Source organism: Chitinophaga sp. 180180018-3 (assembly GCF_037893185.1).
GTDB lineage: Bacteria > Bacteroidota > Bacteroidia > Chitinophagales > Chitinophagaceae > Chitinophaga.
Map to the genome: position 1 here is coordinate 5,362,510 of NZ_CP140772.1, position 57,671 is coordinate 5,420,180.

A 57,671-nucleotide genomic window follows, 5' to 3' on the forward strand; every position below is an offset into this window, starting at 1 on the left:
CAATGTATGGTTTGTAGCCAAACCCGATTATACCATTCAGCTGATCAATGCGCAGCTGGTGGGAGCAGATGGAAAAAACTATCTCTCTAATTACACGCCCGGCACCGGCAAAACGCTCTACTTCACTGATGGCAGGGGGGCAACGTTATACGTTTTCAGCAAAGACAGCATCAACACCAATAAATTCACTAAGCCTGATTTCTCCAACAACGCCGTATGGCCTATCTATGAAACCGATCAGATTGTAGTACCCTCTGTTCTTGATAAAACCCAGTTTGGTTCTATCATGGTTTACGGCAAAAAACAGCTTACCTACAAAGGCTGGCCTCTGTACTACTTTGGTCAGGATGCAGGCATGAGAGGCTCCAACAAAGGCGTAAGCGTACCAGTGCCCGGTGTGTGGCCGGTGGCAGTGAAGTAAGCATACCTAATTCTCTCTTCTGCTTTCTACGGTATAAACAAAACTATCCGCCCGGTAGTAGCCAAGGTTATATTCTATCGGGCGGTTGCCCTGGTCGTACACAAAACGTTTGCGGAAAAGGATGGGATCACCTGACTCCAGTTCTAGTTTGGCGGCAACGAATTTATCGGCCGATTTTGCGCTGATTTCTTCTTTGGAAAGCGTGGCTACTGTCTGGTAATCTTTTTCCAGGATGTCGTACAACGGGCGTTTGAAATCTTCTTCGCCTGTTAGCCCAATGCGGGGATGGAAGTAAGAGATGAAATATACAAAGGGGCCTTCCGGCTTCCCTCTTAGGCGTTCCAGCTTCAGTACTTTTTTGTCGTGGCTGATCTCGAAAAAATTAGCGATGGCTTCGTCCGGCAAAACCCAGGTAACATGTAGTTCGAAGTTACGTATCGTAATGCCCCTGGCGGTCATTTCCTGGGTGAAGCTGAGCCAGTTCTTAGATTTGGAGCTGATGGCCGTTTCGGCCACTTTAGTGCCCACCCCTTTCTTGCGGGTCAGTAATCCTTCATAAACCAGTTTATTCAGTGCATGCCTGAGTGTAGATCTGGAAATAGCCAGTTGTTTAGCCATCTGCACTTCATTGGGCAGAAATTTTCCGCCGGCGTATTGCGGATCTTTTATCATGTTCCTCAGCAGGTTCTCTGCCTGAATGTGAAGTGGTAAGGGGTTCTTATGATCTATACTCAGGTTCATGCGTGCAAAACAACTGGAAATTAATAACAAAACCAATATTTTCCCGGGAGTATGTATGGTTTCTGTACATGGCGCAATCGATGGAAGTTTTTCACATTCATCAATTCATATCTATGTAATTGTATTTGAATGTATAGATTATAAAATATTGGCTAGAAAAATTTATTGTTAAAAACTTTTCTTGCAATAATAAATTTATGTTTATATGTTTGTACATGAACATTCAGGGGGAACACGTTATGAAAACACTTTTTTCCATCATTCCCGTTATTGCAGGTTTTACCTTGTCTGTTTTACGTACGGAAAGGGTGTGTGGTCATTTATCAATGGTTCTTTACAGGTATTACCGCAGGACACTATAAAAGATATGCTCCTGCTGTTTTTCCGGATGCAGGGTGATGATGGCAATATACCTGATGGCGTTATCCGCGAAAACAAGGCCCATGGAGGTTATCAGTACCATCGCAACCAACTGGCTCCAGGATGGGCAGCTCATAAAAACACTGTGGAAACTGACTTGGAATCTTCATTGATACAGGCAGTTCATAAATATGTTTTGGCTACCGGCGATAAGGGTATCCTTTTTTTTGCCCTTAGTGATAAAACGATTTTGCAGCGCATGGAGCTGGAAGGATGATACAGGCACTAATTAAAAACGGATTTATACAGGAGGCAGTTGAAGAGGTAAACCCAATGATTAAACGCGTCATTGCTCACAACGGCTTCTTCGAATGGTATGAGGTGAAATCAGGCACTCCGAAAGGCTCCGGCGATTTCCGGGGAGAAGCAGGGGTATTGCCTGATGTCATCTTTCTGCTAAAAAAATGGGCAACTAATCAACAGCAACAGACGAGTAAACAAAACAACAGCAAACTTGTTATTTAAATCGATCAACCGGATCGGGAACGAAACCCATACTATCATCTTTAAAAACCTAAATCTAACTTGTTATCTGCGGGATCCACGTAAAAATAGTCCCGCGTTACTATCGTAATCAATGTAGAATTTACCGGCTATTATTCCATCATCACTAAAGACTTGTTATGAAAGCAACATTCATGTATGTGCTTGCATGCCTATTCCTCTCCATGCAGGCCATAGCCCAGATTAAAGTAAGCGGAAAGATCACGAGTTCCGCCGACGGCACACCAATTCCAAATACTACCGTCCAGATAAAAGGTACGGCCAACGGCACCATCGCCAATGTAGACGGGGTTTATTCCATTCAGGTACCAAACAAAGATGCCGTACTCGTATTTACTTTTACCGGGTTCGCTCCCAAAGAAGTAAAAGTAGGCAATCAGACGTCGATCAGTGTAGCCCTGGATGTACAGGTGAGTACCCTCAACGACCTGGTAGTTATCGGTTATGGTAGTGTGAAAAAATCGGACCTCACAGGTGCCGTATCAACCATCAAATCTGACCGGTTAATGGACATGCCGGTCGCCAACGTGTCGCAGGCCCTGCAGGGTAAAATACCGGGGGTAGACGTAAACGTCAACACCAGCGCTCCTGGCCAGCCAGCCAAAGTGCGTATACGTGGTATCGGTTCCATCAACTCCAACGTAGACCCGTTGTACGTGGTAGACGGAGTGGCGGGTGTTGACGGAAATGCCATCAACCCGAACGATATCGCCTCTATCGAAATCCTCAAGGACGCTTCCTCTACTGCGATCTACGGTGCCCGTGGTGCAAATGGTGTGATCATGATCACTACCAAACGCGGTAAATCCGGCCCTACGCAGGTAAGCTACCAGGGTGACGTAAACGTAAGCACCCTGGCCCGGCATCTTAAAACACTTAATTCAGACCAGTTCATAAAAGTATACAACGACGCCTTCGCGAACGCTACTAAATTTGATCCCAATCATGGTACCTGGGCGCCTCCTGCCGCATTGAATCACCAGAACTTCCCATTACTGTTCGATGCCAACGACAAGCCCTTATATAATACCAACTGGGAAAAAGAAGTTTATAAACCAGCCGTTTCCACCAGCCACCAGCTGAACTTCCAGGGAGGTAATGACAAACTCGTTTACAGCGCCTCTGTCGGTTATCTCGACCAGAATGGTCTGATGATCAACTCCTGGTACAAAAGATATTCCGCCAGGGCTACTTTCGACGATGATGTAAAAAAATGGCTGAAAATAGGCGGTAGCATCAATATTATTTCCGGCAAGCAGCGCCTGGTATCAGATGGTAACGGTTCGCTGAACGTACCCAGGATGGTGACAGAAGAAGTGCCGATTGTGCCTGTTAAATATCCCGATGGCAGTTGGGCTGGTAACAACGATATTGCCGGTCTGGAAGGCGGTCCTAACCCGGTGCATATTTCACAAAGCAGGTATACGCTCAATAACCAGCAGCATACCCTGGGTAATATGTACCTCTTATTCCATATCACCAAGGACCTCGATTTCAAGACCGACTTCGGTTACGACCTCGTAAGCAACAAAGCCAATTTCTTCAGTGGCTCTGATCTTCCTCACCTGTCACAGGATCAGGGAGGCATCGCCAGGATCACCAATGACTATAACAAATACTGGCAGTCAGAAAACTACTTCACTTACAACAAGCAGTTTAAAAACAACAACAGCCTGAATGCAGTAGCCGGTTTCTCGTTCCTCAAGTATGTTGCAGAAAATGACCTGGTGGAAACACAGAACTTCCTGTCGGACTACTTCCAATGGCAAAACCTGGCTGCAGGTTCTGTAAGAAACAACGCCACCTCAGTCACCACTCCATGGGCGATGAACTCTTACTATGCACGTGTTAATTACAACCTGCATAACAAGTACCTGTTTACGGCAACCGCGAGGTATGATGGCTCATCTAAATTCAGTAAGGACAATCAGTTCGCCTTCTTCCCGTCTGTAGCAGCAGCATGGCGTGTATCTGAAGAAGAATTCCTGAAACACAGTAAAGTGATTAATAACCTGAAGATCCGCGCCAGTTATGGCCTTTCGGGCAACCAGGAAATCGGGCAGTTTCTGAACCTTGCCCAATACAGACCCGATCAGACCGTGTTGAATGGCGCCAATCAGCCCATGTTAGGGCCTGGATATATCGGTAACCCCGGCCTGAAATGGGAAAAATCCAAACAGGTAGATGCGGGTATAGAATTAGGAATGATCAATAACCGTATTAATCTGAATGTTGATTTCTATAACCGTACTACATCCGACCTGTTGCTACAGGCGCCTATTCCGTGGTCGGCCGGAATGTACAGCTCCAATGTTAACAGGAATGTGGGCTCCGTAAGAAACGTGGGTTTGGAAGTGAATCTGAATACGGTTAACATCACTACACCGAATTTCACATGGAGCACCAATTTCATCTTTGCTACGAACAAAAACAAAATACTCAACCTTAACCAGGGTAATGCAGATATCTTCCCGGGTCCTAACTTCCTCGGACAAACGAACGTACTGCGTGTAGGCCAGCCGATAGGTTCTTTTTATGGCATGTACCGCCTGGGCACTTACAGCACCAACGAAGCTGCTGACGCAGCGAAACACGGGCTGTATCCCGGCGACAGGAAATACCTGTACGATGCCAACGGCAACCCGGTATATGGTATTATTGGTCGTGCTTATCCAAAATGGACAGGCTTGTTCAGCAGTACCTTTAAATATAAAGGATGGGACTTTTCATTCGATATTCGCTTTGTACAAGGTGTTAACACCGCTGCCACATTCAAACACTCTTCTGAAGACAGGCAAACACTTGCTAACAGTCTTGCTACCGTGTTGAATGGATGGACTCCGCAGAACCAGAACACTTACATTGCGCAGGTAAGAAGTTATAAATTCACGCAGGATTCGCACTTCGATACCTGGTGGGTGGAAGATGGCTCCTTCATTCGCGGCCAGAACTTTACACTGGGTTATACCTTCCCTGATGCCTTCCTTCAGAGAAGCCATATTACCCGTTTCCGTATTTACGCCAGCGTACAGAATCTTTTCCTGAGCACTAAATACACCGGCTATGATCCGGAGGTGGATACGTTCCTGACAACGTATGGCAACAACCCCGGATTCTCCCAGAACATTGACTTTTTCCCCTATCCCCGCCCCCGCGTGTGGAACCTGGGTGTAAATCTCAATTTCTAGCCGATGGTGTCATTGCCGATTTCTATTTAGTGACTTAAAAATTTTGAAAATGAAAACGATCAATAAAATCTTCATAGCGCTGCTGATACTGTTGAGTTGTTCCTGTAAGAAATTCCTGGAGCAGCAACCTTCTAACTTTCTTCCGCCGGATGCGGACCTTACCACCGCTAAAGCAGCACGCGCCTTTGCAAACGGATGTTATCAGAACCTGCAGGGATTATTGACAGGTCAGCCTTCTTCCTATGGTGGTAATACTTATAACCTTATGGAGTTCCTGACCGGAAAGGCCAACAGTGACCTGGGCCAAACAGGATTCCTCACCTTTCAGACCAATACATACAATGCTACCTCCTTTTATTTCGATACCTGGTGGCAATACATGTATAGAGGTATAGGTACCTGTAACCTGGCGATACAGAAGCTTCCGTTGGCAAAAATCCCGGATGCTGATAAAACCAATATGCTGGCAGAAGCACATACGCTGCGCGCACTCTATTATTTTTACCTGGTGCGTATGTACGGCGCAGTACCTAACGTGACCGTTGTACCAACAGACCTGAACCTGAATCTGCCCCGCACAGATGCTAAAACCATCTATGATCAGATCATCATCCCCGACCTGCAGACAGCTGCAAAATCCACGCTGCCCTGGAAGGATGCGACCGGGAAAGTATCAATGGGAGCTGTACAGGCACTGCTGGCCGACGTTTACCTCACTTACGCCGGCGCAGCCATTAACGGCGGAGCACAGTACTACGGACTTTCCGCGCAGGCATCAAAGGCGGTGATCGACAATGGTGGTTATACGCTTTTCCCGAATTACACCGACATGATTAACCCGGCCAACAAAAACTCCGGCGAATTCATCATGCAGGTGCAATACGCCGCTTCAGTGCCATTTACCAATCCACTGACAGCCCTGACTATTCCGAACTATGCAGGTATCTCCAAATACTCTGATGAATATGGTTCTGTATATCCAACCACGCAGTTCCTTGCCTCATTTAATCCGGGCGACAAACGTATACAGGAGAAGCAATTCTTCTACAGTCAGTATCCAAAGATCGATGGCTCTGGCATCAAAACTTTTAAATCACCTTACATCTACAAGTTCTTTGATGCAAACGCAGTAACCAGCACTGCCAAGTCAGATCTGAACTACACGATCTACCGCCTGGCAGATGTATACCTCATGTATGCAGAAGCATCCAACCGTGCCGGCGCTGGTCCTAATCCACAGGCGATTGCCTGCGTGAATGCCATTCGTGCAAGGGCTACCCTGCCGCCGGTTGCAGCGGGTATGTCGCAGGCCGACTTCGAACACGAAGTTTGGCTGCAACGTTACTTTGAGCTTTGCTTCGAAAACAAAATGTGGTTCGATATGCTGCGTACCCGGAAAGTGCATAACGATGTAACTGGTAACTGGGACGACTTCCTGTCGCACGTAACCGTGTGGGGATCAGCATTCGCACAAAAGAATCTGCTGATGCCTGTGCCTAAACAGGAATCTGACGTGAATCCAAATCTCTTGCCTAATAACCCTGGTTTCTGACGCCGGCTAATGTGTAATATTGATGGCTTTGATAAAGAGCGTGAGTTGATATAGCCGGATAAAACAAGAGGAGAACCGCCCGCCGCACTTATTGTGGCGGGCTTCTTTTTTTAACAAAATCAGCCTTAATACCCTGGATTTTTTGTTTATCCTGTTTCATGTATGTATGTTTGTACATATTTATTTTAAAAGGATTGCTTATAGAGAACTGATCAATGAAAATTATATCCCGGCGGGCATTCGCGGTAATGCCCCCGGCCGGGACAAAACCTCTGGGAAATGATCTGGCGAGAAACTACGCAGGCGCTGTTGCCGGAACGTATGGCCGCAGCATCAACGGGGCGGGATTCCTACAACCGGTACCCGGTTCACCCGCTTGGCAATGGAAAAATCAACAACGGTTATCAGTCGCTCGCCAAATGGATGGCGGCCCAACAAACAGTGCTGATCGACGGCTATACCGGCGTATTCTGGAGCATTGTGCAAACCAGGCTGGAAGCGGAGTTTGAGCAAATGGGCATCCGCGTAAAATGGCATTTCATGGTGTCGCTCATGAAAGATGCATACAGTATAGAAGAAATGGTGCGCCCATTCACCGGTGCAGCGGATGATGTATGGGGTACCTGTACCACCCTGCAGTTGCAGGATTTCTTTGAACAAAACCCATCTACAGCTTTTTCATTTAACGAGCCTTTCGATTTACATATCGTACTTGGCACCGGCGCAGCGCTGGCCAGTGATACCGCTCCCCTTGTTTACCTGGAACTGCCTAAAAACGAGCTGCAATACCGCATGAGGGCAGGTACAGCCACCAACTTCGGCGATATGGAACCCTCAGGTACCACGGCAATGTATAAACGTTTTTATTTCGTGGACCGCCTCGTGCTGAATCACTATAAGCGCACGCTGCTGCCCCGCATCCACATCCTGGCCGACACCCAATGGCCGGAAAGCATTGCCTGGGCATACCACCCGGATATACTGCAGGGAATCCGGGAAATGACGCAATCTGTTTTCCGGGTGCGGCCCTGGTTTGAAGCAGGTGCCTGGGGCGGGCAATGGCTGAAGCAACATATAGAGGGGATCGACCGGCAGGAGGTTAATTATGCCTGGTCGTTTGAACTGATAGTACCTGAAAACGGCGTGATCCTGGAGAGCGACGGATGGCTGATGGAGATTCCCTTTGAATGGATGATGTATGCAGCCGGTGACGCGATACTGGGTAAACATGCTCCGGTATTTGGTTATGAATTTCCTGTCCGCTTCGATTTCCTGGATACTTTCGATGGCGGGAATCTGTCGGTACAATGCCATCCAACGTTAACGTATATCCGAAAAGTTTTCGGGGAGACATTTACCCAGGACGAAACCTACTATATACTGGACTGTAAGGAAGATGCCACTGTATACCTGGGCTTCCGCGAAGGAACGGACCCGGCCACATTCCGGACGAAGCTGGAAAACAGCCGCGACCTCGGATTGCCGGTAGCCGTCACCGATTTTGTGCAACAGCATCCGGCCGGGAAGCACGATCTTTTTCTGATCCCGAACGGTACCGTGCACAGTGCCGGCGCGGGCAACCTGGTACTGGAAATCAGCGCAACTCCGTATATATTCACGTTCAAAATGTACGACTGGCTCCGGCCCGGGCTCGATGGAAAGCCCAGGGCCATCAATATTGAACATGCCTTCCATAACCTCGATTTCAGCCGGCAGGGAGCAGCAGTTAAAGCCTCCCTGATCAGTTGTCCGGCAACGATTGATCAGGGGAATGACTGGCAGGTTATACATCTTCCTACACATACCGCACATTTCTACGACGTACACCGGCTGGAATTTACCGGCAGCATGGAAATATCCACCGGCAACAGCTGCCTCGTGATGATGGTGGTAGAAGGCACCGGGGTGGAAGTGATTACAGCCAACGGGCATCGTGTTGTTTTCCGCTATGCGGAGACCTTTGTTATACCGGCCAATGCAGTATTGTGCAGGCTCGATAGCCGCGGTGCGCCGGTAAAAGTGATAAAAGCATTCCTGAAATCAGCACATCCTGTTTTTGATATCATAGCGCCACAAGCCAGCCTATAGATCAGTTTCCTGCAGCTTTTTCAAACAGCGGGCGCGGGTCGAACAGCACTTTGAAGCTGCTGATTTTTCCATTTTTCAGCTGGTACCAGCCACTGCTGAAAACAGATTGATTGCCGATAAGTATGTTGTACCACAGGCATACATCATTCTCATCTTCAAAAGCCTTTTTAACATCATATTTCAGCTTCATTTGCTTGATCTCTTCAGTATATACATCCGCGCCATTCCGTGTGCCTAAAACGCCTGTAAATGTAAAATCGTCATTCAGCAGGCTTCTGACAGTGGTGAAGTCTTCCTCATTGAGTGCGTTGATAAACCGTAATACAGTTTCCTTAGCCATTTTTTAAAGTTTTTATGTTGACGATGTAAAGGTCGGCCTATTCCTGCATCCGAACCTGTGACGATCGTCACAATCGCTTAGAGGCGGCGGCTGCGGATACGGCTAAGGGTTTCGCGGGCAACGCCCAGGAACGACGACAGCTGGGTAAGCGACACCCGCTGTAAGAGAACGGGTTCATTTTCTTCGAGATATTCGTATCGTTCCTGTGCCGTCATGAGTTTATACAAGGCAACGTGCTTTTCCTGTTTCGCTGCGATAAGCTGCAGACATTTGCGTCCCAGGACTTCTATTTGAGGATCTTTCGCGGATACTTCGCGTAGTAATTTTTTATCGAGACGTATAGCCGTAACGGGTTCCAATGCCTGGATAGAAAACTCAGACTTTTCGCCGGTGGCAAAGCTGTTGATGTTAGTGGCGATATCGCGTTCAAAGAAAAAAGCAGTGTTGATATCCTGGCCATCTTTGTTATAGAAGGCCCTGCAATACCCGCTGGTAATGAAGAAGAGTGCATCGCATATTTTACCGGCCTGCAGCAGGTATTCTTCTTTTGGGAACGACATTTCCGTCAGGGCCGGAGCGAGTGTTTGCCAGCTCTCATCGGAGAAACCGGTTAGTGAGTGCACATATTCCAGGAAGCGCTGCATGTGTTTATCCATAAAAGATGACTTAAAAAGAAGGGATGCAAATTAGCCACTCAACAGCAATCCGCATAATTAATTTTCGATGCACCTGAGGCCAGTCGATACAGCTGTCTGGCTGACTAAATTTGCGTCAGAGGCCGGTTGAATTATTATCTTCCTATTAAAAATATTATACGCTAAAAAAATCCACCAGCAGCTCAATGGAATAGCGTATTTTAGTTTTCAAAACCCGTTCTCTATATGTTTGAGAAATTTCTGAGCATGTATCCGCCGGGCGCCAGCCTGACCTACCCCACCCAGGAGATGCTCGACTGGTACAAAGACAAATTACCCCAGGCATTACTCGATTTCTGGATCAGCTATGGCTTTGGTGATTATGGCGAAGGTATGATAAAAGTGGTGGAGCCATCCACGTATATGAATAGTTTGTATACCTGGCTCGGAAAAGAGGATCATTCCAAGTTACCCATACTGGTTACCGCTTTCGGTGATATTTTCTACTACCGCAAACTAGCGGATACAGACGAGGACGTATGCCTGCTGGATATCCATTACCGGAACATTGAGGTTTGCGAATACAGTCTTGAAGCATTCTTCGATAGTTATATCGTAGACCCTGACCTGTCGGACGAGCTGTTGAAGAAACCACTTTTCGAAGCGGCGGTTAAACAACTGGGGCCGCTGAGTCATCCGGATATCTATTTTTTCAAGCCTGCGCTCATCATAGGCGGAGCCCAGCATCCGGAATACCTGGATAAGGGCAGTGCCAGTGTGCATCAGCACCTGCTTTTCCAGATGGGGGCTTAGTTACCGATTACTGAGCCAGAGGAAGAAGAGGGCTAATGCGACGATACCGAGCATGATGAAATCGGCTTTCATTTTATGCCATTGCCTGATAAACCAGTATCGCAGGGCTTCGGTGAGGATGAAGAAGAGCCAGACGAAGATTTCCATTACCATGAGGATGTATACCCCCATAAAAGGATCGCATGGATGCCGGTCGTTTTCCGTGGAAATAGAAAGCGAGAAATACCAGTAGGTGGCGCATGGTACGAGAACGAGTACAGCAAGACGGATAAGGCAATGTTTTAGTATGTTGGGCGGGCTGGCAGCCTGGGTATCCATAACAATGATTTTGCTGTTAATACTGAAGGGGTTGGAAAGGTAACCCTGGGTGGAAGTCATTAAGATAATGTTTCCGTCAACCAATTAATAAACTGTTGCGCATAATGTCCTTTCGGATCGAGGTCCGGGTCCAATATTGTTATATCCATGCCTGCCGCTTTACCTGAATTCAACAAGGCTTTCAGGAGCTCTCCTGCTTCCTGATAACTCAACCCATCCGGCTGCGGAGAATCTACACAGGGCATCAATTCATTATTTAGTACATCTGCATCCAGATGTATCCAGAAACCATCCAGCTGTTCCTTATCTACCATAGCCAGGAATTCGGCAACTACTTTGTTCATTCCTTTTTCCCGCATCATATAGAGGTCGGAATAATGCAGATCGGACTGAATAATTTCATTAACATAGAAAGCATCAGAGAGGTAGCGGTTTCCTGCCGCCCAGGCATGTATGCCCTGGATATAAGGCTTTTGGCCGCTGATGTTAACGAGTTTGTCGTGCCCTTTACCAGTTACGATGGCAAGATCCATACCTGCAGCCCCCTGGGTACGTGAAGCATCCGGCAACAGGTAATCTGTGTGGCCATCTAAAAAGAACAATCCGAATTTTCCTCTTTTTTTAAGTGCCAATGTGCAGCCAATCAGTATGCTGCAATCTCCGCCCAGAACAAGTGGCCAGGCTGCGGTATCCAGGGCCTGATTGATGGCGGAAGCAAGCTCTTTTGAGTAGCCGGCAATGGCATCAGCATTACGAACACCGGATTCGGGATCGAGGTACATGCTGTAAGGAGGAGGATTGACTGTTGAAACAGCGGATGGAGAGAGTTGCTGGTGAAGCCCGTGGGCACGGAGCCATTCGGGAAGTTTTCTTACACCTGGTTCAAGGTTGGGGGTAAGTTGTTTTAATCCGAGATTGGAGGGAGCTTCGATAATGGTAAGATGCATGGTTTGTATTTGTTGCATTGAAAATAAGGAATAACGGTAACTTAGTAACATCAGCTACGCTTTCATTCATAACAAATATATATCTATTTAAATTGTAGCCATACGTATTAATTTGTCGTCAAGCAAATTCATTAAACCAAGGCAGGCAATGATTTAAATATTATTATATAGTATCAGCTAACATAATGGGGAGTAATGAATTTAATACTTATATTTAATTTAAATGTACGGTAAAGGCGCCAGAGAACGGTAATCAGCTCAGGCGATATTAATTGGTACCCATTATTCACCTATAAACTATCACTGCTGCCAGGAGACTATGCGTATTGCCCATTTGATACTCACTTATACGGACCCCCATCAAACGGAAAGGATGATCAAAAGATTATCCCGTGAAAATTTTGACTTCTATATCCATGTAGATAAAAAATTCGATATCCAACCTCACCTGTTTCTAAGTGAACTCCCTAATGTATACTTCATCAAGAACCGGACAAAGGTCGACTGGGCAGGTTTTAGCACTGTAATGGCTACTATCAGTTGTATCCGGGAAATTGCTGCAACGGGTATCCGATATGATTTCATTAACTTCCTCAGCGGGCAGGATTATCCAATTAAATCAGCCGGATATATCAACGATTTTCTAGCAAGACATCCGGGGAAACAATTCCTTTACTGCCGGGATATTATCAACGAGTGGCAGGAAGGACTTATCAGACTGCAAGGATATTACCTGACCACATTCGATTTCAGGGGAAAATACCTGGTGGAGAAGCTGATTAACAAAATTCTTCCTAAGAGAAAGATCCCGTACGGACTGCATCCTTATGGTGGCTCTATGTTCTGGATGCTGAGTATGGACGCGGCACTACATGTTGCCGATAGAATGAAAGAGGATAAAAAGCTCCGGCGCTTTTTTTCGTTCTGCTGGGGCAGCGATGAAGTAGTTTTTCAAACCATCCTGATGAACTCAACCTACAAGAATAACGTTATTAATGATAACTACCGTTATATCGACTGGTCGATGGGTGGAGCCAATCCTAAGATACTGAACACTGATGATGCTGAAAAACTGCTGCAGTCGGACATGCTTTTTGCGCGAAAATTTAACATAAACACGAATCCTGAGATTCTTGATATCATAGATGAATATATAACCACCAATGGCGAAGTTAATTCAGATACAAACATTCAAAGATGAGAGAGGATCATTGTCCGTACTGGACGATGTGGTACCTTTTGAAATAAAACGACTGTTCTATATTTACTCGGTTGACAACTCTACCCGGGGAGGACACAGGCATCATAAAACTTACCAGGCAGCCATCTGCATTCAGGGCTCCTGTGTGATTACCAACAACGACAACCAAATCACAGAACAATTTGTGCTGGATAGTCCTGATAAATGCCTGTTATTGGAGCCGGAAGACTGGCACATGATGCATGATTTTACTACCAATGCTATACTCCTGGTGCTGGCATCAACCACCTTTGATCCCAAAGACTACATTTATGAGCCATATCATTCCGTATGAAGATCTGAAGCAGCTGAATCAACCTTTTGAAGAACAATTCAAAAAGCGGCTTTCTTATTTCCTGGAAAAAGGCTGGTACATATTAGGAGAAGAGGTAAGTTTCTTTGAGCGGGAGTTTGCCGATTATCACAACGAAAAATATGTGGTGGGTGTTGCAAACGGTCTTGATGCGCTCATGCTCTCATTGCAATGCTGTGGCTTTGAAAAAGGCAGTGAGGTGATTGTACCTTCCAATACGTATATCGCTACCATCCTTTCTATTATACACTGCGGGATGGTGCCTGTGCTGGCAGAGCCGGATCCGCGCACCTATAATATCGATCCCGCTGCTATTGCGCCATTGGTCAATGGTAAAACCAAAGCCATCATGGTTGTGCATTTATATGGGCAATGCTGTAATATGGGAGCAGTTATAGAAATGGCTACGCGGTATGGTTTAAAGGTTATTGAAGATTGTGCACAGGCTCATGGCGCCCGGTATAAAGGTCAGCTTGCCGGCACCTTTGGAGATTTCGGCGCCTTTAGTTTCTATCCTACTAAAAACCTGGGGGCTCTTGGCGATGCCGGCGCGGTAATCTGTAAATCGCATGCCGACTATATTAAGCTAAAACAGCTCCGGAACTATGGTTCAGAAAAGAAATATCATAATGGCATTATCGGGTACAACTCGCGACTGGATGAATTGCAGGCCGCATTTCTGAGAATTAAACTCCCTGCCCTGGATGCTATTAACGAGCATAAAAGGAAACTGGCGGCTATTTACCGGGATGGTTTAGGTGATCAGTTTATAAAGCCGGTAACGGATGCTGACTACTATCATGTGTTTCATATCTACAATGTATTGCATCCGCAACGGGAAGCGTTGCGGAAGTATTTGAGGGATCATCATATTACTACGGAAATTCACTATCCGATTGCACCACATGATCAGCCGGCGCTGAAGGGGTTTCTGAATGGGTACGACTATCCTGTTTCTGCGGGGATACATCAGCAGACGTTGAGTTTGCCATGTTCGGGGATACATAGTGAGGAGGATATCAGGGAGGTGGTTGAGGTGATGAATGGGTTTGGGGGGTGAGGTGGTTTTCGGTCATTGCCGCGCCTGATCGTTCTATTTGATAACAGCCTTATTACCAGTCAATTTCATTCTTATTTTCGCCTCTAAATGCCTTACCTTCTTTGCGTGATTGATACCACTCATCATTTACATGCCAACTTTCCAAATCTTCTGGTTTCCTTTTCATCAGTATCCCTTTTGATTCCAATTGTTGCAAAATGGTCGATATTTCTTCAAACGAAAAACGCCCATCTCCTTCACCTGGTAATGTAGCCAAAAACTGACTTATACTATATGCCCCAATCTTAATCTCATGCTTACTTATGGGGTCTATAGCGTATTCAATCTCAATATTATTCCAAACAAGAGTACAACCATTACCATGAAAATGATAATTAATTTTTGCCCCCTTTATTGCGATTACTCCCTTCTTTGGAAAAACCTTACCAGATAAATTATACGGTATATCATCCAAATTATATGCATGTATTAACGATTCATGGAAGTCCTTAATATAGTCAACTAACAAAAAGAGAGCCTCTTCTGTACTAAGTAGATTGTTCATTCACTTATTTTAGTTTTAAGTATTCCCTTTTGAGTGCCTTCAAATTTGCTCCTATAAAACTTTACAGCATCTTGAAACGACATCATATAGAACCGCCTTTCATTGGCTCTTTTATTTATATGTCTTTTCAACATAATCTTCAAAATCATTTATTGTATAAAAGATCTCATCTGACAGCCCAAACCCTGCAGCTGGATCATCATTGGGAACAACAGATACTCCGATATAGTTTAAACCATATTGAATAGTAATAAAATCTTTTAATCTGAATATATCTATTACAAAGGCTCCAGAATCAAATTCTGTAACTTCAACCCTATGAGTAGGGAACAATGTATTGATAAATTCTTTAAGTCTATATTTATCGACCTCCATATTATTTTATTTACCTGACTGTTCAAGAATAATTTACCCTGTTTTCCTTTTCCTATAGTCAATCCTCCATCTTTCCGAATAAGAATCTTACGCCCTTTGGTAAGAACCTAAGTAACAAAAGCTATCATTAAGAAGACCGTACATTCTCCATCATCTCTATTAGGTATCGCCATTTGTCCTTGTCATAGGATCTTTATACAAATGCCATATAACTAACCTTTGGCGGGCCAAAGATAGCAATGCAATACTTCCTTCCAATCATTTAAATCTAATAACTTAATTTTTGCCATTCCTCCTGAACCCCTTCATTGTAGCAGCTTATTCTTTCTGCAATATCTGATGGCAAAACCACATCCAACATCTTTAGTCTATCTAAATAAAAATTCAGCAAATCAAAGGTTTCTTTATTAAATTCAAGCATCCCAATCTTATTAATAATAATTTTATCTAGTCCGATAATTTCTTTCTTGGCTAAAATAGTTAAGGCCAACATTTCCTTTCCGTCCTTATGATTCCTTGCATAATCCATAAGAATGTTCTCATAGTGGTTCTCGTCATATTCTATCAATAAGGTACTCAGCCAAAATACTAAATCATCATCATCTGAATTATGAGCATAGAGGCTGCTCATTTCAACTTTAGGTTTGCTAATTATCGAAAAAATTCGCTCCGCTATATATGACCGCCATTCTTTATGCTTCTTTAAAGAAGCTAAAGATTTATTTAACAGCAAAGTTGTCTGTACGATGAAAATGTCAAGTGATAAAATTACATCTTCAATATCGTCACTTTCAAGCTTGGCAATAAGCTCTTCATTACTATATTTCATGGCAATAATTTCTTGTAACAGTGAACTTTCTCTTCAATTCAGCATTAGAAGGTATTGCATAAATACAACTATTCCAAATCAGCTCTCTTGCGTTTACTCCTTGATATAAAGCCTGCTCCACTAAAAAACTAACAGTGGATGTTGCTTTTCATTTGACTAAAACATTCCTATTTACCTTAATTTACATCACTGATGTTCCTGGGCTGAAATCTGTGATAAAATCTCTCTTACCGTATTCCCTGTTGTTCTGAATGCGTTAATACCAGAATCAAATTTCGGATCATTCACAGCCAATCTATCTCTAACTTCAAGTTAATTTAATTCCTCTAAGCCGGTCTCTGGAACGCATAAAAGACTTAACGATGCCAGCGCGCGCCGGAAGAAGATAGAAATATATCCTCTATTCTCTCGATGGACTCCTGCGCGATGCCAAAATCAGAGCCGCGTATAAATAAGTAATATTCTATAAAAATAAATCCGGACTGCATACCCGGCTTTATTCTATGAAGCATAATAATTCTCATTGATCAAAAAAACAAAGCGATCTGGTTCTTTACGCTCCAATACGCCCTTATCAACAAGTTCTAAAAATATAGAATCAAGGTCATCTATTTGTACATCAGGTTTCCCTTTTGTATAACTCTCTATAAATCGATTAAATTTCCAATCCGATATTCTAATTTTATTTTCTTTTAAAATATCAATATCATAGTCTACTATAATATCGTCAACTTCCAATGTACACCCACTGCCATGATATTGATACTTAAATTTCTTTCCATCAAAACTAAATACACCGTTTCTGGGAAAGAGCTCTCCTGCCTCATTATAGGAAGGGAAACCGCCCACGTTATACTCTCTGTTCAAATAACTATTAAACAATCTGACATACTGTAAAAACTGGTAAATATACTGTTCTACCTATTGCATTATTCGATAATTTTTAAATTGTAGTCTCCTGATTTAATATAATCCATTTTACTTATAGCAGTGATATTGAACTAAACAGACTTATACGCATTAACATATAAAACACTAAACCCCGCTAGTGGCGGGGTTAGCTAAATTTCAATCCGACTTTACAGTAGAACTCCCTAATCTATCCAGGGAATGTTTCGACTCTTATACCCACCATTCTCCGGTAATAAGTCTTCATAATCGCACGAGGCAACAGCAGCCATATTTTTCTCCCATAACCAACGTAGTAATTTTGCTATTTCTTCTACACAATACTGTTGAGTATTCTTATCATTAAACTCAACATAAACAATATACCTAAAATATAAAAATCCATCAGGGAAACTCTTTTGTTCATCTTCATCAAATTCATCATTTTTCTGTACAAATAATTCGTAATTACTTGTATTGATAAATGATATTGAGGTAATTTTTCCATTAAGCAGTCTACATAATCCACTTAGTAATTCCTCTTTTGATACACTTCCGGTAACGTATATTGAACAATTTAACATTTGTATTTTTATAGTTTACTTTTTAATTGGAATTTGCGCCCCATTATCAAATGCGCCTCCTTTCTTTATTATAGAAAGATCAACTTTCATATCAAGAAGCTCTTGCAGATTTTTTTCAACTCCACGAAGACCAGCGTCACCAGTAGTAATTTCCCCCGTTTTAATAGCATGTTCCATTGTTCTCCATCTAGCACTACCTGCATTAGGATTACCAAATGCTTTGGTTATTAATTCATCAAACCGCTCTGCTCCAACCTTGATAGCAATATCAATATCTGATGTAGCCTTAGCTGTTCCTGAAGCCCTGCTCCCCTGAACAACAATATCATTACTAATTTCTCCCACGCTTTGTTTCAGGTACGATGACATCTCACTAAAACTGCCCCTACTAAGCCCCTGTGGAAGCTTCATTATTGCGTTTACTTCCTCCCCTATAATAAGGATCATAATGCCTGATAATGTATTTACCCCTGCTCCTACCCTCTCCTTGTAATCTGTCACTCCGACATTATCCAATCCTTGTGCACTCCCAAGTGAAGATAAAGCATCACTACTGCGCGTCATCGCTGCTTTTATAAGGGACGTTAAAACTAAACAAACATACACTCACTAATAAACCTCATTCTTATAAATAGTAAAACCCATAAATAGTAAAATCCGGTCTGCGACCAGGTTTTACTATTTATGGGTTTTACTTATTGAAAAAATAAATGTTCTCCAGAATAAATCCAACCATCTAATAAAGGTAACTTCTGAACTGCATCTGGTATAACACCGTCAATAAATTCAAACTTACTGACAGTCTTCCATCCATGGGGAATCTCATCAAATGGCTTAAAAAATTGCTGGCTTATTTTCTCTAGAAGTACTTTACAATTTAATATCGTATTATCGCTTTTAACAACTTCCGTAAAACAGTAACCCACAGGAATATCAAATTCTGAATAATCACAAAAAAAAATCATCTGATTACTATTTAGATCCCGACAATCCAATGCTTCAACAAAATTAATCTCCAGCTCTTTTTTAAGTCTACCTATTATTTTTATCCTTATTTTTTCCATAGCTATTCCTTAGGTTTTAATGCGGCAGCTTGCTTATAAAAGCTATTTATCTGCTCATTTGTAAGTTTAGGAGTACTTTCCAGAAGAGCGTTCATATCTCCTTCATTTATTCTTGCTGGCAAGTTCACCCCCATATTCTTTAAAATGCCTCTTGCCTGATCGACTGCAATTGTAACACTCGCTCTCTTTGTAAATTCGGCAGGCTTTAAATCTACTACCACGTCTCTTTCCAAAGTTTGCAGAACATTTGTAGTTACACCCACTGAAACATCCTGTAAATCTTTAGGCAACGCTATCTGCAGTATTCCGTCACCATATCTTTTGGCTTTTATTGCAAACATTGTTGCTACGGCTGGATCCGTACTCGTAGGAGTGCTAGCTGTCTTTTGGGCCCCTGGTGATCCTTCATATCCTTCAGTTGATCCTCTAAATAAATACTTCGCTTCCTCTACAGCATCTTTGGAAAATCCCATAAGGCTTCTACCTAAGCGTATTGAACCTCCTATAATCTTCCCCGCTACATATCCAGCTTCCAACGCCATAACAGCATCTCTTGAAGACTCAACCTGAGCAGCTCTCCCCTCAGCGGTTGGAGCTGCTTTATGCCCAAAACCGCCCCTGCTAATGATAACTGAGATAGTCTTCCTCCTGTATATAAATCAATTGAAATTAGAGCCCCTATAGCATACCCTGTTCGCAAACCATTATTATAAGCATTACCACGTGCTTCTAACTCCTCTCTATTTAACTTTTTGTCTTCAGAAAGAAATAGATTCCCAATATACAATGAGCTCTTCGCATCAAAAGAATTTCCAAATTCTAACCCATCCACATCTATTCTATCTATTGGTCTATTACTCGCAAACTGATAAGGTGTTAACATCGGATATTTCGGAAACAATGGATCCACACTCAGGAAGCGGCCTACACACGGATCATAAACCCTCATCCCATAATCCTGCTCATTCCCCTCTCCCTTCACCTCATTATCATTCTCCTTCCCATTAAACCCATAACGATATCTTCAAATTCAATTCACTAGAGTTAACGCACAAGAAAATATATTTGTCTTATTGACCTACCTTTTGGTCAGCTACAAATCTCCCAAATGATTATTGTAGCCGACCCGGGTCAAATGTTGATTGTAAGATTTTGAAAGGACATTGTATCCACTGACGCGTTTTAGACATATACTTGAAGGCTACCTGCTCATCCAATATTTTAAACAATCTTCCAAGTCTAAAATGTCATTACCACAATCTTCGCCGTCATACTTGTCGGAAACTTTGAACGCTTTCAATGCAGCTTCCAAAAATGAAATAAATAATTCTTTTTTATCATAATTAACATGATTTACTGTTTTGCCCTGAACAATATGCTTTAATAATACAATACTCTTACTAATAGACTCCACCTTAATCAAGGTATCTGATTCCAAGTAGGGCATCTCGAATCCTTTTCCTGCTTTTATATCATCAAGGAAACCGACAAATTGCCCATATAACCAATACGGATAATCCCAGTCTTTGAAGTCTAATATCTTTTTGCCATTGATAGTTATAATTATTGCCCCTTGAATATACATTAAATGCCCCTCAAACCATCCTGCATTCGCTTTAACTAACTCATCATTATCCAACGAAAAAAAAAATTCTGGCACGGGTTTCTTCTGATGAACTCCTCCTTGTATTTGCAACAGTCTAAGATAATTTTCAATTATCAGCATATATTTTATTTAAAAATTACCAACATCATTGTTTTTCAAAAAATTGACCTATACGACTTTTATTCTTGGGATCTATACCCAGTTGATATGTTTTGCCATTCACCTCAAAAACTCCTTGTGTGCCCCCTTTACCACTCATCATTTGCTCGATCCTATCCTTATTATTTCTTACTATCTGTCGAATCGTACCCACAATATTGTCAACAGTTGTTTTGTTCGAAAAATTTGATTGAATTGTTGCATCTAATCCTTGTCTATAATTAGGATGATGACGACCCAAAATATGAGTTAATCCAGCTTTATCTAGCATCAACTTCCGATTTTTTCCAACTTGGAAGGCTACATTTTTAAAATCTTTAACAACTTCGTTCAATTCATGTGTAACAATATTTTTAGGAATTTCGCCCAACATGTGGCTAATTTGTCCGGCAACAGTAGCATTGGGACTTTTTGCCAACATAGTAACTCCCTGTAGCTCCCCTGTATGTCCTCCCATATATAAAGACCCTACTCCTAATACATCACCCACTGTTGCAACCGCCTGTTCTGTATTAGTTCGCTCTCCAGCCCAAACAGTTTTGAGTCCAATCGGCATATCATTTTCATCTCTTTCTACAACAGATCTCCATTTATAACCACCACTTGTTGAGAATACAACATCCGCAGCAAAGTACATTACATTTTGAAAAGCATTTCTTAAATTAAACGCTGTTTCCAATGTAAGTTTTGTCTCATGATAATTGATTCTGTCATAATAAATAACGTCCTCTAAGCCGTCAAGGTCAATGGCAACAACAGGTTTGTTTCCTGCAAACTGATAAGGAGTGTAAAAGGGAAATTTCTTCGACAAGGGGTCAACATTTAGGAATCTTGCAACACGTGGATCGTATATTCTAAATCCATAATCCTGCTGATTCCCCTCCCCCTTCACTTCATTATCATTCTCCTTCCCATTAAAACCCCAACGGTATAACCTCACATCCAACACCACGGCTTTTTACACCCTTCCACACCTGGCACCCACTCAAAGAACTCTCGTAAATATATATCTTTTTCTTTCATCTGTTTTTCTCAGTTATTTTTTTCAATTGAAAAAAAAATATCATCCCCTAAACTTGTTTCTTTCATCTGATAAAAAATTCTATTCTATCAGATAAGGTAGGCAACCGTGTGGAGAACAGATGAGAGGTTACTAATGCTGATGGTATATTCTACCGCCGGGTGTTGTTCCACTGTCCAGTACTTGTTCTACCGCTGATCCCCTCATCTGTTCTCCACACGGAAGCAAGATAGTACAGCAGCTGATCAGGGTTCTAAAGCTGGTGTTCGCGCAGTCTTATTCTCCCCGATAGTCTTCGTTTTGAGGATACAACCCTAACGCATACACTATTTTTATGATCGTTAATCAGTAGCCACACTGCCGCCCCCTCCGCCATTCCCCCAGGGCCGCTGCGGCGGCAACCAGAGCTCTAGCCCCGGGGCAAATCAAAAATGATTTATCTATAAGCAATAAACCCAGCCAATGGCTGGGTTTATTGCTTATAGATAAATCATTTTTGAAAACCTACTAGTAAATACCTATGGCCACTTAGCAAACTCCTCATATGAGTTAAGCTTTAAAAACTCTTCCCGCTTCAATAGTTTTCCATGATCATTATCAATAATGACCTTTCTATCAGGAGGAATAGAGGCTACTAAGGTTTGTAGATAACGAAAATCATAAAAAAGGCAAGTAAATATATTAAACTCATTAAATTCAGAAATAACCTTTTCTTGTTCGGAGGGATCCATCATATCAAAAATGCTGTTATCCTTTGAAACAGAAAAATAAGTTTTATGCTGATACGGAATATTATATTCTATTTCAAATTCACTTAGATCATCAAACTTAATGGCCCCCTCCGTATAAAACTTAAAATCTGACAATTTAAATGTTGAGTCAGTTATTAAAAACGCATCGTTCATATATTTCTTATTTCTGTTTAGGAGTTACATATTCTATTAAACTCTTAAGATCTCTAAAGGCCCTGATATTATTTGCTTTCATACTCTTCTCTACAGATCCTCCCATCTTTGGGCTAAATAAAATAACTTCCTTATTGGTATGAGGTTGAATTCTATCTCGAATTTGAGCAAACTTACCCGTTGCACTTCCATTATTAACTTCAATTATATAGTTATTCAACTCAATATCAAAATCAGTTAAAGTTCTCCCTGTCCTTTGGTCCTTTATTTCCCTTTCTACAGCCAAAACAGAATTTGGCATACTGTTTTCTATAGCCTCAGCAACGGTTCTAACCAAAGGATCTAATTTCCCGAAAAATCTATTCGCTCGTGCCTCTGTATATGGTGTAAATCTCGCTGGTCCTATTTCTGACTCATGAGGAAATACACTCGAATTTCCTGCAGGAATTCCACCAAATGACATCATAATATGATCTACCGTAGACCATTTAAATGCGCTCTCATCACCTCCAATTAAATATCCTGCTGCCCCGAATGGTCCAGTAATACTCGAGGCCAATGCCTCATCATATCGTTGCTTCGCAATTGCTGCATTTCTTAAAACAACTGATTCTGGACCCATTTGTATAACCCCATCGATTTTCATCATTATGTGGTTCTCGGGGATCGTTGTAAGAATCCTTGTTTTATCTCTTGCAATCTGCTCTGCTTGCGCAATCTTCAATTCAGCTTTTCGCTTTGTCGCAAATGCCTGCTGCATCATCCATTCTTCAGCGCCATCAAGATCTATTGCTTGTATTGGTGTATTTCCGGCGAACTGATACGGTGTATACCACGGATATTTCTTTGATAACGGATCTACACTCAGGAAGCGGCCTACACGTGGATCATAGATTCTAAATCCATAGTCCTGCTGATTCCCTTCTCCCTTCACCTCATTGTCATTCTCCTTCCCATTAAACCCATAGCGATACCCCCCCGCAGCACTCCACTTCCTCCCCACCATCTGCATCCCAAATGGCGCATAATCCGTCATATTATACACCGTCGCATTCCCGCTCGCCTGCTGATCGGAAATCACCGCCATTTCATTCCCCAGATGATTACTCAGCTCATACCGCTTAAGATTTCCCTGGTTCCATAGCACCGACGCATTCCCTACCGCACCGGTTACCGACATCTCCGGAAGCCACATTCCCAGCCTGGAACTGCCATACAAATGCTGCTCCTTCCAGTAGGTACCGTTATCTCCGTTTTTGTTGCCGTAAACCGCCAGGGTATTCCCCTGAGCATCCCTCACATACCAGGTCCTGGTAATTACACCACTTTTCGTATATTCCTTATAGATACGATTGCCACCAGCATCATACTTATATAACAAAGAACTATTGTCGTTAAAGTTAATACTTTTGATCTTACCGTATATCGACCAGGTAATATTTCCGATGTTGGCATCGTTATCCCGCACCAGGTTGCCTATCTGATCATAACCATAATTATCTACCACCATATTATCGATATCCGACTGATAAGCATCGGCACTCACTGTATCCCGGATATGACGCAACCTGTTGGATATGAGGTTACCTGCTGCATCCCGGGGGTAGTAGTAAGAAAGACTATCCATTACCGGCCGGGCAGTGTTATCGCCTCTTCTGAGATAGCCTAGTATATTCCCGTTACCATCGTAGCTGATATCTTCTCCAAACACTTCTTTGCGATCGCTCAGGCCCCAGGTGGTGGCGCTTCCGGCTGGCTGATGCTGACGCATGCGTACCAGGCGGTTAAGCTGATCATAACGGTAACTGTATCCAACGGGGTTGCCTGAGTTAAATTTAGATAAGGCAACCGTAGTACGACTGATATTGCCATTGAACAGGTTTTGACCCGTGATATCCGATGTGTTGGAGGCATACTTCATGCCCAGCGCGTTGGCATTGGTTCCACCTATCGGTTTGTAATCTCCCGTATAATAATCCAGCGTATAGGCCATGGCATCTTTGGCGAATGTACTGTTACGGGTACCGGGCTGTCCATCCTGACCGATTTCATTTAATGGCGACAAGTGAGTACCATTGATTGCTTTCAACCATCCTTGCAGGGTGTAGGCATAGTCTACTCCCTGTACTACGTTATCGCCTATACGAGTACGGGCCAGCGGGCCATGCTTGTAGTAATAATACATGGCATCTGTAGCCGGGATATTGATCTTCCAGCCATCGCCGGCATGGGCTATACCGCTGCTGGCTTTAGTGATCCGGTTCTCAGCATCATAGTCGTAATTATAAAAGAACTGGTCCGGCCGGGCGTACTGATAACGCAATGCATTGACCTTGCCGCTTACAAGATCGTAATTGTAATCGATCTTCTTCATTTCGTACAGGCCGTACAACTTCTGCCATATCGTTTCCACATTTCCAGGCAAATCATAACTGTAGTAAGTGCCTTCTTCCACAGTGCCATCTGTTTCCATGTATTCGCTGGCAGATACCCGCTTGCGGAGATTCCGCTGAGGAGTTATTCCAGCGATCGGTACATCATACGTAGTTTTGGTAATCTGGCTCTTTGTACCATTATTGTTAAACAGCTGCAGTGTTGCATCGGGTACAAATCCAGGGTTACCGATATTAGTAGTATTTCTTTTTTCGCCTACCTCTACAATGCGGCCCTGGTTATCGTATTTCGTATAACTATACCTGTTAGGCTCAGTATATTGATTAGCATTTACTGACGCCACCAAACGACCTTTCTGATCATACCAGAAATAGCTGGTATTAGCATCCGGGCTGTTCTGCTGCACCACCTGTCCTAAAGAGTTATAGGCATAATCCGTAGTAAGCCGGTGCTGAGGGTATATCGATGATGCTTTTACTTCTATAGTTCCCTGATCGGGCACCGTTGTAGCTGATCCCGGTGCCGGCGTATTAAACCTTCCCCATCCGATGGTATCCCGAAGTAGGCCTGCACTATAGGCTGGCGCCAGGCCCAAACACATTTCCTTCGCATTAGCGGCAATCTCATTGCTGGTGAGCAGGCGCTTGTACATCCTCAATTGCTTCACATATGCCTGATTCTGGCCAAAAGTTACGCTAGTGGGGGATGAAGTAATATCCCAGCCGCAATCGCCGACAATTACGTTATTAACTACCGGACAGTTTACCCCATTGACAAATACACTGACAATTCCACTGCTGTCAAGATCCGGGCCCTGCAGCACAACATGAGTCCATTGGTCCAGTGGCAATAAGCTGGCAATATTAACTGTTATTCCATTGGAAGCAGGAATATCCACGGTACCTGCACCCAGCATACTGAGTTTATAGATATCTGCATTCAGATAACTACCATTTATACAAACATTCACATAAGCCTTTCCGCCAGCATTAGCGAGTACCTGCGTTGATCCTCCATCCGGATTATACAGCCACATTTCTACCGACTGATTAGGCCCTGTGAGCGCGGTACCCAGCTTATCCATCGTAGCAACAGGATCAGTATTGTTCAGCGGTCCGTTATACGAACACTGGCTGAAATCTGCCCGGCGTGCACGGTCTATCTGATCCAGTTTGTCCGTATCCTCGATCAGGGATACTCCTTCCGGAGGCACTGTTCTTAGGAGGTTACCGGCCTGATCGTAATAATACAGGGTGTAATGATAGATCTGCTGCGAGGTATTGAGCGTAACTTTCGGATGCGCACCACTGCAAACATTCACGTACTGCTGGCGGAAGTCCTGCTTCACGGAATCAATATACTGGCTGTACATCCTGTTCGCTGCACTGATGGTCCCATCTACGAGGCTATACACACAGGCATAGGGATCCTGCGGTGCGCTTGTATATACCGGATCATTGCATAAGGTGGCAGATGGATTACTTTGCAATATTTTGCCGTAGTTGTCATAGTCTACGTACGACAACGTAAATCCAAACCGCAGATTCATGAAATTCCGGAATACGTTTTTATAATTGCGATCCTGCGTATTAACAGCTCCCAATGCTGCAGTGAAATCACTTTTTGCAGCCTGAAACTCAGCACCGGTAATACTTCCCTTGGCCGTTCCGTCCAGGAATGCCGGGAGTTTTATATCTCTGTCCAGCAGGTAGCGGCAATTGTTGCAGCCTTTCAGCAATGCATCCAGCTCAACAGTACTGATATTCATACCGCTTCCGAACTTGCTGGCCAGGAAGTTATAGAAGGTAACTCCCGGTTGTGTGCTTTGCTGTTCCTGCTTCAGGGCATTCAATTTCGTACATATGTCAGGGTCTGTGGCACCTACCTCCCGTGAAACCGTTTGTGCTTTCACGTTAGCCGGATAGGGTGCATCCATGATCCATGGATTACAGGTTAGCGTATACGACACACCCAGATAACGGCGGAATACCTGGTCAAAGGAGGCATCACCGTCAGTATTGGTTCTTCCGTTCAGGGTAGTTCTGGAACCGTATATATGCGTGGTATCACCACCCAGTGTACAGATCTCTGTAAGCCTGGTCCGGAAAGTTTGCTGCGTGGCCGCGGGCAAACTTGTATACATGCTGCAACCCGCCAGTTTCGCAATCCAGTTATCTATTACGGCATCGCAGCTCCGTTGTATTTGCGTTTTTAACGAATCTCCTCCCTGTGCCACCCAGGGCGCTGCGTTGGAGGATACCGTTTCGCTGTAGTTAGTGTTGTTAACGCGGCTTTGTTTGTTGAAGTATTCTACCGGACAGGCAGGTGGTGGATTGGTAGGGGTACCGGAACAAAAAAGTTGAACTTTCGTGATAGCATATCCCGGTCCCAAATCAATAGTTTGAGGTCCGGGGTTTTGGGCTGTAAAATCGACGAACCATTCATTTGGTATTGGGTATCCCGGATCATTCTTTAGTGTCAACACAAGCTGAATATCTAACCCGGGAGGAATAGGAATATTCGCTGGTGGATAGAAGGTAACCGGGAACCGATTACCCGTTCTACTAAACATCGACACATTAAAATCCGCACATGTCCTATACGGCACCGGCGGCTGCGGCGTATTCGTCGGATCTATCACCGTCGCAGCACCTACTTTACACTTCCCGTTACAGGTCGTTGCATCCATCAACCGCTGATAATACTTCTCTTTCGCCTGCAGATACAGATCCACATAAGCTTTCCACTCCCTGTCCGGTACGCGGCAGCTGGCAACCGGAGCACACTGGTTCCATCTGGCAATATCATCTGCCCCGCCACCGGTATTAGTACTGCCTGAAGCATTGGCACAATACAAACGATAATCCACATACTGGGAAAGATGCTTAACGTTCATCCCGCTGCGGCTTCCCATTACTCGTGTTGAGTAATTATCCAGCTCCGATTTAAATTCTGCCTGATACCCGGCTCCCGCACCACCAGCCAGGAAGAACGGGTCTGCATTCAACAACCAGGAACCATTATTCACATCATAGGCCAGCCCCGCCTTAATCAGCGGAATATCAGCCGTAGATGTCCACAGCTCAGCCACCCGCTGGTCCCATGTTTTATACGAAGCATTGTTATTACAGAAATCCAGGGCGCACCTTTCCGGATGATATGCCAGGAATAATTCTCCCCATTGAGGCTGCCAGTACGTAAGCAAATCTTTTAATGTAAACGACGGATCATAAGGCGTTACATAGTTTCCATCCGGCAGCATTACTTTATTGGCTTCGTATTGTGCTGTTGTTGGCGTACTGGCAGGAAACACTGTACGCCAGTATTGGTTGATCACGTTGATGTTTGCTTCCAGGGGAGTACCATCTGCAGCGAACAACGCAAACTGTCCGCCGGGACTTACATCCTGCACTAATACTGCTTTCAGCCTGTCGCACGGAGAGGATAAACACGATGCTCTCAACACAAGACAGTTACTGTACAACGCATCATATAAACCTCCCGTCCAGCTATCTATCGTCGCCCAATTCGCCAGCGTATCCACTCCATCAGCCTGCATCCTGGTTTTCAGACTTTTCATAAAATCCGGCCTTGCACCTAATGTCTCCCTACAGGTCGTGCATTCTGCAAAACAACTGGAAAAATTTTCTTTCTTCAGTTGCTCCATCACAAACTGGAATTGCGTTTTCAGGTTAGTATTACGGGAGATGAAATCGCTGGTGTAATTCTCTATTACGTCCTTGTTAAGGGCCAGTTCAAAAGTGATATAATACTCTCCTATCTTATTCAACGGCGCTGTAAAAGTGGTATCGATGTTAGTAGTGAGATTGCAGTCCGACAATGTACTACCCCGCTTTATATTCGAGATATCCAGTATTTTCTGGTTACAATCATTACTCATGGAAACCTTTACATCATAATAACAATTACTACAGATGGTAACGCCATTCTGAACGTACTTCTTTATCAGCCTGTCTATGCTGAAAGTAAACGAAGCCGAAGCATCCGGCACAGATGCCAGGTAAGTGGTGGTAGCTGTTAACTTCAGCGTAACCGGATCAAATACAAACCTGTCCGGCTGCAGCAGCACCACGCTTTTCTTCACCGGTGCAGGCTTCGAAGGCAACGCCAGCAGAGATGTATCCGGCGGGTTGCCGGTCAGGGCCGTGGCGATAGTTTTTCCCGAAGAATTCACATAACTGATGCTGATCTGCCCGTTCGGATCTATTACCATGTTTTTCAGATAATGATCTGCAAACCCGGCATCGCTGCCGAACATTCTATCCAGCTCCCACTGCTCCGGCTTTCCATAATAATAACGGGTAGTGTGATTATCTGATGTTGTGACGTTTGGCTGCATAGCCGCTCCCACACCACCTTTTACTGCAACCCTCCCGGTGTTATCCGGTGTATATGAAGTAACTGCAAACGGATATCCTTCTGCATCCGGAGTATATTTACTGAATGGACTAGTTGCCAGGAAACGGCTACGGGGAGAGTAATAATTGGCCGCACCGGTATCTGATCGCAGGCTATCCGGTAATCCAATACAAGCTCCCGTGAGATTCCTGAATATATTGTTATACGTATATGCGGTACCGTTAGCATTTCTATTAAATGCCGGGAAAAAAGTCAGTATCCCCGATCCGGCAGGAGCAGGCAGAATATTGGCTACCGGTCGTCCAAACTGATCATAGATGTTTTCCTGTACAATAGAAACAGTGTCTGTGTTGCTCGCTGTTACTGTTTGCCTGTTGCGCAATGTTCCATCAAAATAACTCACTACCTCTTTCTTCTTCCCGTCTTCTGCATAAGTGGCATCATATTGCCAGTTTAATCCTGGTTGATGCCAGGAAACCGGTAGAGTAACCACCCCGGAAGATACAATACCATCGGACTGAATCTGGTAACTCCACGGTCCTTCTGTACGCAGACCAGTGCTTTGATCCACTGTACGTATACGCAGTAACAGGTATTTATTATTATTCACCAGCGATATGGTATAACTATGCCCATCCACCGTTATACGGGTGGAATTATTACGAAACATCGTTGCCAGTACTGCGGCCGTTGTTCCCGTTCCTGATTGGGCAAGTATAGCGCCATTGGCAGATTCTTCATCAACAAAAGTCCACTCAAGATCATATTTCTGCGCACCGGGCACCAGATCCCAATTAACGTTCACTGCATTCGCTCCCGGCACAATGGCCGCCATAGCGCGCACAGCACTACCACTGCCTGGGGCGGGATCCTGTACCAGGGATACCGTAGGAATCAGCGCCTGGCTGCCCTGTGGCAAATAATCCCGGTTCACTACCACCTGTGCCTGTAGTGTAAATATCGCCGGCAATTCTTTTAACTCCTGGCTGCTGATATCATTGATAGTTATCTTTACTTTATATGCATTGCTGAAATCGTACTGTGCTGCCGGCTGAAACACAGCCCCCACAGCAGTATCGTAATTAATTTCAAGCTTCACATGTTCTATCGTAATCGGCTGATCCTGATTCGGCTGACTCCAGTATTCTACTTTCAGATCGGCCTTACAGGAAAAAGATTGTTTGATATCCTGTAACGATTCATTGTTGAGTTTAAATACAATTGTATTCAGCACTGAATTATTACGGATAGCATTCCAGTTATAGGCGGGGTTTTCAAATTTCTCATCTTTTACAATAAGTGTATCCCCCTTTTTCAGGCTGCCCTGTATCTTTTGCAGGTAGGGCTCTATCGCAGCAAGACTTCTGCCTGCTGTCATGCAGATCAGCAGCAACACTGTGGATATTCTGATTATATATTTGAACAAAGCCATTTCCAATTTCATTAATAGGGTTAACATTATAAACTGACAACGGTGTAGCCGGTATACTCACCTGCCGGTTCCCATCCATCCGCCTTCTTCACGAGATAGGTATTTCTGCGAAGCAGCGATGTGGGGATATCTTTCTCTTTCCACTGATCTATCATGATTGTCATTTCCTTATCCATACTGCTGTTCAGCGGATCACGCAGGTTAGTCAGCCGCATATATATCCGCTTCATCACCATCGCACTGCTATCGTAATCGTAGCGGTATTCTTTGCAGGAAACATGATTCTCACGCAACATCCTGATGGTGGATACCTCCGCATGTGTTTCACCAGATATGGTATATCCCTCGCTCTTCCAGAACTGTACTACTGTATCTGATGGGAACTGGAAAGGAGATACTATTTTCCGGGTGGGCCCCACGATCATTTTTTGTGCGTCTTTACTGATGTTGATATATACATCCTCCAGCGCCACTGTTTCCATGTCGCCGTTCTGATAATAAAGCGCATTCCCTTTTCTGCAGAGCCGGAACGGCTGCCGGGTGTCCGCTGTACCATCGGATGGATCTTTGATATTGAATGTACCGGAGATAAACATCTCGGGGCACGATTCCATATGTGCGGTCACTGCAATCAGCTGTCTCACCAGGCCTTCTTCTTTCTTACCAAAAACCGGCGTGGCAGCAGCCGGCGTCTTGTTCACGACCGGCGGCTTTCCGAGGTGTAACCACCGGGGTATACCGGCAGATGCTATGATCACGCCTCCCAGCAGTAATAAAGAGATCAATATCTTCCAGGACCAAACAATCTTTTTCATATGTATAAGGATTCAATCAGTTTAATTAATTCATTTTCTTGTATACTGAACGGCTTTCCTTCAGCGTCACTATACCTCTTTCCGTTTCTTTCTTCACCCGTATCAATATGCCTTCATCGTCATACTCATAGTAGGTAGCGAAATTATTTTCATCCATCTCCGCCATTACCCGCAGTGTTTTATCATCATACGCGTATGTTTTGATGTTACCGTCGTACGGGAAGATCCGGATATCGTCTATCGCAGCGGCAGGCGATGCCGGGATCTGTAACGTAAGCGCATTGTTAGCACCCAGGGGTATTGTGCTCATATCCAATACGCCTTCTACCAGCTTCCATCCTTCTACGATTGCTTTGAAATCGAGCGGCACCAGTGTTCCATTTGCGCGGACTTCTATGTTCGGCACTGTTGCACCTGCAGAACCGTCTTTCACCCAGGCGGAGAAAATGTATTTACCGTTGGGCTTCGGCTGAAATCCGCGGGGATACAATCCGTTTGTAGTCCTGGTCCTGTACTGCCCCAAGGCGTCTTTGTCGAGGTACGCGCCATCGTACGGTTTGTGTTCCAATGCGTGCACAGTCGTTTTCAGCTCCAGCGTTTTTGTCAGCTTCAGGGAATAGTTTCCACTATGCGCATCATCTGATTTCAGATAAGTACTGTAATCGCTTCCGAAGAATTTATGCAGGTCGAATTCATTCATGCTGCATCCTCCTGCCCCGCAAATACTGTTGAATCCGTAGTCTTCAAATCCATCATAATAAATCTCCCTGTTCATGGCATTCGCTGCCACTGCTACAGGCATGGCCCCACGGTAACCAAATGCCGCACTCGAATAGCGGAGCAATGCATCTTTATTTTCCTGCTCCTGACCGTATTTGTCGTATAATGTTACATAGCGGCTGGTGACCCATTTATCGCTGTCCGGTGCTGCTACCCATTTGAGGTTAATAGCATCGAAATACCAATATGGTTTGTAATTTGTCAGATAGCCACTGTTGCGCAGATTCAGGCCAGCGCCTTTATTTTTGAAGATCTGCTGATCCGTCCGGTTCACTTCGTAAACCTTTTCCTCCGATACTCTCCAGTTTCCCAGGAAGCCCAGCACGTAAGGATTAACAACGCCCGAAAGCGGCGTGGCGTCACAAACAAACGGAAAGTTGCACAGGCTTTCGATACTGCCTGTAACACAGGGATACCGGGATACTCGTCTGTTATTTCCGTCGAGGATATAGGTATTCACTGCAGGATTGGGTGACACCATATTTAATGTACTGAACGCTGTATAACCAGGTACCTGCGAATCGGCCATCACAGAGAGGTCGTCCGGCGATTTGCTATATACCTCCACTCCTATTCCACCAGGATTATCTGTAGGACTCGAACCCGGGATAACAAAATTATAGAACTCAATACGTATGGTATGCTTTCCGGCGGTCAGGCTAATCGGTATAACGTACCATTCTCCCCAATAACTTATACTGTTGTTTATATAAGGCGTAGAAACCCGGAGTACGTCGTCTATATAAACTTTTACCAGGTCATCCGCCGCGTAGCCAAGTGAACAGGAACCTCCGGTAGCCATATTAAAGCAACCTTCCATGCCCATCCATACCCCTGTTACTCCCTGCGAATTTTTAAGCCATACACTAGTCGAATTCAGTCTGCCACATGTACTAACAGATGAAGATGAACTTAAGGTTGATACACTTGCGGCTTTTGCATTACTATTGGTACCGGTGCCGGCTACACTGAATGTCTGCGTAGGCGGCGTAGTACAATCCCCTCCCCAGAACCAGCTCTTCTTAACTAATTTAGTACCGTCGGCACGCTGGAATATTGCACCATTGATTCCTGCGTCTGGTTTAACTGTCGACCTTACTACCTGCAGGGTGTCATTGGTATTTTCTACTGCATACAATTCACAGCGGCTTCCATCCTGGCTTACCACGTATCCAGCAGGGCAACTGAAGCAAACAGGCGCTCCCCACTCTTCTTCATACAGTACGGCTTTTGTATCTATCACTTTAAACGCGCTTGCATCTGAGGCAGAGAACACACCCAGGCGGTTTCCATCTACCGGATTCTTCAAACATACCACGGTGGCAGCGGCCGCATTCAGCTGATTGCGGTAACCGGATCTGTATACCTTCAGATCGCCGGAAAAATTGGTATATACCTTTCCCTGATCATCCACCAGCCGGATCCTGCTAACAGGGTCTGAAGATGTCGGAGAATTAAGTATCCAGCATCTCCTGCTGGCACGTATGTCAATCAACTCGTCCCCACCGGTGAGCATGCCTGCATATTTATTTGCTACGATACCACTGGCATCAGTCGTAATTCCTTTCAGCACGGTATTCGCGTTTTTGTACGCGCCCGACATTTTTCCGTACTTCCAGTATGCCGGCAGGGTGACTGCAAATACAGGATCATTGAATTCATTGTTAGTACTGGACACCACCACCTGGCCTGTATTGCGGTCAAATATCAGGTTATTTGTAGTAGCCGTGGAGCCATTAACGGTTTTCACCACCTTTTCCAGGATACCCGTCTGCTGTACCGTTTTTAAAACCGAAGCCGTGCGGAGAAGCTTATAGTCATCATTTGGTCTGAAAGGCCAGTGAGGAATGGGTATCGACCATGGACCAAAGGCAAGCACATCCACTCCTGACTGCACAGAAGTTCCCCTGTTAGCATTTTCCACTTCGCGCATATCTGTCACCAGTTCTATTTCACGTCCCAGTGTTTCCGATTGCCAGATCTGGCCGTTTTCATCTATCGTTGTAACCGTATTATTCAGTTTCCTTTTATCACCATCTAATGGATCCGATTTATAATAATATACTGTAGAAGACACCTCCGATCCACCCTGGTTAAATACCCTATCAGCCTTTGGCTTCCCATGCATATCGTTCAGCTTTATCACATATCCCTGCGACATCGCCAGTTCATATACCATAGTGCCTCCAAAGAAATCGCCCCGTCCGGAAGGTCCTCTTTTCTGTACATCCGGCCGCTGCTGTACTTCTACAATAACAGGATAATCCCTGGCGGTATAAAATTCGTGTTGTATCCAACCTGTAGTTTTCAGCGGGTCCGCATTACCAGAGGCATCGAGATCCTTTACAATTACCTTGCTGTATCCTATCTGTGGCGCAGGGAACAAGCTCTCCCCGAAAGGTTCTTCGACATAGAAAAAATTCGTCAGTGTACCTCTCGACTCCTGGCTATAAGGCACCGGCATGCGCATGGGATTTTCATCTCCGCCAATAGCTGGTTCATAGGAAGCCACCCCGCTACTGATAAGCGTTCCATTTGCATTGGTAGTCCGGTACTCGTACTGCTGTCCGTATGTTGCGCCAGGAGCGGTACTGCTACTCATCTGATCCCATCCGTCCGACATATAGATCTTCCTTACACGGGCCGGTCCACCGAGTTTGATACCATCGGCTTTTACCATACGGGTAAAGCTTTTACCCAGATTCACATTTATACAGAAATCATTATCACGCGCTCTTTCGTTGAAATTCTTCTTTAATTCCGACAAGTTACCAATGGCGTTTACAATTGCGTTCAATGCCCTTTCTATTCCCGTAGCCGACTTGATCCTGTCTTCATATCCGGGATATGCATACATCGGATATTCCAGCCGCATTCGCTGCCAGGCCGCCATGATGAACGGGTTTGCTGTTACACTTCCTTCCGAAACATCCTTAAAAAGGATATTATAAGTACCGTCGCCATTATTCCGCACCTTGGTCACTTCTCCATAACAAATAACATTATCGAAACTTCCATCGTCCTGGCTTGTTGCATTGTCCGTAAAATTTACATTCAATTTGGCATAGCAATCATTCCTTCCATTGAGATAGTCATTCACAAAATTCTGCAGAATTGCGGCATCATTAGCGCCACGTAACGGGCCTGGTGCAGCTATTTTAAAACCGTGCGCATCACGCAGGCTGTTAGTTGCTGTACCTGTACTATCAGTTACCAATGCCTTTATGCCCATCATTTGCATTGCCTTACGGTCCTGCACATACGCATAATCGCCCGATTCATATTCCACATTGATAGTGCCTCCTGTTGGCAATGTTATATTGGTAAGATTCCACTGCCTGACATTGCTGTTGGCGAGACTCGAGTCCTGTATGGTGTATGGGAATTCATCATTCCTGAGCTGCCCGAACCCTCCGGTGGCATTGTTAGTAGAGGATTTGAAAATACCCCACCTGTCGGAAGAAAGCGTTGAATACCCGGTATTGTACTTATAATCGAATACATAAGGATGATGTGCTCCTTTCTTTGAAGTACCATAGGTGAAGTAAAGACTCTTTAACGTGTTCTTACCGCCGCCATTGATGCTGTTTGGTATACCAGGACATAATGAATAATCATAGTTAAGTACTACCGTCTTGATCGGATGTATCGGATCACTTTTGGAATATAACCTGATCTCCTTTAGCCGCCGCTGTTTCACCCCGGTATTGACTGTTCCTGCTACCCCGGTCACTCCGAGTGCATCGTCCCTGTCTTCTGTAAGGAAATAAGCAATCTTTGTTTTTGTTTCGATAGAATTGAGATACCAGAGTTCTTTCTCTCCATAAATTACAGCGCCTTTATCGTCAGTCGGATCTGCATTCAGCATGCGATTGTATAAAGCTTTTCCCGGAGTCATCGGGCTACGCCATTTGAAGTTACCGGTAACCTTTGAATAATTAAATTTCACTGCGGTTCCCAGGTCATCATCAGTAATGCCATCATTGGTTACATCCACATAATCAGGACTCAATATTGCAGTTAACAGGTAAGAAGAGGCATATGGAGGCTGTGTTTCGTGCTTATAGTAATTATCTTTCCCATAATTATGCAGGATCTCTTCATTGGTATCCACATCCATTTGTATCAGATTCTTCGACAATGCCTCTGCATTTTTATACGCAGGATTCACCGCAAAGGTGTACTCATCCTGGCGGGTATTATAAACAGGCAAGCCGTAAACAGCGCGTTTTCCATCATTTTCCGTTACAGTGATCTCTGATATATGATGAGGTTTTCTCAGCGCACCATCTGTTCTTGATATGGTTTGCGATACCTGCGGCCCACATGGTGGAACTGCGGGGATCGACGGTCCATAGAACAAGTAGGAGGAAATAGCCTTGGAAGGAACCCTGGCTGCTTCCTGCGCAGTCAGGTAACTTACAGTAGTACCCCTCAATTGCCGCCCGCTTTTTTTGAACGGCGTAGCCGGCGTATATACGTTACCGTATTTATCATGCAATTGCCTGGTGGAGGACCTACCATCGAGACTAACGGCTACTACTTTTTCTCCCTGTATATTGTTCACAAAATCCGGGTCTTCTGCTGTCTGCTCTCCCATTAATTTGAAGTATGCCTGTTCTTCCTGTACTTTAGTACTGTCAGAGCTGTAATCTGCCTGTGACAGGAAAGCATTACTGGAACGCCATTTGCGGGTTACATTGGAAACTGTCTGCTTATAATAGTTTACCCCTCCATGGAAATAGCCTCCAAATCCAAACTCTGCACCGAGGGTAGTATTGTCGGCCTGATCTTCAGCTGTAGGGTCAAACACTACACCGGTATTACCTCTTTGCAGTCTGAACTGACCGCTCCCCATCTGGCTGGTATAAGAAAAAACATCCGGCGTACTAACAGGCACCGGCAGGTTCGGCAATTTGGGGATAATAGGATTCTCCTTCTCCCTCATAAAATCCATTACTGCCAGCGGTAAATTGGTACCCCTATCCGCATACAGGTAACCGTACTCGGGGTTATTATGATTTTCAGATAACACTGTTTGTTTGGCCATATAGCCCGTGAGGCCGCTACCACCGAAAATACCCATGGCATGCCCACCGAGTGTGATGCTGTATTCCTGATAGGTATTCTTAAAGCCAAAGTTGATTCTTGGAGTAAAGGGAGGCGTATTATAGCTATAGGTATATTCGGCGAGATCGCTGCGACGGGAGAAGGTGGCACCCAGTGTCAGATCCTTCAGTCCTTCCCTGGTATTATAACCAAGATTTGCCGAAAGACCTGGCTGGCCTTCCGCGGTATAAGCCATTAGTTGCAGGCCCCCGCTTACTGTCACACCATTGCTGGTATTGGATTTCACTTCACCTTTTAACCCTGCCTCCATGAATCCTCCGGCAATATTGCCCAGGGTCAGGCCGGCATTTGCGCCAACCTCTGCACCAATACCTGTATAGTTATCGCTGAAAACGCCTAATGAAAGGCCCCCACCAAGCTTTATCGCATTGCTGCCAAACAGCTCTGCTCTTATCATTCCTTTTCCTCCATAGGTTATCCTGTCTGCAAGCGTTTGTTTCGTCAGGAGATTGTCACCGGAAAAATCGTCCGGAACTCCCCTGAGCTGGCGGTTCACAGCCCCCACATTCAGGTTCCAGCCCAGCCCCACCCAGCTGGCCTCATCATCTATACCGGCACCGGAAGCGTAATTCAGATTAACGGGATAACCATCTACGTCTAATAAGGGAATATTATATTTAAATGATCCCGAAAAGAGATCTACCATATCATTCGCGTTATAGGCAGCAAACTGCTTATGCTCGGGCTGACTTGGCCCTGAGGTCAGGGCAAACGAACGAAACGGGATAAGCGTTTCTGTTGTCAACAACGACAAAAAAAACAATGCCAGCGCCTTCTTTATTTTTATATTCTGGATAATCATAACCTGCAGCTTAAAGAATCAGTTAATTGGATATATTTCTTCTGCATGGGGAACACCAGCCTGGTAGAAGTAAACAGCCAGTCTTTATAAATCACAACTGCCTGTTGAACTGCCTCCAACGGCTTTCTTTCAAAAATCACCAGGTATTCTATTCCCCGTGCATTACCATTCGCCACCCTGTCCGCCTGCAGCGGCTTCAGGGTATCATGGTTCAACACAAGCTGGAAAACAGTGTCCAGTCCGAAACTGGCCCGCTTATCGTCCTGCTTTTTCTTCTCTCCTTCCTCGTTAACGGGAAAGACATTTATCTTAAAACACATTTCATCATGATCAGCTTCCTGCATCCTGCCATTCATACGTTCCCAGCATTCAGGCAGATAGGTAAGCTTTACTACTGTGCCGCCTATACGTTTTTCCTGTACCAGGCCGTTCTTCGGATCATTCATGGCCGCCTTCAGGCTGTTTTTGTTTCCTGATGTACAAGCCGCCATCATTAACACCACAGGCGCTACCAACGTCATTGCCTTACTTATCATTCTGCGTCGTTTTTATATAGGAATCTTAATTGTTTCATTTCTCCATCGGGCAGCTTCACTGTCAGCTGATAGTAATAACCATCAGTAAAGGATCTGTTATCAGAGATATCTATGATCAGGTGATTCCAACCGCGCTCCAGTGTCACTTCCGGCAGATGCTTTACGACTTGTTCCGGTTTAGTGATGCAGCTGATATTATACTGTAGCTTCGTTTTGGCATACACGTTTTGCACCGCAAATAATACGCGGCCTCTTGCCAGGTAAAAGTTCCCTTTCACCAGGTCATCGATATTGCGAAAACTTTCAGGGGTTGTGGTGCGGGAGCTGTCGGTACAATTCACTTTGAAGGTCCACATCTCCGAATTTACCAACAGCATTTCTCCCCGGTAGGCGCTCACCTGCCATATATACTCATGGCCTTCCTGTAATTCTTTTGCTCCCGGAGGGAAGAACAGCATGGGCAGATTGATATATTGCTGATTGATCAGCGGAAAATTATATCTCAGTGCTTCTGCTTTTGCCTGACCAGGCTTCAATTCTGTCAGCAACAGCCGGTACTGCATTCCGGGTATCGCCGGCAGCACCGGTTGCCAGTAAAATGGCGGCCGTTTGTCGCAGATGTTGTCTCCATCCACCGGCGACGCCAGGATCAATGGAGAAAACGGCTGCAGGTAGTAATCAAAGCATTGAACGCCTAATGGCTCGCCACCATGACTGGCGCCGTCCTGCAATTCAAAACAATATTCATACTCTGCTTCTGTAAAATAGCCCGACTGCCGGCATACATCTGCTATTTTGTTGTTGCCAAAATTGATACTGGCGCCGGCTAATATGCCTCCTGGCAAAGGATTGGTTCCGGGATTTATTTTAAATGATGCCGTTTTAATGGTAACAATCTTTCCTGCCTGTGGCGATGTTACAGTGATCTGCAATTTTACATCCCGTTGCTGTGTTGCCGTAGAAACCACTCTTGCCTGAAAAAGGCCATCAACAGTTCTTCCGTGCACTTCTGGCAGAAACACAAATGATACCTGCGCCCGGGCCGCCATAGCGGATAACAGCAGTACTACCATTATCCAATGTTTAAACCTCTTCATATACTATCTGTTCAATTGATAATTTAATGCCAGCTGCGTGCTGAAGTTTCCAAAAAGATAATTCTGCGCGGTGTTCATCAGATTCTTCCTGCAGTCTGCAAACAGGCTTACATTCAACCGGCCGGCTAAACTGGTGTTGATCGTTTGCCTCAATCCCACCTGTCGTACCACATCTTTATTATCCAGGTAATTAATTCCACTTGTACAATTCAGTATCTTCCCCAGCTGATAACTCCATCCTGTTTCCGCGGTGAATAGATTGCCATACAGGGCATTGTCTTTTATGTCTTTGTTGTAAAACAGGCCAACTGTCAGCACATGCGTATTTATCACAATACTGTGGTTAACATTCAGGTTTAGCAACAGGCTTTTTAATGGCAGTATATTCATCTGCTGCAGGCCAAAGGTGCTGTTGTTTGTTTGCAGGAGTGAGAATAATTTTCCGCTGAGTTGGGAAGACACATTTATCTGCCTGTTCAGGTATCCGGGCTGTGCCAGACCATCACCAGTATGCTTCATAACCGACTGGCTCATGCGGGTAGTCAGTGAGAAATTCTTCTTTACCCTTATGCGCGCATCGATGGCATACTGCCTGTTTCTCCATCCTCCGGCGCTTATCGCTGCCGTTTTCATATCCATCATATCAGTGCGGAAACCCAGGGTTAGTCTGCGTTTGTTCCAATGGCGCCTTATATTCAGCCCATAGCGTATTGTTCCCCGGCTTCCTCCCGGCGATGCGGGATTCGTATAGGCGAGACCGGAGTAGTTGAAATAAACACGTTGCGACATATTCGCCGCCTTCCATTCGCCATTGTAATCCATTCCGGCGGAAAACGTCTGCCAGAAATCATTCAACAGGGTAAAGGCAGCTGTTTTGGAAGTAAGCGCGTAGCTGTTGCCCACGGCGGCGTTATTGAATTCGTTGTTTGATTTTGATATATCAGCGGTAATAGTACCGTATTCACCTAAACTGATTTGCTCCGAGAATGCACCTACAAAAATGTTTCTCTTCAGGCTATTGGCATTGAAAGGACCAAATTGTTTGTTTCTCGTATTCGCATTCACCATAGAAATATGGCTGTGCGCACCATCAACATCTCCCTTACCCATCTGCAGGAACTGTATTGCATAAGCGCCCGGATCCAGGGAAGATGCAAAGTTCAGATCCTTTATATCGCCGCCCTGCCGGGTACCACCGAAGCCCAGCTGAAGGAACTTATTATTATTCAGGAACGCACCCTGGAAACCCGACATGAACAGATCCTGTACACCTCCCTTACTGCCACTGGCTGCAATATTTCCTATATTCAGGCTCTTGGTCTGCAACAACAATCGTTGCAGGAAATTCAGGGGAAGCAGCTCACGTATATTGCGTTTAGAAGACTCCCGATCATCCAGCAATGTTTGTACATGCTGCCCGGTTGCCCGCTGGGCTGTCATCAGCTCCCGGGCCTGCAATCCCTGGTTCACGGACTGTTTAAGGGAGCTAACCTTATTGAGATATTGACGTGCTGCCATAATCGTTTTACCATGAGGAGATGAATAGAGTGAACTGTCAGCCCATTTTCCATTCAAGTCCTCTTCCGTAAGCTGAAGGCGCTTGTCATCGAGCATCAGGCGTTTCAGTTGACTACTATCGAGGTATATCAGCTGCTCCGGAGATACCAGCCCATTAAAGATTCCGGCCTGTCCCGGATCTACCATCGCATTCATCTGCTCTTTCAGCTCATCAATCTGTTGTGCTGCAAATGACTTTACAGCTGCCGAAACATCTATATCACCCAAAAAGTATTTCCTCAGATCATAAGCCTTATTGAGATACCCGTTCATTCGTTGCATATAAGCGTCTTTGTCGAACGAAAACTTTTTGAGATGCTGATCAATCAAACTTCTGTCTATCGGCGAGGTGGCCGCCATATTATTATAGACTATATTCACGGGGATATTTCCTATCACCAGGTTATCTTCTATCTGTGCGCCAAAGCCGGATTGCAGCACGGCACCGGGGGTATTATCATAAAACGCACTTCCGGAAAGTACTTTCACCCGGTTACTGTAGGCGTCTTTCTTCATAAACGACAGTGCTGCTGTTTCATTTCTCAGGGCATAAAAGCCTCTCAGCTTTTCGGCCATATAAGAAGAAATCCTGGAAGTATCTTTCAACAACCGAAGCCCTTTGTTTATTTCCTGCAAATGTTTACTGCCGTAAAGTTCAGCTACATGCTGATAAAAGAGTTGTTGTACAGTATCTTTCAGGTATGGGCTATGCAATACTTTCCCGTTTGGAAGTACTGGCTGTACTCTGCTGTTCAGGGAATCTATCAGAACCGTCTGCAATACCGGGTTGCTCCTGAGCAACGTATTATAATACTGCCGGGACTGTTTAGCTTTCCCTGCCTGCTGCCCCCAAAGCGATATGGGGAGGAACAAGACAATGGTAATTGGTAAAATTCTTTTTAACATAGTATCAAAGGTATTAGGGGCCTGTCTGCTGCCATTGCTACCGCCAGCGCATAGGAAATCCGCCCGGTACTCTACCGGTAAATTCAACACAGGCACGGGTAATTAACAGCTGCAGTTGGCTGCCATCACAAAATATCAGCAATCTTAATCAACAGGAGTAATTATCAGGGCTAAACACACTTATAGCTAAATTCACAAGACATTTTGCTTATTATCTAAATGCTCAGAAATAACATCGCTGCTGGTTCAATAAAGCTTTCAGCGAAAACCTGCGGAATACATACAAACATTATGGTTCATTTTCATGATATAGGATTTATTGTACAGAAATTATTTGACTCTTTTATTTCGTGGTTAACGAATTCATAGTGTATAAAGGTTCTATTATTGTGGTATAAATATACAATAATAAATTTCATATCAAAATACTCAGGTAAAAAAAACTTCTCACATTAACAATAACTCTCAACCGACTTTCTGACCAATATTACCGACTTATTAACCTTTGATCCCAGTCAATATCAGCAGACATTTGCACTGTCCAAACCAGCATAGACTCCTATAAGGCGAAATGGTTGTAAATTAGATAAACAGAAAACGATCCATGGCACACAAAAAGGGGCATGAAAGAATTTTCACGCAGGCCGACTTCCTTCTGGAAAACGGCTTCCATGACAAACGCGCCAAAATAGGGCTGGCCATTTTATCGGATATACAACTTTCAGATTACGATAACATCAGAACAAATTTCAGATCAGACTTCACCAGTATAATATTGGTGCAAAAAGGAGAAATAAAAGGGATGCTCAACAGAACAGCGTTCACCGTAAAGGAAAATGAATTGCTGCTGGTATCTCCTAATACCCTGAAAAAGCTGATATACGTGGATAAAAATTCGGTGGTTTCAGGTCTTAATTTTACACTCGACTTTCTCGTGGAGATAGGCGTGCCAACGAATAAAATGGAGCTGTATGACTACTTTACTTCCAAATATTCGCCTCACTGGAAACTGACAAAAGAAGATGCAGCTATACTGACGGCGCACTTTCAGCGGCTTTCCATCAGGTCAGACAACCTGCTGGATGAGCAGCCGTTCTCAAGAGAATTGCTGCATCACACGTTCTTTCTTTTTCTTTACGAGCTCGCTGCTATGAGCACGAAATATACGGAATTGAAAAACCCGAATATTTCACGGAAGGAAAGCCTGGTAATCAGCTTCTCCAACCTCGTACATCTGGAGTTCCGCCATCAGCGGAATGTACAGCAATATGCTGAACAACTGTTCGTAACACCCAAGTATCTTACGGAAACAGTAAAGGAAATAACCGGGAAAAGTGCGGGTGAGGTGATAGATGACATCGTCATGCTCGAAGCCAAAGTATTACTGGAAGATACCCGCCTTAGCATTGCAGAAGTGGCGGAAATGCTGCACTTCAGTGACCAGTCTTTCTTCGGAAAATATTTTAAAAGACATTCCGGCGTATCTCCACGCGAGTTTCGCCTCGTCAATAAATGATATTGTTACTCACAGTGTAACAGTTGTAGGTTTAACAAAACAGGCCGAAGCAATCATGCTCTGGCCTTTTTTCGTATATACATTACCGTAGTAATCTAAAAGAAACCGACTTTCAGACCAGAATCACCGATTTATCAACCTTTTCCCGCGCATTACTCACCACTAATTTTGCGGAGCAATTTTGTATTAATCATCGTAACAAATTCTGTTTATGTCAATGACATTCAAACCAGTTCCCTTTTTATTGATGGCTGCACTGCTTGCATCCTGTGGCAGCAGGGAAACCCAAAAAACGCAACAGGCAGCAGTGAAAGTGAGCGTGCTAAAAGTAAGCGCCAGCCAGCTCCCCCGGGAATTGTCCTATTCCGGATCTATAGAACCGGATAATACTGCTGAAATTGGATTCGCCGTACCTGGTGTTGTAAATAGTATAGCAGTAGAAGAAGGTCAGACTGTTAAACAGGGACAATTACTTGCATCTCTCGATGCTACTGAATACAGCAATGCCCTCGCCATCGCCAACGCGGGTCTCGAACAGGCGGAGGATATGTACAACCGCCTTAATGAACTTTATCAGAAGAATAGCCTGCCGGCAAAGGATTATATTGATATCAAGACTAAACTTGCGCAGGCCAGAGCCAACAAACAAATCAACGCCAAGCGTATCGCCGATAGCCGCCTGTACGCTCCTATCTCCGGCATTATCACCGCGCGGAAAATTGAACGGGGCAGCGCTGCGGCTCCGGGCATGCCTGCATTTACCATCGTAAAAACAGATATGGTATACGCCAAAGCGGCCGTTCCGGAAAGTGAAGTGGGTGCTTTATCACATGGGGGTATTGCTACGGTTTATATCCCAACACTGGCCGACAGTGTCAACGGAAAGGTCACTATCATCAATCCCCAGGCGGATGCAACTTCCCGCACATATAATGTCAAAATAAAACTAAATAATAATAATGGCAGGCTTCTTCCCGGCATGTTAACGGAAATCAAAGTAAATACCGGCACTGTTGTGAACAACATCACCATCCCCGCAACCGCTGTTATCCGGGATGCCGATGACATCACCTACGTATTTGTTACCAATCCCCAGCAGAAAGCTGTGCGGAAACGCATCACCGTTGGCGGACTTACAGGAAAGAACGAAGTGGTGGTAACCGATGGACTGAAAGAAGGTGAACAATTAATTGTTGCCGGCCTTTCCAACCTGAAAGACGGCTCCGCCATCAGCCTGTAATTCGTTCGTACGAGCCATTTTTATTATGTCTGACAACACCGGAAGAATGAAAAAAAGAAAGATAAGTTTCATAGAAGCAGCCATGAAGCACAAACAGGTTACCATTGTGGTAACCGCGCTGCTATTGCTGCTGGGGCTTTATTCGCTGATGAATATGCCCAGGTCGGAGAACCCGAAAATAGATATGCCTGTTGCCATGGTATACGCTTTTTACCCGGGCGCCGATGAACTGCAAATGGAAAAACAGGTAACCAACAAGATTGAACAATACCTGTTTTCTTTTGAAGAAGTAAATAAGAAGAAAACCAAATCACAAACCAAAGACGGACAGGTTTTCATTACCGTAGAATTGCATACCAGTGTCAAAGACAGGAAGAAATTCTGGAGCACACTGCAACACGGGCTCAACACCGTTGCCAGGCAAAACCTGCCACAGGGTGTCATTGGCCCTGTTGTCAACAGCAACTTCGGAGATGTAACTGCGCAGATCATCACCGTATCGTCTGATCAGCGGAGTTACGCAGAAATAGAAAAATATCTTGATAAAATAGAAGACGGGCTCAAAACTATACCGGAAGTTTCAAAAATCAACAGATCCGGCGGTCAGAAGCAGCAACTGTATGTTACAATAGATGATCAGAAGATGCAGCAGTATGGTTTTGACCTGTCAACTATTATCCGTACCCTGCAGATGCAGAATATCACCGGCTATTCCGGTGAAATGACCATCAGCTCCAACACTTTCCCTGTTTTTACGAACAGCCAGTTTAAAACAGAAGCCGATCTCGGATCGCAGATCATTTATACCACACCACAAGGCACCGTGGTAAGGCTTCGGGATGTGGCTAAAATTGAACGCCGCTATGAGGAGCCATCTTCGTTTATCCGTATAGGTGAGGATAAAGTAATGATGCTGGCTATTGAAATGCAGCCGGGAAATAATATCGTGCAATTTGGACATATCGTGGAAGAGCGGCTGAAAGAACTCAAAAACGATTTTCCGGACGACATCAAAATAAACACCATCGTTAATCAGCCGGAAGTAGTGGATGAAAGCATCCGCCATTTTATGAAAGAGTTTGGCCTGGCCATCGCCTCCGTGATCATTGTGGTAATGCTGTTATTACCTTTCCGTGTAGCCGCCGTATCCTCGCTGGCAGCACCGATCTCCATCCTTATTACCTTTGGCCTTATCAATATCATGGGGATAGAGCTGCACCAGGTGACGCTGGCCGCATTGATCATTGTGCTGGGCATGGTGGTAGACAATGCCATTGTGGTAGTGGATAACTACATCGAAAAACTCGATGAAGGTATTACGCCATGGACGGCAGCCTGGCAGGCAGCCCGACAGCTATCGCTGCCTATCTTCACCGCCACACTGGCTATCATCTTCGCATTTGCACCGCTGGCGTTGTTCATGAATGGTATCTCGAAAGATTTTATTGCAGCTTTACCCGTAACCATTGCAGTAGCGCTGATCACTTCCATGGCGGTGGCATTACTGCTTACACCCTATACCTGCTATGTGTTTATCAAGAAAGGATTAAAGCACAAAGTAAGCTCCGCTAAAAAACGGAAAAGTTTGCTCGACAGGCTACAAAATACCTTCAACAAAGGAGTGGAACTGGCCTTCAATTTTCCCAAAACAACCGTCGCCATGGCAATAGGAGCCGTAGTACTTGCTTTGGTGCTTGCAGGAAAAGTAAAACAGGAGTTCTTCCCGTTAAGCGAAAGCAAACAGTTCAATGCGGAAATCTGGATGGCGAATGGTACTTCCCTGGAAGAAACAGAAAGGGTGGTGAAACTGGTGGAACAGGAACTGAAGAAAGACAAGCGCGTACTGGGCATTGCCAGTTTTGTGGGCACCAGCTCGCCCCGTTTCAACGTTACCTACGCCCCCGAAATGCCTCGCCGCAACTTCGCCCAGATATTCATCACTACATCCGGCAGCGACGCCACTAACGAACTGGTAAAGGAATTCCTGCCCAGGTTTGAGGGTTTCATTCCCAATGGCTACATACGCTTGCGGCAGCTGAGTATGCAGGAGGGCTCTCCGCTGGCTGTAAGAATTATGGGAGAAAATCTTGCAGACCAGAAAAAAGTAGCTGCGCAGGTAATCGATATCCTGCGTAATACTCCTGGCACCAACTGGGTACGGTCCGACTACGAAGATGATTACCTCGGCATCAGTCTGAAAATTAAAGAAGATGCTGCAGCCAGGCTGGGCGTGCCCAATCAGCTGATTACGCAAACCATCGGCGCAGGCCTGAAAGGTTATGCCGTATCGCAGATCTGGGAAGGAGATAAACCCGTGGATATATTACTACGCATGGATGCCAGTAACCGCAAGGATTTCAGCGATCTGGGCAATCTGCATGTAAACAGTATGTACGGCAGTAAAGTGCCGCTAAAAGAAGTGGCAGAGCTGACACCTTCCTGGCATACAGGCGTCATCGCACATAAGAATGGGATTCGTACACTGACGGTACTTTCCGAAGCGCAGATGGGCATCATGGCATCAGAGATGCTGAAAAATGTGCAACCTGCTATTGAAAAGCTGCAACTGCCTCCGGGTATTACCATTCAATACGGCGGAGATGCAGAATCTTCTGCGGAAAACGCACCGGGAATGGGTATGGCATTGGGTACCAGCCTGATCCTGATTCTGCTCACCCTGCTGTTTCAGTTTAAAACCTTCGGTAAAACGCTGATCATCCTGGCCACTTTCCCACTGAGCCTGCTCGGCGCTTTCCTCGGCCTGTATATCACCGGCAATCCAATGGGTATGACTGCATTCATGGGCATTATCAGCCTCATTGGTATAGTGGTGCGTAATGGTATCATACTGGTAGATTATGCCGATGAACTGATCAGGGATCATCACTATACCGTAAAAGCAGCTGCACGGGCTGCTGCCAAACGCCGTATGCGCCCCATCTTCCTGACCTCCGCCGCTGCCGCCATTGGCGTATTGCCCATGATCATCGGCAAATCGCCACTGTGGGCACCGCTTGGCAGCGTACTGGCTTCGGGCCTCATTGTTTCCATGATCCTGACGCTTTTTGTGGTGCCGGTGATGTACTACCTTTTCGTACGTCCGGTACCGGTAGTAGCGGAAGCACCAGATGCCGAAGCAAACATTATGTACAAACCGGTGCATTAATTCAATGAATAACACAGGTGGCGTTGGCGCCGCCTGTCTATATAAAATATTAAATATGAATTTCAGATTAATATTATTCTTCGTTGCAACACTGGCCGTTTATCAGTCCGGCGCGCAAACGCCGGTGCTGACTGTGGAAGAATGCCAGCGTATGGCGCTGGAACAGAACAAAAAGATCAAAGCGGCGCAATATCAGGTGGAAGCGGCGAATGCAGCTGTCAGATCAGCTGCTGCCAACGCTTATCCTTCCATCGATGGATCAGTGATGGGGGTATACCTCGGCAAACCGCTCGGCGGCGCCCTCAACGGCGCAATACCCGAATATTTCGGCGCGGCCTCCGTTACCGCCAGTCAGCCCATTTATGCAGGTGGCAAAATACGTCTTGGCAAAGCGGCCGCCGAAAAAGGCGTGCATATACGCGAGGATCAAAAAATGCTTACCTCCACTGAAGTACTTCTCAATGTGAACAAAGCTTACTGGCAGGTGGTACAGGTAAAAGAAAAAATCGTACTGGCACATAAGTACCACAACATGTTGCAGGGCCTGCAAAAAGAACTTAAAAACGCTTATGATGCGGGTCTCACTTATAAGAACGATCTGCTGCGTGTGGAAGTGAATCTGAATGAAGCTGCACTCAACATCACACAGGCTGAAGATGGTCTTGTAATGGCCAAACTCAATCTTGCACAAATCACAGGCATGCCTGGTAATACCGGATTCAGTGTAGCCGATTCCGTTAGTGGCAACTTCAGCGAGCAGGCAGCAGAAGATCTTTCTACCGCTGCAGATAAGCGTCCGGAAATAAAAATGCTGAAAAATGCGCTCGATGCGGAAGAATTACAAAGAAAGATGCTGAAAGCTGACCTGTTACCTGTGATTGGTGTCAGCGCCGGTGGCTTCGCCAACGCAGGCAAACACATCAACATCAGCAACGGTAAGGATTTCATGAGCTCCTACTACGGGCTTGCCAGCATCAGCATTCCTATCTTCGACTGGGGCAAACGGGCCAACAAAGTCCATGAGCAATCTGCAAAAATGGCTGCTCAACAGCAACAGCTGGAAGATACCCGGGAACTCATCAACCTCGAAGTGCAACAGTCTTATCTGGCACTGAACCAGTCGGTGAAGAAAATAGACAAATCCAGGCTATCGCTCACCCAGGCGGAAGAAAATCTCAAATTGGCCAACGATCGTCTTAAAGCCGGTACCATCACCGGCAAAGATGTGCTGGAGGCACAAGCCATATGGCAACAGGCATATAGTAGTATCATAGACAGCAAGGTAGAATACAAGATCAATGAAGCGGCATACAGAAAGGCAATAGGTGAACTGAAATAATTATCCTGCTCATCTGATAAAAAATGTTGTATGAAAGAAGAATGGAAACAACTCCTTCAGACTGGCGCAGTGCTGTTCGCACGGCATGGCGTTACAGCTATCAGTACGGAAGATATCAGCCAGTGTTGCGGTTTAACAAAAAGGAGGTTCTATGAACATTTTGAAAGCAAGGAAAACCTCCTTAATTGCATCGTTACTACGTGGACGGAAAAAATGGAACGGTACCTGTTGCTCAACCGGCAGATCTCAGCCAACGCCATTGATGAGCTGCAAAACTTTCTGCAGGCAACAGACAAAGTAGTATCCGCCACCAATTCCTCCTTCCTGCTCGATTTACGAAAACGTTACACGCCGACCTGGAAAACATTGCTGAGGTTCAGGGAAGAAACATTGGGAGCATACCTGCAGATAAATATCAGCAGAGGTATTAAGGAAGAAATCTATCGCAGCAATGCCGACAAAGCAATCGTTGTGCAGTTGTACCTGACCCAGTTGCAATTACTACTGGAAGAACTGTGTGTGGAGGGCGTTCCCACCAAACGAGTAAGCCGGGAGATGAATATCTGCTTCCTGCAGGGACTCGTTAATATAAAAGGAATGAAGCTGCTGGATACCTGGTAGCGCTCTCTTTTGTGGTGTGCAGACCGGGCAACATCAATTGTCCGGTCTTTTTCATTTGCGGAATAAATTGAAATATTCAATACTTTTGCTCTTCATTGTTTTATCCATATTTCATTTATGTCGCAACCCGTAGCCATATTTGCAAAAATACCCATCACCGAAAAATCTTTCAAGTCATATCTGAAAACAGCTCCTGTTAACCGGCTGGCCACATTTATATTTGAAACTTTGAACCAGCCCGACAAGAATTTTTATGTTTTCAGACACCTGAAAAAAGAAGAAGTCCTGTTTGCCTACTTCTACTTTAATTACGGTTCACTATCAGGTTTATTGGATTCCCCGGTAATGGCCGCGTTGCAGACGGCTGCTACTTTTTCCGACCTGCCAGACACCGGCTATATAGCAGGAACACACGATGCCCTCAATTTCGATCAGGAAGACCTCGAGGGAATACTTCGGGTGAACAATCAACAGTGCACGGCGGAAAAGGATATCCCCGATACCTACTGGCAGCAGCTTACAAAGGATATAGAACAGCAATTTTTCAAAAAGGTAAAAGCCGATTTCGCCGATGAATTTTACAAAGGCAGGATAGTAGACAGCGCTATTGTCAAAAAATGTAAGGCGCTTATGGAAAAACGCCGGCAGGAAGAGGTGCTGAACAACCTGGATTCCGCCAGTTTTCTGAAGCCGCTATTCTTCTTCGATAAATATTTCTTCAACGGGCAATACATCTATTGTCCTGAAGGCAACGCGCAAATATACAAAGACCCTGATCCTGCACAGTTCCGGCAAACGCCCTATGGTGGAACCGATGGACGGTATCTGGTTACAGACGGACACATGCTCGAAACGGATGTAGCTTCTTTCAAAAGAATGCAAAACACTGAGTATATCTGCTATAAATCGGCCACAGGCGTATACGACGATAAACTACAATTAATACCCGAAGCCGACCCCGCTACATTTAAAGTGATTGATGGTCATCATGCAGTAGACGCCAATAACATCTACTTCAATCATCTTATCATCTCAAAAAAAGAAATCGGGGTATATAAATTCGATGCCAGGGGCTACTACTGGAAATGTATCATTCTTCATGGAGAGAGAGCGGTATATGTAGGGGATGAAAAAATAGATGTTGATGCGGCTACTTTTAAAATACTGCAGTTCCCCCGCAACATCCATTATAACTATTGCCTGCTGGCGGTAGCGGCCGACAAAAACGGTACTATGATCCTCTATAAGCCGTCTCCCTTTACCAATCCGGTGCAGATCATACGCAACGAAGATCCGGAAGCCTTTATTGAAAAAACAGCGGCCGCACTGAACAACAAGCGCGAAGAAAAAAACGATCCACCCAAAGCCACAGAAAATAACCAGGAGTATTGTGATTCGTTCCGCAAATGGATGCATGCACATTTCGACAGCTATTATCCACTTAACAAACTAACAATTGCATTTTACCGTAGCATCAATAATTACATGTATGCCTGTTTCCAGGAACAGCAGTACGAAGCGATAACTGACATATACGATAAAATAAAGGATTACGCCTGGATTAATCCTTATATTTTCCATCATACCGCCTGCACTTATGTGAAGCTCGGTAACCCGGAAGTAGCCGTTGCAGAAGTGCGCAAAGCACTGGTTTATGGTTATGAAAAGATAAACAACCTGTGGCCCGACAGAGATCTGGAACCGATATGGAACCATCCACAGTTTGTAACACTGCGCAAATTCAACGAGGATAACCCGTATACTTCCGTGAGTGTGGAAATGCTGGAGCAAATTGTACAGCTGAAACCCGGTGATTATGATACCGTAGAGATTATGCGCCAGATTACCAACACGATGTATTTCCCGGACTTACCCCAGATTCCGGACAACGTGGAAGATAAACAACTGGCAGCCTGGTACGCCAGGTATAAAGAGTTACTCTCACGGGTATACGAAGATTACTTTATGAAAAATATGTACCTGGGAAGGGAAAAATTATATCGCATATACAGGAACCATACTGTCCTACCCCCACGCATACACGCTGAAATGCTCATCTATACCTTTAAGGATGCGCACATGTTCGGACAGTCCGATGAATCAAAACTAACCGACTGTCTGACAATAGCGAAGGCATTGAGGGCATCCCTCTCGCGCATCATTGATAAAGAGAAATACGATGCGGCATTAAAAGAACTGGAGCAACAATCTTTCCTTTCTTACGCGTTGCATGAACTAAAAGAAAATTAATACGCCGGATTAAAAAGTTGGTGATATAAAATAAAATTACAGGAAGATGGAAACAACCATCTTCCTGTGCCGGCTATATCATTTTGCCATAGGTCAGGCTCCGCCACAACCACTCCACAGGTCCAAACCGGAAGTGCGACATCCACCAGGAGCTGACGGCCAGCTGCACAACGAAAATGGTGGCCCATATCCAGAGAATCGCCAATGGTCCTATCCCCGCATACAACCCGCCGCCAAAGCTGTAATAAACAGATACGCAAATAACAGATTGCAGGAGATAATTGGTAGCAGCCATCCGTCCGGCTGCCTGAAACGGCAGCAATATCCGTTGCCAGGTAGTACACCGTAACAGCCGGATGATAGTGGCAATGTAGAAAATTCCGATGGCAGGTCCGGCGATATAGCTGCTGAATACCTGTGCATAGCTATACACTGCAGTGGAATGGCCGGCACTGATATATAGCAGCGAAAGCAATGCAATAGGCCATCCTATCATAGCACTGCCCAGCTGTACCCTCCGGATAAATACGATGTGCTGCTCCGGATCATGGAAAATGCGCCTTTTTCCTGCATATGCCCCCAGCAGGAACATCGCAAAGATCACAGGAGCTTCTATCAGGTATCCTATTCTTGTTACGATCAGGTCATTTGCATTCTGCGCATATAGCTGCTGCCATGTGCCGTTCCGGTAAGCATCTATTGCCGCGGTTCCAGCAGTGGTGGTAGCGCCTCCGTCGGCAAACCAGGCTGACCCAACGATCATCCCTCCCAGCATATATAACAACACCGGTATTAACAGCAGGCCCATGGCCCATTTCACCAGTGTTTCAGGTTTGCAGTGCCTGAAAAAAAGCAGCAACGCGCCCAGTGTGCTGTAAAAACATAATACATCCCCGAACCAGATGAAATTGGCATGGATCATCCCGATGCCCAGCAGCACCAGGAGGCGGCGTAAAAACAGCTTTACCGGCGAATGACCTTTCTTTTCCGCACTTTGTAAAAAGATGGTAAATCCCAGGCCAAACAAAAAGGAAAACATGGAAATGAATTTCCCTTCCCCCACCAGGTTCACAAACAATACACTTATTTTGTTCCAGGTTCCGGGCCAGTATTCCAGCGGATCCAGGTATAGTGCGGGAAAGGAGAACAGACCCATATTAACCAGCAGGATACCAGCAAGTGCCACTCCCCTGATGGCATCCAACTCATGAATACGACCGGCTTGTACCATCGGAGCCGGAACCGGAGCAACTAACTGCATAAATCATATTTTCTGTGCAGCAAAGTTGCTTTAGTATGCCCGGACGGCATTTGATATATGTCAAATAATCAGTCTTCCTGTGCTCGTATGCGGCTAAGTGTTTCCAGGGTGATGCCCAGGTAAGAGGCAATATGTGTAAGCCGGGCTTGCTGTACGATCTCCGGATACCGCTCCAGCAGCCGCTGATAACGTTCTTTTGCAGTCGAAAACTGCAGGCTGTAAATCCTTTCCTCCAGCCAGATCGCGTATGCTTCCATACTGAGCGTCCATACTTTTTCTATCACCGGAAATCGTTCCCGCAACTGTTGCAATCCTTCAATGGATATTACTTCTATCACCGAGTCTTCCAGTACCTCAAATGTTTCCGGGCTGGGTGTTTGCCGGGTGGCACTCTCCAGCGAAAGCACCGTATCATCCGCAAAGCAGAATGCAGTGGTAACTTCCCGTCCGTTTTTCAGATAGTATCCCCTGACGAGGCCCGAGATAATATTGTAGCTGTAGCGGCATATCTTCCCCTGCTCCAGCAGCAGTTCGCCTTTCCTGAATATTTTTTCTGTAGCTACCTCATAATAGGCGTTGCGTATTTCTTCCTCCCGAAAGGCAACAGTAAGTAGTTTGGCAATGAGCGCTTCCTGATATTTCATAGGGGAAAAATACGGATTATATCAGCTCGGGCTTCAGCACCTTCCAGGCTTTTTCCCGCCAGTTTAAACGGTAGCGGTATAACCAGTCGAAACTGCGTTGTGCAAACAGTGGTATGAATATCGCCATCATCCATTCCCGGATCTTCGCCTGCCACGGGGAAAGAATGGCTTTGGATTTTCCTCTTCTCCTTCCTTCAGCCACAATTTTTTCCACCCGGGGTTTACGTTCTGCCTCAAATTTCCGGAACACACCCGTATAAGCGCCTACGCCGGCATCACGCAGCAGCATGGCAAGATACATCGCATCTTCCAGCGCCATGGAAGCGCCCTGACCTGCATTCGGACTTACCGCATGTGCAGCATCTCCTATCAGCAATACTCTGCCCTTAAACCAGGCCGGCAGGGAAGCGATGTCTGAAACATTTACTTTCAGTACTTTTTCTGTGTTGGCAATCAGCGATCCTATCGGAGTATGATAATCCTGGTATCTGGCCAGCATTTCTGCCTTCACGCCTTCTAATGTGGTATCTTCCAGCTCCTCCTTAGTAAAAGGTGTATCGGATGGCAGGTTCGACCACCACATGGCCTTTCCATCTCCTGCCGCACAATAACCAAAGAAGCCATTGTTGCCGAATGTAAAAGTTAAACTGTTGATTTCGTCAGATGTCATTTCCGGCACTGCTGCCAGTGGTACAAACCCACCATAGTTTTTGGAGCCTGTAAATGCCGGTACCGGCCCATCGGGGAACAATATTCTACGGGTAACCGAATGTACACCATCAGCTCCTATAAGGATATCGCCGAATGCCTCGGTGCCATCTGCAAAAACAGCGGTCACTCCCCATGGATCCTGCCGGATGTTAGTCAACCGGCGGCCGTATTGTACGGTCAGCCCCTGTTCATCCAATTCCTGCAAAAGAATATCGTATAGTGCTGCCCGGGAGAGGCTGACAGCCGGCTGGCCATATTTCTTTACGGCCCCGTTAGCCATACGGGCAATCATTTTACCCTGGCCATTCCGCATATGAAATTCACTGGCAACAGCTCCCGCTGCTATTACCTGCTGAGCCAACCCAAGGCTATCCAGTACATTCATCCCGTTGGGCGCAATATTAAAGCCTCCACCGGCAGATGCTTTATAAGTGTATGCTTCGAAGATGTCGCAGGAAATGCCTGCTTTTTTCAGAAAAAGTGCCAGTGTCAGTCCGCCTATACCGCCACCGGCTATAATTACGTGATGAGAAGTTGAGAATGGAATCATAAGAACTAAGTTTTATAATTCAAAATTGCATCACGAAACAGCCGTCATCAACCCTTTACAGGTAAGCGAAATTAAAAAAGCGGCGAAACCCGTTTTTTAACCGGCTAATGCTTCCTTGTACATTCCCACTGTTTTTTTTGGGATTGAAATAGTTGTTTTATCAATATAGATGTAAGTTTGCATTATGTTGAAAATAACGTTAACCACCATATTTTCCGTTCTTTCCGCATTACACCTGTGGCATGCACCGGAACAAACAAAACCTAAAAAAGATATTGCAGACAGTACCCTGAATGCCTTTGTTCCGGCTGGATATAATATCCTTGATACTGCTACCGGCGACCTGAACCTTGATCCGTATCCGGACGTCATCCTGGTATTGTACAAGCCAGGAGAAGACAGCACCTCCGATGTGGTTGAGCACCCGGAAAAGCGGCCGTTGCTGATCCTGCTGGGGCAGGCCAATCATGGGTATAAACTGGCAGCACGCAACGACAACGCCGTATACTGCGTAGACGGTGGCGGGATGATGGGCGATCCTTTCGAAAATGTTGTCATCAAAAAAGGTTATTTCTCTATCGAGCATTATGGTGGCAGCTCCTGGCGTTGGACGAGGATCATTACCTTCCGGTATTCCGCTGCAGATAAAAACTGGTACCTTCATAAAGATGGCGGCGTGAGCTTCCATGCTTCTGACCCCGAACATACTACCGAAAAAGTACATACTACAAAGGATTTCGGAAAGATCCGGTTCGACCGGTTTAATATCTATAAAGAATAATGTCAGGCAATAACCATCAGCAGTTTTGCTGCGAGGTATAACCCTATCCCATATACGGAGTGTGCCAGCAGGCTTCTGAACCGGGCTACCATTGGCTTTGGCGTTTTAGATGCCGCCATGCCCATGCCCATTCCCGGCTGCATAATAAAGAAAGGTGCAACGATCGTAATCACTCCTACCAGTAGTGCAGGCCAAAACGTAGGCGCCTGTATCCATTGCGGCCCCTCTATTATCACCAGCAGAAATGAAAAGGTAATCCCTATCATATAATGCGCGCACCAGCCTATGGCCGTTTCTCCGGAAATCGGAGCAGCCGCAGCAATACTATTATGCATAAATTTTCCGGATGAACAATGTCCTATCCATCGGCCTACAAAGGCATAATTGAGCGATGGAATCTGAAAAATATATTTTAAGAATAACGCCCATATATCCATTACAATAGTTGCCCCTACTCCTATCAGCACTGTTTTTATGATAATTGCTGTCATGTTTATGTTGTTTTAAAGAATTTATACAGACCTTACGATGAAAGTTCCTGTTAATAGCATCCCCTGCCATGGAGCCGGTATATGCAGCAGTTGTAATGGAATTCCATCTTGATAATTTTTTATAATTCGCTAATCTCACTTCTGTCTAACATAGATAACTATGCCGAACACTGTTCGATAAATGCCGATAAAAAAAGCAGCCGAAGCTGTTTTTCTGATGTATTTTAATTTCCGAACACCGTTCGGCAAATTTAAATACTAATTTTCAATGGACAAATAAATTTTATAATCTCATCGACGGTCACTTATCTGCCGGGCTCGGATTACCTTTGAATATCCGTATATTTATACATGAAAATATGCGTTCGATGAGATTTATTGCCGCAATGATATTACTGATAACAGCATTACCCGGTTTGTATGCCCAACAACAATCACAGCCTCCTGCATTGAAAGAGCATTTCGGCGAAGCTGATGATCCTGTAAATGAATACCTGAATACAAGTTTGGCTCCTATAAGAGAAAATTTCAAAAAGATCAATGCCACCAAACAATGGAAGCAGGTCAAATCGGTGAACATAGAAAAAGGAGAAGGTGGTACTGCCAGGTTTTACTATGCAGGCAGTGGTCTACAGAAAATTGCCGCCCGGCAATTCGGAGAAATGAGCCAATTGCTTTCCGAATACTACCTGCTGCATGGTAAACTCTCTTTTGTAT

General features: G+C 45.0%; 44 protein-coding genes and 1 pseudogene (2 of these 45 only partly in view). 18 read left to right on the top strand and 27 right to left on the bottom strand.

The features are described from left to right. On the top strand, positions 1–421 hold the final stretch of the coding sequence (locus UNH61_RS20830; protein WP_326993932.1) for a hypothetical protein. Its footprint begins 440 nt before the window's first position; the window shows 421 of its 861 coding nt (coding positions 441–861); its start codon lies beyond the left edge, outside the window; it ends in the stop codon at positions 419–421. 6 nt (positions 422–427) lie between these two features. Here the strand turns inward: UNH61_RS20830 and UNH61_RS20835 are convergent, their stop codons facing one another. Continuing rightward, positions 428–1,192 (bottom strand): GntR family transcriptional regulator, encoded by a 765-nt coding sequence (locus UNH61_RS20835; RefSeq protein WP_326993933.1) that lies wholly within the window; start codon positions 1,190–1,192, stop codon positions 428–430. Positions 1,193–1,367: 175 nt separating this feature from the next. Between UNH61_RS20835 and UNH61_RS20840 the strand changes: the two genes are divergently transcribed. From UNH61_RS20840 to UNH61_RS20860, 5 genes are all read left to right on the top strand, one after another. Continuing rightward, positions 1,368–1,799, top strand: a complete 432-nt coding sequence (locus tag UNH61_RS20840; RefSeq protein ID WP_326993934.1) for a hypothetical protein — start codon at positions 1,368–1,370, stop codon at positions 1,797–1,799. A gap of 56 nt (positions 1,800–1,855) precedes the next feature. Continuing rightward, positions 1,856–2,047 carry a hypothetical protein gene (locus tag UNH61_RS20845; RefSeq protein WP_326993935.1) on the top strand — a complete coding sequence of 64 codons (192 nt, stop codon included), beginning with the start codon at positions 1,856–1,858 and terminating at the stop codon, positions 2,045–2,047. A gap of 158 nt (positions 2,048–2,205) precedes the next feature. Further along, positions 2,206–5,274 carry a TonB-dependent receptor gene (locus UNH61_RS20850; protein ID WP_326993936.1) on the top strand — a complete coding sequence of 1,023 codons (3,069 nt, stop codon included), beginning with the start codon at positions 2,206–2,208 and terminating at the stop codon, positions 5,272–5,274. Between the two features lie 49 nt (positions 5,275–5,323). Next, positions 5,324–6,826, top strand: coding sequence for a RagB/SusD family nutrient uptake outer membrane protein (locus UNH61_RS20855; RefSeq protein WP_326993937.1), 1,503 nt, complete (start codon positions 5,324–5,326; stop codon positions 6,824–6,826). A gap of 279 nt (positions 6,827–7,105) precedes the next feature. After that, positions 7,106–8,914 carry a class I mannose-6-phosphate isomerase gene (locus UNH61_RS20860; protein WP_326993938.1) on the top strand — a complete coding sequence of 603 codons (1,809 nt, stop codon included), beginning with the start codon at positions 7,106–7,108 and terminating at the stop codon, positions 8,912–8,914. Position 8,915: 1 nt separating this feature from the next. Here UNH61_RS20860 and UNH61_RS20865 read toward each other — a convergent pair whose 3' ends face one another. Both UNH61_RS20865 and UNH61_RS20870 read right to left on the bottom strand, forming a co-directional pair. Next, positions 8,916–9,254 (bottom strand): nuclear transport factor 2 family protein, encoded by a 339-nt coding sequence (locus UNH61_RS20865; RefSeq protein WP_326993939.1) that lies wholly within the window; start codon positions 9,252–9,254, stop codon positions 8,916–8,918. A gap of 77 nt (positions 9,255–9,331) precedes the next feature. Beyond that, on the bottom strand, positions 9,332–9,910 hold the full coding sequence (locus UNH61_RS20870) for a Crp/Fnr family transcriptional regulator (protein WP_326993940.1): 579 nt from the start codon (positions 9,908–9,910) through the stop codon (positions 9,332–9,334). Between the two features lie 225 nt (positions 9,911–10,135). On the opposite strand from UNH61_RS20870, the gene UNH61_RS20875 reads away from it, so the two are divergent. Further along, complete coding sequence (locus tag UNH61_RS20875) at positions 10,136–10,702, top strand: T6SS immunity protein Tdi1 domain-containing protein (protein WP_326993941.1); 567 nt, start codon at positions 10,136–10,138, stop codon at positions 10,700–10,702. Here UNH61_RS20875 and UNH61_RS20880 read toward each other — a convergent pair whose 3' ends face one another. Next, positions 10,703–11,020, bottom strand: a complete 318-nt coding sequence (locus UNH61_RS20880) for a hypothetical protein (RefSeq protein WP_339070284.1) — start codon at positions 11,018–11,020, stop codon at positions 10,703–10,705. 59 nt (positions 11,021–11,079) lie between these two features. Continuing rightward, positions 11,080–11,985 carry an arginase family protein gene (locus UNH61_RS20885; protein ID WP_326993943.1) on the bottom strand — a complete coding sequence of 302 codons (906 nt, stop codon included), beginning with the start codon at positions 11,983–11,985 and terminating at the stop codon, positions 11,080–11,082. Between the two features lie 301 nt (positions 11,986–12,286). Between UNH61_RS20885 and UNH61_RS20890 the strand changes: the two genes are divergently transcribed. Genes UNH61_RS20890 through UNH61_RS20900 form a run of 3 tightly spaced genes read left to right on the top strand, consistent with a single transcriptional unit; the run spans position 12,287 to position 14,580 of the window. Next, positions 12,287–13,168 (top strand): beta-1,6-N-acetylglucosaminyltransferase, encoded by an 882-nt coding sequence (locus UNH61_RS20890; RefSeq protein WP_326993944.1) that lies wholly within the window; start codon positions 12,287–12,289, stop codon positions 13,166–13,168. Beyond that, complete coding sequence (locus tag UNH61_RS20895; RefSeq protein ID WP_326993945.1) at positions 13,131–13,502, top strand: FdtA/QdtA family cupin domain-containing protein; 372 nt, start codon at positions 13,131–13,133, stop codon at positions 13,500–13,502. The genes UNH61_RS20890 and UNH61_RS20895 overlap by 38 nt, the downstream gene beginning before the upstream one ends. Beyond that, positions 13,480–14,580: a DegT/DnrJ/EryC1/StrS family aminotransferase gene (locus tag UNH61_RS20900; RefSeq protein ID WP_326993946.1), complete on the top strand. Its 1,101-nt coding sequence runs from the start codon at positions 13,480–13,482 to the stop codon at positions 14,578–14,580. Before UNH61_RS20895 ends, UNH61_RS20900 begins: the two co-directional genes overlap by 23 nt. Before the next feature lie 52 nt (positions 14,581–14,632). Here the strand turns inward: UNH61_RS20900 and UNH61_RS20905 are convergent, their stop codons facing one another. From UNH61_RS20905 to UNH61_RS20990, 18 genes and pseudogenes are all read right to left on the bottom strand, one after another. Further along, on the bottom strand, positions 14,633–15,124 hold the full coding sequence (locus UNH61_RS20905; protein ID WP_326993947.1) for a hypothetical protein: 492 nt from the start codon (positions 15,122–15,124) through the stop codon (positions 14,633–14,635). A 111-nt stretch (positions 15,125–15,235) separates the two neighbouring features. Next, positions 15,236–15,499 (bottom strand): hypothetical protein, encoded by a 264-nt coding sequence (locus tag UNH61_RS20910; RefSeq protein WP_326993948.1) that lies wholly within the window; start codon positions 15,497–15,499, stop codon positions 15,236–15,238. Positions 15,500–15,767: 268 nt separating this feature from the next. Next, entirely contained in the window at positions 15,768–16,328 is a 561-nt protein-coding gene (locus UNH61_RS20915) for a hypothetical protein (protein WP_326993949.1), read from the bottom strand. Between the two features lie 501 nt (positions 16,329–16,829). After that, positions 16,830–17,195 carry a hypothetical protein gene (locus UNH61_RS20920; RefSeq protein ID WP_326993950.1) on the bottom strand — a complete coding sequence of 122 codons (366 nt, stop codon included), beginning with the start codon at positions 17,193–17,195 and terminating at the stop codon, positions 16,830–16,832. A gap of 227 nt (positions 17,196–17,422) precedes the next feature. Next, positions 17,423–17,800: a hypothetical protein gene (locus UNH61_RS20925; RefSeq protein WP_326993951.1), complete on the bottom strand. Its 378-nt coding sequence runs from the start codon at positions 17,798–17,800 to the stop codon at positions 17,423–17,425. A gap of 15 nt (positions 17,801–17,815) precedes the next feature. Then, positions 17,816–18,364: a nucleotidyltransferase domain-containing protein gene (locus UNH61_RS20930; protein ID WP_326993952.1), complete on the bottom strand. Its 549-nt coding sequence runs from the start codon at positions 18,362–18,364 to the stop codon at positions 17,816–17,818. A 131-nt stretch (positions 18,365–18,495) separates the two neighbouring features. After that, the gene (locus UNH61_RS20935) at positions 18,496–18,864 is read right to left on the bottom strand and encodes a hypothetical protein (RefSeq protein ID WP_326993953.1); all 369 of its coding nucleotides are present in this window, start codon (positions 18,862–18,864) and stop codon (positions 18,496–18,498) included. Positions 18,865–18,866: 2 nt separating this feature from the next. Then, positions 18,867–19,406, bottom strand: coding sequence for a hypothetical protein (locus tag UNH61_RS20940; protein WP_326993954.1), 540 nt, complete (start codon positions 19,404–19,406; stop codon positions 18,867–18,869). After that, positions 19,382–19,870 (bottom strand): annotated as a pseudogene (locus UNH61_RS20945) (RHS repeat-associated core domain-containing protein); the annotation flags it as partial. The gene UNH61_RS20940 and the pseudogene UNH61_RS20945, both read right to left, overlap by 25 nt. Positions 19,871–20,065: 195 nt before the next feature. Continuing rightward, complete coding sequence (locus UNH61_RS20950) at positions 20,066–20,590, bottom strand: hypothetical protein (RefSeq protein WP_326993955.1); 525 nt, start codon at positions 20,588–20,590, stop codon at positions 20,066–20,068. Between the two features lie 25 nt (positions 20,591–20,615). Next, positions 20,616–21,569 (bottom strand): RHS repeat-associated core domain-containing protein, encoded by a 954-nt coding sequence (locus UNH61_RS20955; protein ID WP_326996170.1) that lies wholly within the window; start codon positions 21,567–21,569, stop codon positions 20,616–20,618. Positions 21,570–22,168: 599 nt separating this feature from the next. Next, entirely contained in the window at positions 22,169–22,555 is a 387-nt protein-coding gene (locus tag UNH61_RS20960; protein ID WP_326993956.1) for a hypothetical protein, read from the bottom strand. A 7-nt stretch (positions 22,556–22,562) separates the two neighbouring features. Then, positions 22,563–30,755, bottom strand: a complete 8,193-nt coding sequence (locus UNH61_RS20965) for an RHS repeat-associated core domain-containing protein (protein WP_326993957.1) — start codon at positions 30,753–30,755, stop codon at positions 22,563–22,565. 32 nt (positions 30,756–30,787) lie between these two features. Further along, entirely contained in the window at positions 30,788–31,576 is a 789-nt protein-coding gene (locus tag UNH61_RS20970) for a hypothetical protein (RefSeq protein ID WP_326993958.1), read from the bottom strand. Positions 31,577–31,601: 25 nt separating this feature from the next. Next, positions 31,602–38,288, bottom strand: coding sequence for a hypothetical protein (locus tag UNH61_RS20975; RefSeq protein WP_326993959.1), 6,687 nt, complete (start codon positions 38,286–38,288; stop codon positions 31,602–31,604). Next, positions 38,285–38,824, bottom strand: coding sequence for a hypothetical protein (locus tag UNH61_RS20980; protein ID WP_326993960.1), 540 nt, complete (start codon positions 38,822–38,824; stop codon positions 38,285–38,287). The genes UNH61_RS20975 and UNH61_RS20980 overlap by 4 nt, the downstream gene beginning before the upstream one ends. Continuing rightward, positions 38,821–39,921, bottom strand: a complete 1,101-nt coding sequence (locus UNH61_RS20985) for a hypothetical protein (protein ID WP_326993961.1) — start codon at positions 39,919–39,921, stop codon at positions 38,821–38,823. Before UNH61_RS20985 ends, UNH61_RS20980 begins: the two co-directional genes overlap by 4 nt. 3 nt (positions 39,922–39,924) lie before the next feature. Continuing rightward, entirely contained in the window at positions 39,925–42,384 is a 2,460-nt protein-coding gene (locus tag UNH61_RS20990; protein WP_326993962.1) for a hypothetical protein, read from the bottom strand. A gap of 604 nt (positions 42,385–42,988) precedes the next feature. On the opposite strand from UNH61_RS20990, the gene UNH61_RS20995 reads away from it, so the two are divergent. The 6 genes from UNH61_RS20995 to UNH61_RS21020 all read left to right on the top strand — a co-directional run bounded on the left by UNH61_RS20995 (position 42,989) and on the right by UNH61_RS21020 (position 52,516). After that, on the top strand, positions 42,989–43,900 hold the full coding sequence (locus tag UNH61_RS20995) for a helix-turn-helix transcriptional regulator (protein ID WP_326993963.1): 912 nt from the start codon (positions 42,989–42,991) through the stop codon (positions 43,898–43,900). 211 nt (positions 43,901–44,111) lie between these two features. Continuing rightward, the gene (locus tag UNH61_RS21000) at positions 44,112–45,140 is read left to right on the top strand and encodes an efflux RND transporter periplasmic adaptor subunit (RefSeq protein WP_326993964.1); all 1,029 of its coding nucleotides are present in this window, start codon (positions 44,112–44,114) and stop codon (positions 45,138–45,140) included. Between the two features lie 46 nt (positions 45,141–45,186). Then, positions 45,187–48,306: an efflux RND transporter permease subunit gene (locus tag UNH61_RS21005; protein WP_326993965.1), complete on the top strand. Its 3,120-nt coding sequence runs from the start codon at positions 45,187–45,189 to the stop codon at positions 48,304–48,306. A gap of 55 nt (positions 48,307–48,361) precedes the next feature. Next, positions 48,362–49,645 carry a TolC family protein gene (locus UNH61_RS21010; RefSeq protein WP_326993966.1) on the top strand — a complete coding sequence of 428 codons (1,284 nt, stop codon included), beginning with the start codon at positions 48,362–48,364 and terminating at the stop codon, positions 49,643–49,645. Between the two features lie 30 nt (positions 49,646–49,675). Further along, on the top strand, positions 49,676–50,266 hold the full coding sequence (locus UNH61_RS21015) for a TetR/AcrR family transcriptional regulator (protein ID WP_326993967.1): 591 nt from the start codon (positions 49,676–49,678) through the stop codon (positions 50,264–50,266). A gap of 117 nt (positions 50,267–50,383) precedes the next feature. Then, positions 50,384–52,516 carry a DKNYY domain-containing protein gene (locus tag UNH61_RS21020; RefSeq protein WP_326993968.1) on the top strand — a complete coding sequence of 711 codons (2,133 nt, stop codon included), beginning with the start codon at positions 50,384–50,386 and terminating at the stop codon, positions 52,514–52,516. A gap of 73 nt (positions 52,517–52,589) precedes the next feature. Here UNH61_RS21020 and UNH61_RS21025 read toward each other — a convergent pair whose 3' ends face one another. From UNH61_RS21025 to UNH61_RS21035, 3 genes are all read right to left on the bottom strand, one after another. After that, positions 52,590–53,777 carry a DUF418 domain-containing protein gene (locus UNH61_RS21025; protein ID WP_326993969.1) on the bottom strand — a complete coding sequence of 396 codons (1,188 nt, stop codon included), beginning with the start codon at positions 53,775–53,777 and terminating at the stop codon, positions 52,590–52,592. Between the two features lie 68 nt (positions 53,778–53,845). Further along, complete coding sequence (locus tag UNH61_RS21030) at positions 53,846–54,421, bottom strand: Crp/Fnr family transcriptional regulator (RefSeq protein ID WP_326993970.1); 576 nt, start codon at positions 54,419–54,421, stop codon at positions 53,846–53,848. 16 nt (positions 54,422–54,437) lie between these two features. Further along, positions 54,438–55,682, bottom strand: coding sequence for an FAD-dependent monooxygenase (locus UNH61_RS21035; RefSeq protein WP_326993971.1), 1,245 nt, complete (start codon positions 55,680–55,682; stop codon positions 54,438–54,440). A gap of 184 nt (positions 55,683–55,866) precedes the next feature. Here UNH61_RS21035 and UNH61_RS21040 point away from each other — a divergent pair, with 184 nt between their 5' ends. Beyond that, entirely contained in the window at positions 55,867–56,463 is a 597-nt protein-coding gene (locus UNH61_RS21040) for a hypothetical protein (RefSeq protein WP_326993972.1), read from the top strand. 2 nt (positions 56,464–56,465) lie between these two features. Here UNH61_RS21040 and UNH61_RS21045 read toward each other — a convergent pair whose 3' ends face one another. Then, entirely contained in the window at positions 56,466–56,954 is a 489-nt protein-coding gene (locus tag UNH61_RS21045) for a DUF2938 domain-containing protein (protein ID WP_326993973.1), read from the bottom strand. 368 nt (positions 56,955–57,322) lie between these two features. Here UNH61_RS21045 and UNH61_RS21050 point away from each other — a divergent pair, with 368 nt between their 5' ends. Then, positions 57,323–57,671 carry the 5' portion of a hypothetical protein gene (locus tag UNH61_RS21050; RefSeq protein ID WP_326993974.1) on the top strand. The gene runs 209 nt beyond the window's last position, so 349 of the gene's 558 nt are visible here — the first part of the coding sequence; its start codon is at positions 57,323–57,325; its stop codon lies off the right edge, out of view.

Bases quoted from the DNA above. Each gene is read 5' to 3' on its own strand.
- UNH61_RS20890 (WP_326993944.1), top strand. From the start codon at position 12,287: ATGCGTATTGCCCATTTGATACTCACTTATACGGACCCCCATCAAACG.
- UNH61_RS20925 (WP_326993951.1), bottom strand. From the start codon at position 17,800: ATGTTAAATTGTTCAATATACGTTACCGGAAGTGTATCAAAAGAGGAA.
- UNH61_RS20975 (WP_326993959.1), bottom strand. From the start codon at position 38,288: ATGATTATCCAGAATATAAAAATAAAGAAGGCGCTGGCATTGTTTTTT.
- UNH61_RS21005 (WP_326993965.1), top strand. From the start codon at position 45,187: ATGAAAAAAAGAAAGATAAGTTTCATAGAAGCAGCCATGAAGCACAAA.
- UNH61_RS21035 (WP_326993971.1), bottom strand. From the start codon at position 55,682: ATGATTCCATTCTCAACTTCTCATCACGTAATTATAGCCGGTGGCGGT.
- UNH61_RS20960 (WP_326993956.1), bottom strand. From the start codon at position 22,555: ATGAACGATGCGTTTTTAATAACTGACTCAACATTTAAATTGTCAGAT.
- UNH61_RS21045 (WP_326993973.1), bottom strand. From the start codon at position 56,954: ATGACAGCAATTATCATAAAAACAGTGCTGATAGGAGTAGGGGCAACT.
- UNH61_RS20845 (WP_326993935.1), top strand. From the start codon at position 1,856: ATGATTAAACGCGTCATTGCTCACAACGGCTTCTTCGAATGGTATGAG.
- UNH61_RS21000 (WP_326993964.1), top strand. From the start codon at position 44,112: ATGTCAATGACATTCAAACCAGTTCCCTTTTTATTGATGGCTGCACTG.
- UNH61_RS20880 (WP_339070284.1), bottom strand. From the start codon at position 11,020: ATGGATACCCAGGCTGCCAGCCCGCCCAACATACTAAAACATTGCCTT.
- UNH61_RS20935 (WP_326993953.1), bottom strand. From the start codon at position 18,864: ATGGAAAAAATAAGGATAAAAATAATAGGTAGACTTAAAAAAGAGCTG.
- UNH61_RS20905 (WP_326993947.1), bottom strand. From the start codon at position 15,124: ATGAACAATCTACTTAGTACAGAAGAGGCTCTCTTTTTGTTAGTTGAC.
- UNH61_RS20970 (WP_326993958.1), bottom strand. From the start codon at position 31,576: ATGAAAAAGATTGTTTGGTCCTGGAAGATATTGATCTCTTTATTACTG.
- UNH61_RS21010 (WP_326993966.1), top strand. From the start codon at position 48,362: ATGAATTTCAGATTAATATTATTCTTCGTTGCAACACTGGCCGTTTAT.
- UNH61_RS20980 (WP_326993960.1), bottom strand. From the start codon at position 38,824: ATGATAAGTAAGGCAATGACGTTGGTAGCGCCTGTGGTGTTAATGATG.
- UNH61_RS20950 (WP_326993955.1), bottom strand. From the start codon at position 20,590: ATGCTGATAATTGAAAATTATCTTAGACTGTTGCAAATACAAGGAGGA.
- UNH61_RS20985 (WP_326993961.1), bottom strand. From the start codon at position 39,921: ATGAAGAGGTTTAAACATTGGATAATGGTAGTACTGCTGTTATCCGCT.
- UNH61_RS20900 (WP_326993946.1), top strand. From the start codon at position 13,480: ATGAGCCATATCATTCCGTATGAAGATCTGAAGCAGCTGAATCAACCT.
- UNH61_RS20875 (WP_326993941.1), top strand. From the start codon at position 10,136: ATGTTTGAGAAATTTCTGAGCATGTATCCGCCGGGCGCCAGCCTGACC.
- UNH61_RS20860 (WP_326993938.1), top strand. From the start codon at position 7,106: ATGATCTGGCGAGAAACTACGCAGGCGCTGTTGCCGGAACGTATGGCC.
- UNH61_RS21040 (WP_326993972.1), top strand. From the start codon at position 55,867: ATGTTGAAAATAACGTTAACCACCATATTTTCCGTTCTTTCCGCATTA.
- UNH61_RS20995 (WP_326993963.1), top strand. From the start codon at position 42,989: ATGGCACACAAAAAGGGGCATGAAAGAATTTTCACGCAGGCCGACTTC.
- UNH61_RS20990 (WP_326993962.1), bottom strand. From the start codon at position 42,384: ATGTTAAAAAGAATTTTACCAATTACCATTGTCTTGTTCCTCCCCATA.
- UNH61_RS20915 (WP_326993949.1), bottom strand. From the start codon at position 16,328: ATGAAATATAGTAATGAAGAGCTTATTGCCAAGCTTGAAAGTGACGAT.
- UNH61_RS21030 (WP_326993970.1), bottom strand. From the start codon at position 54,421: ATGAAATATCAGGAAGCGCTCATTGCCAAACTACTTACTGTTGCCTTT.
- UNH61_RS20840 (WP_326993934.1), top strand. From the start codon at position 1,368: ATGTTTGTACATGAACATTCAGGGGGAACACGTTATGAAAACACTTTT.
- UNH61_RS20865 (WP_326993939.1), bottom strand. From the start codon at position 9,254: ATGGCTAAGGAAACTGTATTACGGTTTATCAACGCACTCAATGAGGAA.
- UNH61_RS20885 (WP_326993943.1), bottom strand. From the start codon at position 11,985: ATGCAACAAATACAAACCATGCATCTTACCATTATCGAAGCTCCCTCC.
- UNH61_RS20850 (WP_326993936.1), top strand. From the start codon at position 2,206: ATGAAAGCAACATTCATGTATGTGCTTGCATGCCTATTCCTCTCCATG.
- UNH61_RS20910 (WP_326993948.1), bottom strand. From the start codon at position 15,499: ATGGAGGTCGATAAATATAGACTTAAAGAATTTATCAATACATTGTTC.
- UNH61_RS20895 (WP_326993945.1), top strand. From the start codon at position 13,131: ATGGCGAAGTTAATTCAGATACAAACATTCAAAGATGAGAGAGGATCA.
- UNH61_RS20870 (WP_326993940.1), bottom strand. From the start codon at position 9,910: ATGGATAAACACATGCAGCGCTTCCTGGAATATGTGCACTCACTAACC.
- UNH61_RS21015 (WP_326993967.1), top strand. From the start codon at position 49,676: ATGAAAGAAGAATGGAAACAACTCCTTCAGACTGGCGCAGTGCTGTTC.
- UNH61_RS21020 (WP_326993968.1), top strand. From the start codon at position 50,384: ATGTCGCAACCCGTAGCCATATTTGCAAAAATACCCATCACCGAAAAA.
- UNH61_RS21025 (WP_326993969.1), bottom strand. From the start codon at position 53,777: ATGCAGTTAGTTGCTCCGGTTCCGGCTCCGATGGTACAAGCCGGTCGT.
- UNH61_RS20940 (WP_326993954.1), bottom strand. From the start codon at position 19,406: ATGGCGTTGGAAGCTGGATATGTAGCGGGGAAGATTATAGGAGGTTCA.
- UNH61_RS20855 (WP_326993937.1), top strand. From the start codon at position 5,324: ATGAAAACGATCAATAAAATCTTCATAGCGCTGCTGATACTGTTGAGT.
- UNH61_RS20930 (WP_326993952.1), bottom strand. From the start codon at position 18,364: ATGACGCGCAGTAGTGATGCTTTATCTTCACTTGGGAGTGCACAAGGA.